56 protein-coding genes, 1 tRNA gene and 3 pseudogenes (2 of these 60 running past the window's edge) are annotated in these 54,971 nt (G+C 73.5%); 26 read left to right on the top strand and 34 right to left on the bottom strand.

Going from position 1 to position 54,971, the window contains the following annotated elements:
- A protein-coding gene (locus tag ACFYZF_RS16835; protein WP_387021150.1) for an HAD family hydrolase crosses the window boundary here: on the top strand, positions 1-568 show its 3' portion. The gene continues 86 nt to the left of window position 1, outside the view; 568 of the gene's 654 nt are visible here — the last part of the coding sequence; its start codon lies off the left edge, out of view; it ends in the stop codon at positions 566-568.
- A 30-nt stretch (positions 569-598) separates the two neighbouring features.
- Here ACFYZF_RS16835 and ACFYZF_RS16830 read toward each other — a convergent pair whose 3' ends face one another.
- Positions 599-1,351 (bottom strand): DUF981 family protein, encoded by a 753-nt coding sequence (locus ACFYZF_RS16830; protein WP_387021147.1) that lies wholly within the window; start codon positions 1,349-1,351, stop codon positions 599-601.
- Positions 1,352-1,695: 344 nt separating this feature from the next.
- Between ACFYZF_RS16830 and ACFYZF_RS16825 the strand changes: the two genes are divergently transcribed.
- Positions 1,696-2,703: an NADPH:quinone reductase gene (locus ACFYZF_RS16825; RefSeq protein WP_387021146.1), complete on the top strand. Its 1,008-nt coding sequence runs from the start codon at positions 1,696-1,698 to the stop codon at positions 2,701-2,703.
- A 208-nt stretch (positions 2,704-2,911) separates the two neighbouring features.
- Here the strand turns inward: ACFYZF_RS16825 and ACFYZF_RS16820 are convergent, their stop codons facing one another.
- Positions 2,912-4,561, bottom strand: coding sequence for a fatty acid--CoA ligase (locus ACFYZF_RS16820; protein WP_387021143.1), 1,650 nt, complete (start codon positions 4,559-4,561; stop codon positions 2,912-2,914).
- Between the two features lie 55 nt (positions 4,562-4,616).
- On the opposite strand from ACFYZF_RS16820, the gene ACFYZF_RS16815 reads away from it, so the two are divergent.
- Entirely contained in the window at positions 4,617-5,108 is a 492-nt protein-coding gene (locus tag ACFYZF_RS16815; RefSeq protein WP_387021140.1) for an NUDIX domain-containing protein, read from the top strand.
- Positions 5,109-5,185: 77 nt separating this feature from the next.
- Here ACFYZF_RS16815 and ACFYZF_RS16810 read toward each other — a convergent pair whose 3' ends face one another.
- Together ACFYZF_RS16810 and ACFYZF_RS16805 are read right to left on the bottom strand one after the other, a co-directional pair.
- Entirely contained in the window at positions 5,186-6,862 is a 1,677-nt protein-coding gene (locus ACFYZF_RS16810) for an MDR family MFS transporter (protein ID WP_387021137.1), read from the bottom strand.
- A 143-nt stretch (positions 6,863-7,005) separates the two neighbouring features.
- Positions 7,006-7,557, bottom strand: coding sequence for a type 1 glutamine amidotransferase domain-containing protein (locus ACFYZF_RS16805; protein WP_387021135.1), 552 nt, complete (start codon positions 7,555-7,557; stop codon positions 7,006-7,008).
- Between the two features lie 139 nt (positions 7,558-7,696).
- On the opposite strand from ACFYZF_RS16805, the gene rfaE2 reads away from it, so the two are divergent.
- On the top strand, positions 7,697-9,568 hold the full coding sequence (gene rfaE2, locus ACFYZF_RS16800; RefSeq protein WP_387021132.1) for a D-glycero-beta-D-manno-heptose 1-phosphate adenylyltransferase: 1,872 nt from the start codon (positions 7,697-7,699) through the stop codon (positions 9,566-9,568).
- Positions 9,565-10,443, top strand: coding sequence for a glycosyltransferase family 2 protein (locus ACFYZF_RS16795; RefSeq protein ID WP_387021129.1), 879 nt, complete (start codon positions 9,565-9,567; stop codon positions 10,441-10,443). Before rfaE2 ends, ACFYZF_RS16795 begins: the two co-directional genes overlap by 4 nt.
- A 22-nt stretch (positions 10,444-10,465) precedes the next feature.
- Here ACFYZF_RS16795 and ACFYZF_RS16790 read toward each other — a convergent pair whose 3' ends face one another.
- From ACFYZF_RS16790 to ACFYZF_RS16780, 3 genes are read right to left on the bottom strand one after another with little or no spacing between them, the layout of a single operon-like run.
- Positions 10,466-11,569, bottom strand: a complete 1,104-nt coding sequence (locus ACFYZF_RS16790) for a glycosyltransferase family 9 protein (RefSeq protein WP_387021126.1) — start codon at positions 11,567-11,569, stop codon at positions 10,466-10,468.
- A 6-nt stretch (positions 11,570-11,575) separates the two neighbouring features.
- Complete coding sequence (locus ACFYZF_RS16785; protein WP_387021123.1) at positions 11,576-12,151, bottom strand: Hsp20/alpha crystallin family protein; 576 nt, start codon at positions 12,149-12,151, stop codon at positions 11,576-11,578.
- On the bottom strand, positions 12,148-12,654 hold the full coding sequence (locus tag ACFYZF_RS16780; RefSeq protein ID WP_387021120.1) for a DUF2231 domain-containing protein: 507 nt from the start codon (positions 12,652-12,654) through the stop codon (positions 12,148-12,150). Before ACFYZF_RS16780 ends, ACFYZF_RS16785 begins: the two co-directional genes overlap by 4 nt.
- A gap of 163 nt (positions 12,655-12,817) precedes the next feature.
- On the opposite strand from ACFYZF_RS16780, the gene ACFYZF_RS16775 reads away from it, so the two are divergent.
- Positions 12,818-13,435, top strand: coding sequence for a pyridoxamine 5'-phosphate oxidase family protein (locus ACFYZF_RS16775; RefSeq protein WP_387021117.1), 618 nt, complete (start codon positions 12,818-12,820; stop codon positions 13,433-13,435).
- 142 nt (positions 13,436-13,577) lie between these two features.
- Positions 13,578-14,063: a GNAT family N-acetyltransferase gene (locus ACFYZF_RS16770; protein WP_387021114.1), complete on the top strand. Its 486-nt coding sequence runs from the start codon at positions 13,578-13,580 to the stop codon at positions 14,061-14,063.
- A 1-nt stretch (position 14,064) separates the two neighbouring features.
- Here ACFYZF_RS16770 and ACFYZF_RS16765 read toward each other — a convergent pair whose 3' ends face one another.
- Positions 14,065-14,610, bottom strand: a complete 546-nt coding sequence (locus ACFYZF_RS16765; protein ID WP_387021577.1) for a DUF4240 domain-containing protein — start codon at positions 14,608-14,610, stop codon at positions 14,065-14,067.
- Positions 14,611-14,789: 179 nt separating this feature from the next.
- Between ACFYZF_RS16765 and ACFYZF_RS16760 the strand changes: the two are divergent.
- Positions 14,790-15,239, top strand: a pseudogene (locus ACFYZF_RS16760) (SRPBCC family protein); the annotation flags it as partial.
- A gap of 377 nt (positions 15,240-15,616) precedes the next feature.
- Here ACFYZF_RS16760 and ACFYZF_RS16755 read toward each other — a convergent pair.
- On the bottom strand, positions 15,617-15,865 hold the full coding sequence (locus tag ACFYZF_RS16755; RefSeq protein ID WP_387021111.1) for a hypothetical protein: 249 nt from the start codon (positions 15,863-15,865) through the stop codon (positions 15,617-15,619).
- 201 nt (positions 15,866-16,066) lie between these two features.
- A complete protein-coding gene (locus ACFYZF_RS16750; protein ID WP_387021109.1) occupies positions 16,067-16,936 on the bottom strand; it encodes a hypothetical protein in 870 nt (289 codons plus the stop codon).
- Positions 16,937-17,506: 570 nt separating this feature from the next.
- On the opposite strand from ACFYZF_RS16750, the gene ACFYZF_RS16745 reads away from it, so the two are divergent.
- A complete protein-coding gene (locus tag ACFYZF_RS16745; RefSeq protein WP_387021106.1) occupies positions 17,507-17,725 on the top strand; it encodes a hypothetical protein in 219 nt (72 codons plus the stop codon).
- Positions 17,726-17,728: 3 nt separating this feature from the next.
- On the opposite strand, the gene ACFYZF_RS16740 is transcribed toward ACFYZF_RS16745, so the two are convergent.
- Positions 17,729-18,055 carry a hypothetical protein gene (locus ACFYZF_RS16740; protein WP_387021575.1) on the bottom strand — a complete coding sequence of 109 codons (327 nt, stop codon included), beginning with the start codon at positions 18,053-18,055 and terminating at the stop codon, positions 17,729-17,731.
- A 94-nt stretch (positions 18,056-18,149) separates the two neighbouring features.
- Positions 18,150-18,223, bottom strand: a tRNA-Thr gene (locus ACFYZF_RS16735).
- 136 nt (positions 18,224-18,359) lie between these two features.
- On the opposite strand from ACFYZF_RS16735, the gene ACFYZF_RS16730 reads away from it, so the two are divergent.
- On the top strand, positions 18,360-20,114 hold the full coding sequence (locus ACFYZF_RS16730; protein ID WP_387021104.1) for a metallophosphoesterase family protein: 1,755 nt from the start codon (positions 18,360-18,362) through the stop codon (positions 20,112-20,114).
- 64 nt (positions 20,115-20,178) lie between these two features.
- On the opposite strand, the gene ACFYZF_RS16725 is transcribed toward ACFYZF_RS16730, so the two are convergent.
- The 6 genes from ACFYZF_RS16725 to tmk form a co-directional block, all read right to left on the bottom strand.
- On the bottom strand, positions 20,179-21,036 hold the full coding sequence (locus tag ACFYZF_RS16725) for a stage 0 sporulation family protein (RefSeq protein ID WP_387021101.1): 858 nt from the start codon (positions 21,034-21,036) through the stop codon (positions 20,179-20,181).
- 309 nt (positions 21,037-21,345) lie between these two features.
- A complete protein-coding gene (locus ACFYZF_RS16720) occupies positions 21,346-22,014 on the bottom strand; it encodes a hypothetical protein (protein ID WP_387021099.1) in 669 nt (222 codons plus the stop codon).
- The gene (locus tag ACFYZF_RS16715; protein WP_387021096.1) at positions 22,014-22,319 is read right to left on the bottom strand and encodes a hypothetical protein; all 306 of its coding nucleotides are present in this window, start codon (positions 22,317-22,319) and stop codon (positions 22,014-22,016) included. The genes ACFYZF_RS16720 and ACFYZF_RS16715 overlap by 1 nt, the downstream gene beginning before the upstream one ends.
- 1 nt (position 22,320) lies before the next feature.
- Positions 22,321-22,650, bottom strand: coding sequence for a YbaB/EbfC family nucleoid-associated protein (locus ACFYZF_RS16710; protein WP_387021094.1), 330 nt, complete (start codon positions 22,648-22,650; stop codon positions 22,321-22,323).
- A 124-nt stretch (positions 22,651-22,774) separates the two neighbouring features.
- Complete coding sequence (locus ACFYZF_RS16705) at positions 22,775-24,067, bottom strand: DNA polymerase III subunit delta' (protein ID WP_387021092.1); 1,293 nt, start codon at positions 24,065-24,067, stop codon at positions 22,775-22,777.
- Complete coding sequence (gene tmk, locus ACFYZF_RS16700; protein WP_387021572.1) at positions 24,067-26,349, bottom strand: dTMP kinase; 2,283 nt, start codon at positions 26,347-26,349, stop codon at positions 24,067-24,069. The genes ACFYZF_RS16705 and tmk overlap by 1 nt, the downstream gene beginning before the upstream one ends.
- 147 nt (positions 26,350-26,496) lie before the next feature.
- Here tmk and ACFYZF_RS16695 point away from each other — a divergent pair, with 147 nt between their 5' ends.
- Positions 26,497-27,705: an amino acid deaminase/aldolase gene (locus ACFYZF_RS16695; protein WP_387021090.1), complete on the top strand. Its 1,209-nt coding sequence runs from the start codon at positions 26,497-26,499 to the stop codon at positions 27,703-27,705.
- Between the two features lie 43 nt (positions 27,706-27,748).
- Here ACFYZF_RS16695 and ACFYZF_RS16690 read toward each other — a convergent pair whose 3' ends face one another.
- Positions 27,749-28,339 carry a TetR family transcriptional regulator gene (locus tag ACFYZF_RS16690; protein WP_387021088.1) on the bottom strand — a complete coding sequence of 197 codons (591 nt, stop codon included), beginning with the start codon at positions 28,337-28,339 and terminating at the stop codon, positions 27,749-27,751.
- A 223-nt stretch (positions 28,340-28,562) separates the two neighbouring features.
- Between ACFYZF_RS16690 and ACFYZF_RS16685 the strand changes: the two genes are divergently transcribed.
- Positions 28,563-29,882 (top strand): D-arabinono-1,4-lactone oxidase, encoded by a 1,320-nt coding sequence (locus tag ACFYZF_RS16685; protein ID WP_387021085.1) that lies wholly within the window; start codon positions 28,563-28,565, stop codon positions 29,880-29,882.
- A 70-nt stretch (positions 29,883-29,952) separates the two neighbouring features.
- On the opposite strand, the gene ACFYZF_RS16680 is transcribed toward ACFYZF_RS16685, so the two are convergent.
- From ACFYZF_RS16680 to ACFYZF_RS16650, 7 genes are all read right to left on the bottom strand, one after another.
- Entirely contained in the window at positions 29,953-30,918 is a 966-nt protein-coding gene (locus ACFYZF_RS16680) for a DUF559 domain-containing protein (protein WP_387021083.1), read from the bottom strand.
- Positions 30,919-31,036: 118 nt separating this feature from the next.
- On the bottom strand, positions 31,037-33,856 hold the full coding sequence (gene topA, locus ACFYZF_RS16675; RefSeq protein WP_387021080.1) for a type I DNA topoisomerase: 2,820 nt from the start codon (positions 33,854-33,856) through the stop codon (positions 31,037-31,039).
- A 404-nt stretch (positions 33,857-34,260) separates the two neighbouring features.
- On the bottom strand, positions 34,261-35,070 hold the full coding sequence (locus tag ACFYZF_RS16670; RefSeq protein ID WP_387021078.1) for a hypothetical protein: 810 nt from the start codon (positions 35,068-35,070) through the stop codon (positions 34,261-34,263).
- Complete coding sequence (locus tag ACFYZF_RS16665; protein WP_387021075.1) at positions 35,061-35,603, bottom strand: hypothetical protein; 543 nt, start codon at positions 35,601-35,603, stop codon at positions 35,061-35,063. Before ACFYZF_RS16665 ends, ACFYZF_RS16670 begins: the two co-directional genes overlap by 10 nt.
- 185 nt (positions 35,604-35,788) lie before the next feature.
- Positions 35,789-38,173 carry a sodium-translocating pyrophosphatase gene (locus ACFYZF_RS16660; protein ID WP_387021072.1) on the bottom strand — a complete coding sequence of 795 codons (2,385 nt, stop codon included), beginning with the start codon at positions 38,171-38,173 and terminating at the stop codon, positions 35,789-35,791.
- A 363-nt stretch (positions 38,174-38,536) separates the two neighbouring features.
- On the bottom strand, positions 38,537-38,974 hold the full coding sequence (locus ACFYZF_RS16655; protein WP_387021569.1) for an ATP-binding protein: 438 nt from the start codon (positions 38,972-38,974) through the stop codon (positions 38,537-38,539).
- Positions 38,971-39,327, bottom strand: coding sequence for an STAS domain-containing protein (locus ACFYZF_RS16650; protein ID WP_387021069.1), 357 nt, complete (start codon positions 39,325-39,327; stop codon positions 38,971-38,973). The genes ACFYZF_RS16655 and ACFYZF_RS16650 overlap by 4 nt, the downstream gene beginning before the upstream one ends.
- A gap of 133 nt (positions 39,328-39,460) precedes the next feature.
- On the opposite strand from ACFYZF_RS16650, the gene ACFYZF_RS16645 reads away from it, so the two are divergent.
- The 3 genes from ACFYZF_RS16645 (at position 39,461) to ACFYZF_RS16635 (ending at position 43,024) form a co-directional block, all read left to right on the top strand.
- Complete coding sequence (locus tag ACFYZF_RS16645) at positions 39,461-41,917, top strand: DEAD/DEAH box helicase (protein ID WP_387021066.1); 2,457 nt, start codon at positions 39,461-39,463, stop codon at positions 41,915-41,917.
- A 26-nt stretch (positions 41,918-41,943) separates the two neighbouring features.
- Positions 41,944-42,222 (top strand): hypothetical protein, encoded by a 279-nt coding sequence (locus ACFYZF_RS16640; RefSeq protein ID WP_387021063.1) that lies wholly within the window; start codon positions 41,944-41,946, stop codon positions 42,220-42,222.
- Positions 42,223-42,445: 223 nt separating this feature from the next.
- Complete coding sequence (locus tag ACFYZF_RS16635; RefSeq protein WP_350884276.1) at positions 42,446-43,024, top strand: hypothetical protein; 579 nt, start codon at positions 42,446-42,448, stop codon at positions 43,022-43,024.
- 213 nt (positions 43,025-43,237) lie between these two features.
- Here the strand turns inward: ACFYZF_RS16635 and ACFYZF_RS16630 are convergent, their stop codons facing one another.
- From ACFYZF_RS16630 to ACFYZF_RS16595, 8 genes and pseudogenes are all read right to left on the bottom strand, one after another.
- Positions 43,238-43,621 carry an Rv3654c family TadE-like protein gene (locus ACFYZF_RS16630; protein WP_387021060.1) on the bottom strand — a complete coding sequence of 128 codons (384 nt, stop codon included), beginning with the start codon at positions 43,619-43,621 and terminating at the stop codon, positions 43,238-43,240.
- Complete coding sequence (locus tag ACFYZF_RS16625) at positions 43,618-44,016, bottom strand: TadE family type IV pilus minor pilin (RefSeq protein WP_387021057.1); 399 nt, start codon at positions 44,014-44,016, stop codon at positions 43,618-43,620. The genes ACFYZF_RS16630 and ACFYZF_RS16625 overlap by 4 nt, the downstream gene beginning before the upstream one ends.
- 38 nt (positions 44,017-44,054) lie before the next feature.
- Entirely contained in the window at positions 44,055-44,222 is a 168-nt protein-coding gene (locus tag ACFYZF_RS16620; RefSeq protein WP_007074167.1) for a DUF4244 domain-containing protein, read from the bottom strand.
- 47 nt (positions 44,223-44,269) lie between these two features.
- Entirely contained in the window at positions 44,270-45,007 is a 738-nt protein-coding gene (locus tag ACFYZF_RS16615; RefSeq protein ID WP_387021054.1) for a type II secretion system F family protein, read from the bottom strand.
- Positions 45,007-45,795, bottom strand: a pseudogene (locus ACFYZF_RS16610) (hypothetical protein); the annotation flags it as partial. The pseudogene ACFYZF_RS16610 and the gene ACFYZF_RS16615, both read right to left, overlap by 1 nt.
- A gap of 677 nt (positions 45,796-46,472) precedes the next feature.
- Positions 46,473-47,528: pseudogene (locus tag ACFYZF_RS16605) on the bottom strand (TadA family conjugal transfer-associated ATPase); the annotation flags it as partial.
- A 30-nt stretch (positions 47,529-47,558) separates the two neighbouring features.
- On the bottom strand, positions 47,559-49,010 hold the full coding sequence (locus ACFYZF_RS16600; RefSeq protein WP_387021051.1) for a recombinase family protein: 1,452 nt from the start codon (positions 49,008-49,010) through the stop codon (positions 47,559-47,561).
- Positions 49,010-49,345 carry a helix-turn-helix domain-containing protein gene (locus tag ACFYZF_RS16595; RefSeq protein ID WP_387021048.1) on the bottom strand — a complete coding sequence of 112 codons (336 nt, stop codon included), beginning with the start codon at positions 49,343-49,345 and terminating at the stop codon, positions 49,010-49,012. Before ACFYZF_RS16595 ends, ACFYZF_RS16600 begins: the two co-directional genes overlap by 1 nt.
- A 319-nt stretch (positions 49,346-49,664) precedes the next feature.
- On the opposite strand from ACFYZF_RS16595, the gene ACFYZF_RS16590 reads away from it, so the two are divergent.
- The 11 genes from ACFYZF_RS16590 to ACFYZF_RS16540 form a co-directional block, all read left to right on the top strand.
- Positions 49,665-49,928, top strand: coding sequence for a hypothetical protein (locus tag ACFYZF_RS16590; protein WP_387021045.1), 264 nt, complete (start codon positions 49,665-49,667; stop codon positions 49,926-49,928).
- Between the two features lie 77 nt (positions 49,929-50,005).
- Positions 50,006-50,131 carry a hypothetical protein gene (locus tag ACFYZF_RS16585; RefSeq protein ID WP_387021042.1) on the top strand — a complete coding sequence of 42 codons (126 nt, stop codon included), beginning with the start codon at positions 50,006-50,008 and terminating at the stop codon, positions 50,129-50,131.
- A 33-nt stretch (positions 50,132-50,164) separates the two neighbouring features.
- A complete protein-coding gene (locus ACFYZF_RS16580) occupies positions 50,165-51,004 on the top strand; it encodes a hypothetical protein (protein ID WP_387021039.1) in 840 nt (279 codons plus the stop codon).
- Between the two features lie 166 nt (positions 51,005-51,170).
- Positions 51,171-51,560 carry a hypothetical protein gene (locus tag ACFYZF_RS16575; protein ID WP_387021036.1) on the top strand — a complete coding sequence of 130 codons (390 nt, stop codon included), beginning with the start codon at positions 51,171-51,173 and terminating at the stop codon, positions 51,558-51,560.
- Complete coding sequence (locus ACFYZF_RS16570; protein WP_387021033.1) at positions 51,561-51,752, top strand: hypothetical protein; 192 nt, start codon at positions 51,561-51,563, stop codon at positions 51,750-51,752.
- Between the two features lie 82 nt (positions 51,753-51,834).
- The gene (locus tag ACFYZF_RS16565) at positions 51,835-52,458 is read left to right on the top strand and encodes a hypothetical protein (protein ID WP_387021030.1); all 624 of its coding nucleotides are present in this window, start codon (positions 51,835-51,837) and stop codon (positions 52,456-52,458) included.
- Positions 52,455-52,769 (top strand): response regulator transcription factor, encoded by a 315-nt coding sequence (locus ACFYZF_RS16560; protein WP_387021028.1) that lies wholly within the window; start codon positions 52,455-52,457, stop codon positions 52,767-52,769. Before ACFYZF_RS16565 ends, ACFYZF_RS16560 begins: the two co-directional genes overlap by 4 nt.
- On the top strand, positions 52,766-53,047 hold the full coding sequence (locus ACFYZF_RS16555) for a hypothetical protein (RefSeq protein WP_387021026.1): 282 nt from the start codon (positions 52,766-52,768) through the stop codon (positions 53,045-53,047). Before ACFYZF_RS16560 ends, ACFYZF_RS16555 begins: the two co-directional genes overlap by 4 nt.
- Entirely contained in the window at positions 53,044-53,916 is an 873-nt protein-coding gene (locus ACFYZF_RS16550; protein ID WP_387021023.1) for a PD-(D/E)XK nuclease-like domain-containing protein, read from the top strand. Before ACFYZF_RS16555 ends, ACFYZF_RS16550 begins: the two co-directional genes overlap by 4 nt.
- The gene (locus tag ACFYZF_RS16545) at positions 53,913-54,731 is read left to right on the top strand and encodes a hypothetical protein (RefSeq protein WP_387021020.1); all 819 of its coding nucleotides are present in this window, start codon (positions 53,913-53,915) and stop codon (positions 54,729-54,731) included. Before ACFYZF_RS16550 ends, ACFYZF_RS16545 begins: the two co-directional genes overlap by 4 nt.
- Before the next feature lie 2 nt (positions 54,732-54,733).
- Positions 54,734-54,971 carry the start of a hypothetical protein gene (locus ACFYZF_RS16540; RefSeq protein WP_387021018.1) on the top strand. 413 nt of this gene lie beyond the right edge of the window, so the window shows 238 of its 651 coding nt (coding positions 1-238); its start codon is at positions 54,734-54,736; its stop codon lies beyond the right edge, outside the window.

The raw sequence follows: 54,971 nt of genomic DNA, 5'->3' as shown, positions 1-54,971 counted from the left end.
GACGCACGGCGGCAGTTGGCAGCCGGACACCCAGCGCCGGCTGATGGGGATGAGCACCGGCGAGTGGGCCCGGTACCTCAGCGGCGAGCTGGGCGTCGACCGGACGGCCGAGCAGGTCGCCGCCGAGGTGGTCGACGAGATGACCCGGCGGTACGCGGAGCGCGTACCGGTGATCGACGGGGCGGGCCAGGTGGTGCGCCGGCTGGCGGCCCGGTGGCCGCTGGGGCTGGCCAGTTCCTCGCCGACCCGGCTGATCGCGGCGGCGCTGGCCGCGACGGGCCTGACCGACGCGTTCGGGGCGACGCTGTCGACCGAGGAGACCGCGCACGGCAAGCCCGCCCCCGACGTGTACCTGGCCGTCGCCGGGCGGCTCGGCGTCGACCCGTCCCGCTGCGTCGCGGTGGAGGACTCCTCCAACGGGGTGCGGTCGGCCGCCGCCGCAGGGATGCGGGTGGTGGCGGTGCCGCACGGGGCGTACCCGTTGGACCCGGACGCCGAGCGGCTCGCGGCCGTGGTGCTGCCGACGGTGGGCGACCTGACCCCGGAGGTCGTCGCCGGCCTCGGCTGAGCGATCCCGAATCGGTGCGGGCGCTGGCGACTACTGGGTGTTGACAATCAGCCCGATGTGGGTGAAGTAGTTCAGCGCGCCGAAGAGCAGGAACGCGAGTCCGGCGAGGCCCCAGGCCCAGCCCGCGATCAGCAGCAGCGGGCGGCGCAGGCGGCGCAGCGCGAACGGGAAGAGTACGGCGCCGACCCCGACCAGCACGTACAGCCCTGAGATGAAGGTGGCCTCGATGAGGGGATAGTCGGCGAACTTCCCGGAGATCGGCTCTTCTGGCGGTGCCGCGAAGAGGGTGTACGTCCAGCCTGCGGCGGCGATCGCGAAGCAGGCAAGGCCGAGCGCGAAGACGAACACCGAGATGGGCGCGAGGAGCCGTTGCGTGTACTGGAGCCGCTCGTCGGCGGCCACCGGCTCGCGGCCCTCGATGTCCCCGGCCCTCCCGGCGAAGAGGGGTGCCCGGCGCCACAGCACGAACCCGGCGGCCAGCAGCAGCACGCCGAAGGCGAGTGCGGGTTCACCGAAGATGATGTTGTCGAAGGCGAAGCCGCCGCTGGCCAGGGGCCAGGTGAGCGTCATGTGCAGACCGGTCGCGGCAAGGATGGCCCCCAGGACGACGAAGGCCATCGCCCATCCCTCGGCGACGATCTCCTGCCGTTGGAGCACCTGCCGGCCGAGCGCGACGATCAGCAGCAGACCGACGCCGGCGGCGAGCGACATGATGGTGTTGTAGGTGGGCATCTCCACCCAGTTGATCTTCAATCCGTCCTGAGCGAGCAAGTCCATCGCCATGCCGCCTCCAACGCCGTCGAGGTACGCCGCCGGAGGGCGGCACCCACTCACCGCGCTGTCCCCGTCGTAGCGCCCGGGAAACCCCCGCTGGTGGAAGTCGACGCAGGTCAGCGGGGATCGGCAGCGCGATCGTCCACTCGCCGGCGGCGGTCCCTGCGGGCCCGGGCGAACAGGTTCGCGCGTTCCGGCCAGCCGGGTTGCGCGTTGCGCCGGTCGGGTTGCGCGTGCGCCGGCCGGGTTACGCGTGCGCCGGTCGGGTTGCGCCTTGCGCCGGTCGGGCGCGCCGGAATGATCAGGGCCCGCCGGGGTACGGCGGAACCACGTCCCGACGTGAGGAGGAGACGATGAGGGCGATCGTGTACGAGACCGGTGGTGACGCCTCGGTGCTGCACCTGGTCGACCGGCCGGTGCCCGAGCCGGGGCCCGGCGAGGTCCTGGTCCGGGTGGCCGTCTCCGGGGTCAACCCGACCGACTGGAAGTCCCGCCGGCAGGGGCCGCCGGCCGGCTGGCAGATCCCCGGCCAGGACGGTGCCGGAGTCGTCGAGGCGGTCGGCGCGGGCGTGGACCGGAACCTAACCGGCGAGCGGGTGTGGATCTGGGAGGCCGCCTGGCAGCGGCCCTGGGGCACCGCCGCCGAGTACACGGTGGTGCCGGTCCGGCAGGCGGTCCCACTCGGCGGCGCTTCCTTCGACCTCGGGGCAAGCCTGGGCATCCCGTTCCTCACCGCACACCGCTGCCTGACGGCCGGGGAGTTCATGCCCGACGGGCTGCACGCCGGCGCGCTGACCGACCACACGGTGCTGGTGCAGGGCGGGGCGGGCGCGGTCGGCAACGCCGCGATCCAGCTCGCCCGGTGGGCCGACGCCACCGTGATCACCACCGTGAGCAGCGCGGAGAAGGCGAACCTGGCGGCGGCGGCCGGGGCCTCGTTCGTGATCAACTATCGCGAGCAGGACGTGGTCGAGGAGACCCGCAAGATCGCCCCCGACGGGGTGCACACGATCGTCGAGGTCTCGGCGGCGCGGAACGCGGCGGCCGACGTACAGGTGCTGCGCCGGGGCGGGGCGGTCTGCGTCTACGCCGACGACGGCGGGGACGAGGTGACCCTGCCGATCCGGCCGCTGATGGTGCCGAACGCCCGCTGGCAGTTCGTGCTCGTCTACACCGCCCCGACGGCGGCGAAGGCGCAGGCGGTCAACGACGTGGCGGCGGCGGTGGCGCAGGGCGGCGTACGGGTGGGCGCGGAGGCCGGCCTGCCGCTGCACCGCCACCCGCTGGCCGACACGGCGGCGGCGCATCGGGCGGTGGAGCGTTCGGTGGTCGGGAAGGTGCTGGTCAGCGCCGCCGGCTGAGCGGTGTTCACCGGCTGTTTTCCCCGACGCCGGGACAGAGCCGAACAAGTTTCGTGACAATGGCAGTGCGGGGCCGCACCGTGGAGGAACGGGACGGCCCGCTTGAGACGGGCGGCCCCGGCGCGGTGCGAACGCCGGGGCCGCCCCCTGGGGAGGGATGTTTAGGAGTACGTCCCTGCCCCTTCAGGCGACGATGCGCCTGAAAGCGTTACGGCGTTGTCAACTCCCGGACACTCAGCCCGCCGTCGGCGTACCGGGAGCGCACCACCTTCTTGTCGAACTTACCGACGCTGGTCTTCGGGACCTCGTCGATGAAGGACCACCGCTCCGGGAGCTGCCAGCGCGCCACCGACCTCCCGAGGAAGTCGCGCAGCTCCTCGGCGCTCACCTCGGTGCCCTCGCGGACCACCACGGTGGCCAGCGGACGCTCGTCCCAGCGCTCGTCGGGCACGCCCACCACGCAGGCCTCCAGCACGGCCGGGTGGGCCATCAGGGCGTTCTCCAGCTCCACCGAGGAGATCCACTCACCGCCGGACTTGATCACGTCCTTGGCCCGGTCGGTGAGCGTGATGTAGCCATCGGGCGAGAGCGTGCCGACGTCACCCGTGCGCAGCCAGCCGTCGCGGAACTTCTCCTCGTCCGGGGCGTCGTCCCCGACGTACCGGAAGGTCACCCACGGCCCGCGGACCTCCAACTCGCCGACGGAGGCCCCGTCGGCGGGCAGCGGCTCGCCCAGCGGGCCGACGATCCGCGCGGCGACCCCGGCCGGGACCCGGCCCTGGGTGTACCGGTAGCGCCAGGCGTCCTCGCCGGTCGCCCCGGCCGGCGGCCGGGCCACCGAGCCGAGCGGCGACATCTCGGTCATCCCCCAGGCGTGGATGACGTCGATGTGGTGCCGGTCGTCGAACGCGTGCATCAGCGCGGGCGGGCACGCCGACCCGCCGACGATCACCTCCCTCAACGAGGAGATGTCCACGTCGTGGGTGTCCAGGTAGGCCAGCAGGTCGTTCCAGATGGTCGGCACCGCGCCGGCCAGGGTGGGCCGCTCGGCGGCGATCATCTCGGCGATCGGGGCGGCCTGGAGGAACCGGTCCGGCATGATCAGCGACGCGCCGGAGAGGAACGCCGCGTACGGCAGGCCCCAGGACATCGCGTGGAACATCGGCACGATGGTCAGCTCGCGGTGCGTCGGCCCGAGGCCGAACCCTTCCGGCATGCAGACCTGGAGGGAGTGCAGATAGATCGAGCGGTGCGAGTAGGCGACCCCCTTGGGGTTGCCGGTGGTGCCGGAGGTGTAGCAGAGGGCGGCGGCGTCGCGCTCGTCCACCTCCGGCCAGTCGTAGACCTCCGGCCGCCCGGCCAGCAGGGCGTCCCACTGGTGTACGGCGATCCGGTCGCCCGCCGCCGCCACCAGCGGGGCGGGGTCGCCGCCGCCGACCACCACCACGTGCCGCACGGTGGCCAGCTCGCCGATGACCCGGGCCAGCAACGGGATCAGCGTCGAGTCGACCAGCACCACCCGGTCCTGCGCGTGGTTGGCGATGTAGACGACCTGGTCGGGAAAGAGCCGGATGTTGAGCGTGTGCAGCACCGCGCCCATGCTCGGCACGGCGAAGTACGCCACCAGGTGCTCGGCGTTGTTCCACATGAACGTGGCGACCCGCTCGTCGCCGGTCACCCCGCACTCGTCGCGCAGCGCGTGGGCCAGCCGGGCGGCCGTCCGCCCCACCTCGGCGAACGACATGCGGCGGGGCTCACCGCCGGTCCAGGTGACCACCTCGGCCGTGCCGTGCACCGTCGCGCCGTGGTCGAGGATCCGGGCGACCTGGAGGGGGGCGTCCATCATCGTGCTACGCATGAGTAAGAAGCTAGTGTCGGCGGTCACACGTTGGGAACCCCCGTAGGTTGTCCAGATGAGCATCTCCTGGGCGGACTCGTACGTGGGGCAGCTCCGCGCCCTGGCCGGTGACCGCACCCTCATGTTCGTCGGCGCCCGCGCGGTGGTCCGCGACAGCGCCGGGCGGGTACTGCTGATCAGGCGTTCCGACAACGGCCAGTGGGCGATGCCGGCCGGCGCGATGGAGCTGGGCGAGTCCATCGCCGACTGCGCGGTCCGCGAGGTGCGCGAGGAGACCGGGCTGCGCGCCCTACGGGTCAGCGCGTTCACCCTCTACACCGGGCCGGACCACATCAACACCAACATGTACGGCCACACCTACCAGATCTTCACGGTCGCGTTCCGGGTCGAGGACTGGGACGGCGAACTGACCCGGGTCACCGACGAGACGACCGACGCGGGATTCTTCCCGCGCGAGCGGCTCCCCACCCCGCTCTCCGTGTCGGTCACCGAGACCCTCGCCGACCTGGACGTCTTCGAGCAGACCAACCGGCTGATCCTCAAGTGAGCCCCGGAGCCACCCGGCCGATCCTCGGGTGAGCCCGGTGCCGGCCGACGTCTGACCCCGGGCGGGCCCGCCCGGGGTCAGAGCATGGTCTGGCTCTTGGCCTCCATGTCGGTGGCGGCCTCGTCCTTCGACTCCTTCGCCAACGGCCGGCCGCCGGGGGCGGGCGCCCTGCCGCCGAGCGGGTCGGCACCGCCGGTGGCGCCCTGCGGGCCGGCGCCGCGAAGCTGCTCGTTCGGCATGAGCAGGGTCAACAGCACCGCCAGCACGGCGATCAGCCCGGTGGTGAGGAAGACCAGGTGCAGCGACTCGACGAACGCGCCCTGGACGGCGTCGCGGACCGGGCCGGGCAGGGCCAGGATCGTCGCCGGGTCGTTGATCGAGATACTCGTCCCGCCCTGGGCCGCCACCGCGGCCCGCTGGTCCGGCGGAAGCTGGGCGATCGCGCCCGGCAGCCGGTCGGCGAGCTGGCCGGTGAGCCGGGAGGACAGCACCGTCCCGAGGATCGCCACCCCGAACGAGCCGCCCAGCGACCGGAAGAACGTCACCGACGACGTGCCCGCCCCCAGGTCGCGGACGTCCACCGCGTTCTGCACGGCGAGGATCAGCGACTGCATGCACAGGCCCAGCCCGACGCCGATCACCACCATGTAGCCGAAGGCCAGCCAGAGCGACGTGGTGACCTGGAGCCGGGTGAACAGCAGCATCCCGGCGAGCAGCGCCGCCGAGCCGGCCACCGGGAACCACTTGTACCGGCCGATCCGGCTCATCGCCCGGCCGGTCACGATCGAGGTGACGATGATGCCGGCCATCATCGGCAGCATCAGCAGGCCGCTGCGGGTCGGCGACGCGCCCCTGACGATCTGGAGGTACAGCGGGATGAAGATGATCGACCCGAACATCACCAGGCCGATGACGAAGCCGGCACCGTTGGCCAGCGCGAACGTCCGGCTGCGGAACAGCCGCAGCGGCAGGATCGGCTCACCCACCCTGGCCTCCTGGACCAGGAAGAGCACGGCCAGCACCGCCCCGGCCACGAACAGCCCGATGATCAGGCCGGAGCCCCAGGCGTACGAGGTGCCACCCCAGCTCAGCGCGAGCAGCACGCAGCTCACCCCGACGACCAGCAGCCCAGCGCCGAGCCAGTCGATCGTGTGCTCCCGCCGCTCGAACGGGATCAGCCGCAGGACGTGGTAGCAGACCACGATGGCCAGGATCGCCAACGGCACGTTGATGTAGAAGATCCACCGCCAGTTCGTCTCGGCGAAGTAGCCGCCGACCAGCGGCCCGGCCACCGAGGAGATGCCGAACACCGCCCCGAACAGGCCCTGGTAGCGGCCCCGCTCCCGGGGCGACACCACATCCGAGATGATGGTGAACGCCAGCGTCATCAGGCCGCCCGCGCCGAGGCCCTGCACCCCACGGGTCGCGATGAGCTGGGTCATGTCCTGCGACAGCCCGGCGAGCAGCGAGCCGAGCAGGAACGTGCCGATCGAGAAGAGGAAGACCGGACGGCGCCCGTACAGGTCGGCCATCTTGCCGTACAGCGGGGTGGAGGCCGTGGACGCGAGCAGGTACGCGGTGACCACCCAGGAGTAGTGCTCGATCCCGCCCAGCTCGCCGACGATGGTGGGCAGCGCCGTGCCGACGATCGTCTGGTCCAGCGCAGCGAGCAGCATGCCGGTCATCAGGCCGAACATGAGCAGGCGGAGCTGGCGGGCGGTCAGCGTCGGGCGGGTGTTGGCTTCGCTGGTCACCCCGCCTTCTATCCCGTACGGCGAGGATCATGCCCGGTGCCGGGGTTCCTTCGACGCCCGCGCCACGACGGGCGGGTTCCCGGCCTCGACGGCGGCCGGCCGACGTCAGCGCCGGCCGCCCGCCGTCGACGGCCGTCCCGGCGTCAGTGGCGGCCCTCGGCGAACTCCTCCACGATCTTGGCGCAGAACGCCGGGAGGTCAGCCGGTTTGCGGCTGCTGACCAGGCCGTTGTCCGTGACCACCTGCTCGTCGACCCAGTTCGCGCCGGCGTTGGTCAGGTCGGTGCGCAGGCTCGGCCAGGAGGTGATCCGGCGGCCCCGGACCACGTCCGCCTCGACCAGCGTCCACGGGCCGTGGCAGATCACCCCGACCGGCTTGCCGGCCTCGAAGAACGCCTTCACGAACCGCACCGCGTCCGGGTCGGCGCGCAGGAAGTCCGGGTTCGCCACCCCACCGGGCAGCACCAGGGCGTCGTAGCCGCCGGCGTCCGCGTCCGCCGCGGTCACGTCCACGTCGTACGTCCTGCCGTGGTCGAGGTGGTTGAAGGACTGGATCCGGCCGGGCTTCAGCGAGACCAGCTCGGCCGTGGCCCCGGCTTTCTCGACCGCCTCGCGCGGCTGTGTGTACTCGACCTCCTCGACGCCGTCGGCGGCCAGGAAGGCGATCCGCTTGCCCTGCAGTGTCGTCGCTGCCATCTCGTGCATCTCCTCTCCGGGTACCTCTGGACGTTCCCGGGCCCGGATGCCCGAAACCCGGCCCCGAGGTGACCCGGGCCGGTCGGCGGGCGGGGGCGGCCCAGGTTTGACCCGGCACCCCATGGGGACCCCGACGGGCATGGCAGGAGCAGCAGCGGAAGAGCGCCGGCTCGCCACCGTCGTGGAGAGCTGGCTGGGCCGTCCCGTGCTGGTGATCGGCGACGCCATGCTCGACGAGTGGCGGTTCGCCGACTCCGACCGGCTCTGCCGGGAGGCGCCCGCCCCGGTCCTCAGCCTGCGCCGGCGCATCTCGGCGGCCGGTGGCGCGGCGAACACCGCCGTCAACGTGGCCGCCCTCGGCGGGCGGGCGGTGCTGGTCGCCCCGGTCGGCGCGGACGCCGCCGGAGACGAGCTGCACGACTGTCTGGACCGGGCCGGCGTCTGGGACCGGACCGTCAACCAGCCCGGCCGGTCGACCCCGGTGAAGCGGCGGATGCTCGCCGGCAACCAGATCCTGCTGCGCGAGGACTCCGGCGACCCGGACGACGTGCTCGAACAGGACGGCGTGGCCCGGCTGCTCACGGCGCTGGAGTGCGCCACCGAGGAACTGCGGGCCGCCGCCGACGGCGAGGTTCCCACCCTGGTCGTCTGCGACTACGGGCTGGGCTCGCTGCCCGCGCCCGTGCGCGCCTGGCTGGTCGCCGCCCGGGACCGGTACGCCACGGTCGCGCTCGACGCGCACGACCTCGCCGACTGGCGGGGCCTCGCGCCCACCGTGGTCACCCCGAGCTTCGCCGAGGCCACCCGGCTGCTCGCCCGGGCCGCCGCCCGGTCCGACACCCACCTGCACCTGGACCACCACTCCGGGGCCGACCCGGCGGACGGGCCGTCGGAGCTGAGCGTTGGCTCGGCCCCGGGCCGCCCCACCCCGGCCGGGAGCACCACCGACGGTGACCCTGGCGGCGGCTCCGCCGACGGGGTGAGGCCGGCTTCCCGGCTGCCGCTCGGCCGGCCGACGGGTCCGACCGGCGAGCCGACGCCCGGCGAGGACCGGGTGGCGATGACCGGCGACGGGATCAGCGTCACCGGCACGGGCGTGACCGTGAACGCCGAGGCCGGCGACGGCGTGGACCGGGCGGTGCTGGCCGAGTCCCGCCTCGCGGAGTTGCGCGCACACACCGGCGCGGACGTGGTCGCGGTGACCCTGGACACCGAGGGCGCCGTGGTCGGCGGCGCGGACGGCGCGCCCCGGCGCAGCCACAGCACCCCGGTCCCGGCCAGCCATGCGGTCGGCGCGGGGGACGCGTACCTGGCCGCGATGACGCTGGCCCTGGCCGCCGACGCGCCGCTGCCGACCGCCGCGCAGCTCGCCCAGCTCGCCGCCACCATCACCGTGTCGGACACCGGCACCTGCGTGTGCCGGCGCGAGGATCTGCTCGACGCGCTCGACGTCCCGGCCGGCGACCCCGGGCACCCGGTGCTGGTCGCCCCGGACGAGTTGGCGGACATCGTGGCCGGGCACCGGGACGCGGGTCGGTCGGTGGTGTTCACCAACGGCTGCTTCGACGTGCTGCACCCCGGGCACGTGCGTTATCTGCAGCAGGCCCGGGCCCTCGGCGACCTGCTGCTGGTCGCGGTCAACTCCGACGGCAGCGTGCGCCGGCTGAAGGGGCCGGACCGGCCGGTCAACCCGGTGGAGGACCGGGTGACGCTGCTCGCCGCGCTGTCCTGCGTGGACCACGTGGTGGTCTTCGAGGAGGACTCCCCGGCGGCCCTGATCGAGACCGTCCGCCCCGACGTCTACGTCAAGGGCGGCGACTACCCGCCGGAGATGGTGCCGGAGGCGCCGCTGGTGCGCCGGCTCGGCGGGCAGGTCCGCACCCTCGGGTACGTGCCGGACCGCTCCACCTCGGCGATCATCGAGCGCATCCGGGCCCAGGCGACGGGCGCGCCGGCCACCGGGCACCGGTCCGACGGCCCGGGGCAGACGTTGACCGGCAGGCCGGCGTGAACCGTCCGCTCGACCCCGGCGACGCCGGGGAGTTCCGCCGCGAGCGGCAGCTCGACGTGCTGATCCCGACCCGCAACCGCCCGGCCGAGCTGGCGGTCACCCTCTCCGGGCTGGCCACCCAGGAGGGCGTGCCCGAGTTCGGGGTGGTGGTCAGCGACCAGTCCGACGGCGACCCCGCGTACGCCCACCCGGCGGCGGCCACCATGGTGCGGGCGCTGCGCCACCGGGACCACCCGGTGCTGCTGACCCGGCGGCTGCCCCGGCGCGGGCTGGCCGAACACCGGGCGTACCTGCTGGATCGTTCGGCGGCCCGGTACGTGCTCTGCCTCGACGACGACGTCTGGCTGGAGCCGGGAACCCTGCACCGGCTGGTCACCGCGATCGGCGAGCTGGGCTGCGGCTTCGTCGGCAACGCCGTGCACGGGCTGTCGTACGTCGACGATGTGCGCCCGGAGACCCACGGGCACTACGAGGAGTGGTTGGGCCGGCCGGTGCCGGAGCGGGTCCGCCCGGGCACCCCGCAGTGGCAACGGGCCTCGATCCATCCGGCGGCGAACCTGCTGCACGTCACGCAGCGGCTGAACCTGCCGCCGGGGGCCTGGCGGGCGTACAAGGTCTCCTGGATCGGCGGGTGCGTGCTCTACGACCGGGCGGCGCTGGTCGACTCGGGCGGCTTCGAGTTCTGGCGGCGGATGCCGGAGAAGCACCAGGGCGAGGACGTGGCCGCCCAGCTCGCCGTGCTGGAGCGGCACGGCGGCGCGGGCGTCCTGCCCAGCGGGGCGTACCACCTGGAGTCGCCGACCACCGTCACCGAGCGGGACGTGGAGGCGTGGGAGGTCGTCCTCGCCGACTCGGACACCCCGCAGCCCGCCTGACGGGCGGGAAGTCCCGTTCCGCTCAGCCCAGCAGTTCGCGGGCGGCCTCGACGACCTCCACGACCGGGACGTCCGTGACGAACGAGTCGCGGTGCGGGCAGTCGCCGTGCCCGGGGCGGTGCGGGTAGATCCCCGGGGTGCAGTCGACGCCGCAGACCGGGCAGCGCACCGTCCAGGAGGCGATCGGGCGGTGCCGGGCGCGCAGCGGGTGCCCGCTGTTGATCAGGTTGCCGACCCAGTAGATCCCGACGGTGGCGGTGCCGACCGCGGCTGCCAGGTGCAGCGGGCCGGTGTCGTTGGACACCAGCAGGGCGCAGCCGGCGTAGCAGGCGGCCAGCCCGCCGAGGCCGAGCGTGCCGACGAGCGGGCGCAGCGGCACCCCGGCCGCCGCGACCACCCGGTCCACCAGCTCCCGCTCGGCGGGGGTGCCGGTGACCAGCACCTCGTACCCGTCGCCGGCCAGGACGCGGGCCACCTCGGCGAACCGCTCGGCCGGCCAGCGCCGCCGGGTGTCGGTGGCCCCGGGGTGCAGTGCCACCCGGGGCCTGGTCGCCGGGCCGAGCACCCCGGCGGCCTCGGCCCGGTCGGCGTCGGTGACCGCCAGCGTCGGGACGATCGTGGTGGCGGGCGCCCCGACCAGGGCGGCCACCTCCAGGTAGCGCAGCACCTCGTGCTGGTAGTAGACGTACCGGGTCCAGCGGTCCAGGGGCGGGGCGTCCTCGGCCCGCAGCCCGGCGGTGACCCGGGCGCCCAGGCCGGCGACGACCGGGTTGGAGTTGCCGCCGCCGCCGTGCAGTTGCAGCGCCAGGTCGAAGCGCTCGGCGCGGGCCGAGGCCAGGAAGTCGCCCATCGACGACTCCGGCTCGCCGGGTTCGGGGGCGCGGATGCCGGGCGCGGGCGGGACCACCAGCACGCGGTCCACCGGGCCGGGCCGGTCGCGCCAGAGCTTCGCGTGCCACGGCGCGCCGACCAGCACGATCTCCGCCCCCGGGTACGCGGCGCGCAGCGCCTCCAACGCGGGCAGGACGAAAATGAGGTCGCCGAGCGCGTTGGCGCGCAGCGCGGCGATCCGCGCGACGTCGGGCACGCGCTCACCCACCGGGCCGAGGCAAGACGGGGTGACCACGACCCGCTACGGCCGGTCGATCTCGTCAGCGGCCCGGTCCGGGTGGTGCAGTTCCCGGCCTGCGGCCAAGTCCGGGTGGTGCAGTTCCCGGTCGGCCGCCGGGTCGACCGGATGGCCGGTAACCGTGCCGGCGCCCCGGTAGCCGGTGCGGCCGACGGTGATGGTGCGCGGCGCGGGCCGGGCCGCCCTGGGCAGCCGGACCCGGAGCAGCCCGTGGTCCATCACCGCGTCGATCCGGTCGGGGTCCACCCGGGACGGCAGGTCGACCCGGTACTCGAAGCCCCGGGTCTGAAAGCCGCCAGGGATGCCCTGGTCGGCGTTGACCTCGGCCTCGGAGCGGGCCCGGACGCAGAGCTCCCGGTCGTCCAGCTCGACGGCCACCTCCTCGGGGGCGACGCCGGGCAGCCGGAGCACGGCCTCCCAGCCCTCGGCGGTCTCGGTCAGCTCCACCTCGGGCGGGCCGGGCCGGGTGCCGCCGACCAGCCGGCTCAGCTCGGCGCGCAGGGACTGGAGTTCCCCCATCGGGTCCCAGCTCGGTTGCCGGCCACGCCAGCCCCGGCCGCCTGCGGACTGTTCGCTCATCGCACGTCTCCGATCGAATGGGTGGCCGCTGGTGATCGCAGCGAGCTGGGGGCGTCCAGGTTGGCGTCCGGGTCGATGCCGACGCCGAGCCGGTCGACCAGCTCACCGCCGAGCCACGCGCTGCCGCCGAGGATGGCCAACGCGACCACCTCGATGGCGACGAGCGCGCCGCCGGCCGTCCGGGAGTCGGCGTTGAGCCGGACGACCCAGACGGCGGCGAAGAGCAGGATGACCGCGATGTTCGCGGCGGCGTGGCTGAGGCCCACCCGCTTCGCGCGGGTGCCGGTGGGGATGGCGAGCAGGTCGAACGCGCCGGCCACCGCCGCCAGCAGGCCGCCGATCAGGCCGACCGTGATGTTCCAGTAGGCCACCTCGCCGAGGAACCGCGGGCCGCCGACGGTGTCGACGACGTCGAAGATGACGGCGGTGACCAGCAGGCCGACCGGGAAGGTGATCAGCATCGGGTGCACGGGGTGCCCGAGCACCTTGAGTCGGCTTTCCACTGGCGGCCTCCGTTGGTGTGTTGCGGGGCGCTGGCTGGCGCGGTACCCGGAACCGCGCTGGGCAAACGGCCAGACGCGCCCGGTTAGGCTGAGGGGCGACAGGTGGCCGGGCACCGGCGCCATACGCCGCCACCACCGAGGTCAACGGTCGGGGGAGGAAGACGTGACGGTGGAGATCACCTCGCACGAGGAACTGCGCGAGCTGCTGGGGACGCCGAACGCGCGGGCGGCGGCCAAGGAGCGGACCGTCCTGCACGAGCGGGACCGGCAGTGGCTGGCCGCCTCGCCGTTCTGCCTGGTCGCCACGGCGGGCGCGGACGGCACCTGCGACGTCTCGCCGAAGGGCGACCCGCCCGGCTTCGCCCTGGTGCTGGACGACACGACGATCGCCGTCCCCGAGCGGCCGGGCAACCGGCGGGCGGACGGCTACCGCAACATCCTCGACAACCCGCACGTCGGATTGCTCTTCCTGATCCCCGGCCGGACGGACACGCTGCGGATCAACGGCCGGGCCCGGCTGGTGCGGGACGCGCCGTTCTTCGACGACATGGTGGTCGAGGGGCACCGGCCGATCCTGGCGATCGTGGTGGAGATCGAGCAGATCTTCTACCACTGCGCCAAGGCGTTCCTCCGCTCGGAGCTGTGGCGGCCGGAGACCTGGCAGCCGGACGCGCTGCCGTCCCGGGCCCGGCTGGTCAAGGAGGTCGAGGCCCCGGCGGAGTCCCTGGCCGACCTGGATCGCTACTACGGCCCGGAATACGCGAAGAAGATCTATTCCTGATCGCCGCGGTCCTCCCGCCCGCCCCCGTGCGCGGCATGCGGGAGCTTCCCGCCTAGCCGGAGGAGCCGGGCCGGCCGCGACCGGCCCGGCCGGCGCGATAACCGGTCGTCGCCGGCCGGCGACGCTGCTAGCGTCGGCGCCCGTGCTGATCCGCGAGTTCGCCGAGGGCGACTGGCCGCAGGTGTGGGAGATCGTCGGCGAGGTCGTCCGGGCCGAGGAGACCTTCCCGTACGACCCGGCGATGACCGCCGGGCAGGCGTACGACATGTGGGTGGAGCGCCCGCCCGGCCTGACCGTCGTGGCGGTCGAGGGCGACCGGGTCCTCGGCACGGCCAAGATGGGCACCAACCGACCCGGGCCCGGGTCGCACGTCTCCACCGCGAGCTTCATGGTCGCGGCCGACGCCCGGGGGCGCGGGGTGGGCACCGCCCTGTGCCGGCACGCGCTCGACTGGGCCCACGAGCGCGGGTACGCCGGGATGCAGTTCAACGCGGTGGTCGAGACCAACCGCACGGCGGTGGAGCTGTACCGGCGGCACGGCTTCGAGGTGGTCGGCACGGTGCCGGGCGCGTTCGCCCACCCGAGCCTGGGCCGGGTGGGCCTGCACGTGATGTACTGCGCGTTCTGAGCTAGCCGCGCCAGCCCTCCGGGTTGCTGAACGACTCCCGGGAGATGCCCGACCCGGTGCGCGGCCACCCGCCGAACAGCTTGTCGTGCAGGTGGGCGAACAGGTAGCAGATGCTCTCGCAGCTGCCGTCCAGGACGGCCAGGGCGGGGTTGGCGCGCACCGCCTCGTAGAACTCCTGCCCGAGGGCGACGATGTGGCCCCGGCAGTAGAGGAAGCCGTCGTCGGAGCCGTCGGTCACCGCATGGATGTCGGCGCGGTCGATGTCGTACAGCTTGCGCTCCATCACCCGGTCGAGGGCGGTCAACTCCTCGCTGGACAGCCCGGCGCCGAGGGAGCGGAGGTTGTCCAGGAACGGGGCGAACGAGGCGTCCAGGGCGTACACGTCGACGTCGTCGACGTCGTCGACGTCCGGGTCGCGCTCGACGAGGGCGCGGCGCAGCGCCCGGGCCTCGGGGCCCAACGGCTCCCACGCGGACTCCACCAGGGCCCAGAACCGGGCCTCGTCGCCGACGCTCGGCAGCAGCTTCACGGGATTGTCTGAAGGCATGGTCACGGGCGGGATGCTAGCCAGCCCGACCGACACGTTCCGCCGCCGGCCGACGGCCGATATGACGGCCATCCCGGACAGACGTGATTGAGATGACCGGCCTCGGGTACGGATTCGATGGACGTGAGCACGTTTCCGGCGCGCGAGAGCGCGGAAGACCACAACCCGAAGGAGTGTCGATGACCACCAGGGTCGAGAAGTCCGTCGAGGTGAACGTCCCGATCCGCACCGCGTACAACCAGTGGACGCAGTTCGAGGAGTTCCCCATGTTCATGGGCGGCGTCAGGGAGGTGCGCCAGCTCGACGACAGGCGCATGCACTGGGTCGCCGAGATCGCCGGCGTCCAGCGCGAGTGGGACGCGAAGGTGTTGGAGCAGGTGCCGGACCGCAAGGTCGCCTGGGCCGCCACAGAGGGCTTCACCAACGCCGGTGCCGTCCACTTCCAGCCGGTCGACACGAATCGCACGATGGTCCGGCTGTTCCTTGAGTACGAGCCGGAGGGCTTCGTCGAGAAGACCGGCGAACGGCTGCACCTCGTCGAGCGACAGGCCGAGTCCGACCTGGAGAGGTTCAAGACGTACATCGAGAGCCGAGGCGTCGAGACCGGCGGCTGGCGCGGCACGATCGACGAGGGTCGCCGACTCGGCACGCCCGGCGTCGAGTACGCCGCCGGCACCCGGGGCGACAGCGGCAGGGTCGACGGGTCCGGCCGGGACACCGACGCCGGTGCGGCCGCGCCGACCACCACGGCGTACCCGACCGACGCCGGTGCGACTGCGCCGACCACCACCGCGTACCCGACCGACGCCGACCCCGACGGCGCCCGCCGGCCGCTCTGACCGGCTCCCGCACGACAAAGGCCCGGGTCCGTGCGGCCCGGGTCCGTGCGGCCCGGGCCCGTCATGCCGGGGGGCCCGGAGCATGATCAGGCCGGGGTGCCCGGCGGGCGCACAAACCGCTGGCCCGCCGCCCCTGGAGTGCTGGCCGGCACGGTCTGGGCAGCGCGCTACCGGCGGCTCTCCAGCAGCCGGGCCACGGTGGCCGGCGAGTAGACCCGGCCCCGGGCGATGGCCGCCACCACCAGCGGGGCGAGTACGGCGACCAGGCCGAGGACGGCGGTCTGCTGATTCGCGGACAGCGGCAGGCCGAAGGCGACCAGCAGGCTGATCACGGCCGCCCCGGCGGCGGTGATCCCGCCGACGGTGAACAACGGCTCGGTCGCTGTCGAGGTGGGGAGGGGGGTGGGGGTGGACATGCGGGCCTCCTCTGTTGATCGGTCACTCGGTCACGCAGGCGGCGATGCGCCGCGTGTCGTCTGTGCTGACGACGGTGACGACCTGCGCGGTCGTACACGTCGGGTCGCGGTGGCTCGGGGGCCCACTCCCCGCCCCGCGGTCCCCGCCCGCCCGGCGGGCCACGCCGGGCGGGGGACGAGAGTCGACAGGTCCACCCGCCGTCAGGTGGACAGCCTGGCGGTCAGCTCGTCGACGACCTGCTGGGCGATGTTCGCCGGCACCGCCGCCGCGATGGCCTCCGGGGTCAACCCGGCTGTCTTCAATGCCTCGGAGAGCCGTTGTGGGGACAGCCCGGCGAGCACCCCGGCGATGATGGCCGGCTCGTCGACCAGGTCGACGCCGACCCTGGCCGCTGTGCTGCGTGTATTGCTCAGCACCTCGTTGAGGACGCCGAGGGTGCTCATGTCCTTGGGGATGCCCCCGCCGACGTACTGCCATGGGATCGCCCGTAGCTGCGCCGCGATGCCCTCGTCGGTCAGCGCGGCCTTGAGGTGGCCGAGGAACTCTGCACGGTCCATGTGATCCTCCAGGATGCCGATGCCGGTCAGGTAGCGGCGGAACAGCGGGGTCTGGTCCCGGCCCGCCTTGGTGGAGTCGCGGAAGAAGCTGAAGTGGGTGTGCCACAGGTGGGAGTTGTCGCCGGTGGCGCGCTTGCCGAGCCGGTCCCACCGCCGGACGACCTTGCCGTCCGCGGAGTAAATGATCTCCCTGATGTCCCGCGTGTCGGCCGCGCCGGCCGCGCACTGCTGCACGCACCAGACCGAGAACGAGCGCAGGTCGTGGGTGAGGCCGCCCGACCGTACGGTGAAGGAGCCGACGTCCAGGCCGGAGGCGTCCAGGGTCAGCCCCGACTGGTCCCGGGGGGACTCCACGACCGAGTAGTCGTTGGTCACGACCCGGTCAGAGCCGCAGTGGTAACCCCCGCGGTGGGCCGGGTCGCCGACGATGCCGACGGCGGCCGGGTCCAGGTCCTTGAGGTACGACAGCAACAGGGTCCGAACGTTCAGGAGATTCGTCGGGGCCCGGGTCATAGGGGCCCTCCTTCCGTGGGGAAGGCCGAGCACAACGATCACTCCGAGTGAGAATCCGGAGGTGGGGACGCGCCCGACCAAAGGTGCACATCGTCGGGCTGATGAGCCAAGGGTAATCAGGTCACAACGCCTCTACCAGCGGAAACGTCCACTCTTCGGATAGTGATAGTTGTCGAAGGGAAGTTTCGCGCGGCGGGGTCTCGGGGCACAGAAGCCCCAGAAGGAATACGAAGAGTCACCGCCCGGCGCATAGCAGGCGCTATCGGCCCACCGTCATCTGCGCATCCTGACCTGCCGGGCGGGTCGGACTCCACCCGCCATGATCGTCGATCATGCGGTGATGGTAGGCGGGATCCCGAGCGGACCTGTTGATCACGCGCCCAACCGCGCAGTCACAGCCGTTGTCACTTGGGGTGGTGCGGGCAGACCCCGCCGCCAAGGCCTGCCCGCGCTCCCCCGGCCCGCACTCAGCGGGTGCTCAGGGCCGATGCGCCATCAGCGATTCGGCCCACTACCAGCGGCTGATGCGCGCTGTTAGCGTGGAGACACGCTCGGGCGTCAGGGGTGGCCATGCGTATCTCGCTAGTCGCATACGTCGTGATCCTCGGTCTCTTCTTCGCGGCCGTACTCGCGCTCGCCGTGGCGAGCCGTCGCGGGCAGCGGAAGCAACGGGTCGACAGCCCGAAGCCGCCACGCGCCTCCGAGGAGCCCCGTCGGCAGCACGTCGACCATGACCCCGATGACCCGGATGATCCCTACAACTACTCGGGGTCTATGACCGGGGTCTGACGGTCAGGGCATTGATGATCGCGTCGGCCGGCGGGCAGCAACTCGACGGCGCCGCTTCGCGCCGGTCGGCCCGGTGCGGGTCAGCCATTCGACGTGGGCGGCGTGGTCGAGCCGATACCAGGTGGTGCCGCGGCCTCGGCCGGGGAGGTGGTGGGCGGGTAGGAGCCCGTGGAGCCGGTCGCCGTTCTTACGGGAGCGGCGGGCCCAGTCGCGGACCCGGGCGGCGGAGACGTCGGAGCCGAGCTGGTGGGCGATCTGCGCCGCGGTGCCGTACTGCGATCGTCGAAGGTGATGGACCGTATGGGCCGGCTGCTGCTCGGCGGGGCGCAGTACACCTCTCCGTACACTGTTGATGTTGAGCGCCCATGAGAAAGGGCCCCTGGCTCTCGGAGTTTCCCGAGGCCAGGGGCCCTTTCCGTTGCCGAGCCGCCTGACGGAATCGAACCGTCGACCTACGCATTACGAGTGCGTCGCTCTAGCCGACTGAGCTAAGGCGGCAACGATCATCGAGTGTACGGCACACCCGGGCGGTGGACCCAGTCGGATCCCCTCCGCATCGGCGGGTGCGGCCAGCCGGTCGGGGGATGCCCACACCCGACAGCGCGGCGGCCCCGCCGGGACTACGCTGCCCCGGGTGACCGACGATCGCACCCCCGTCGACGGCCAGGACGACGTCGACCGCCCGGACGACGACAGCGCCGACGCCGGGGCGGCGCGGCGGCCACGCGGCATCGACCCGCTGGAGTTGGGCTTCACCCCGCGCAAGCCGGTGCCCTGGCTCGCGCCGCTCCTGCTGATCAGCACCGGCCTGCGTACGCTGCTGGCGGTGCTGTTCGGGGCGTACCTGGACAAGCGGGAGCTACAGAACGCGTTCGACGACGGGATCTTCCGCCAGGTCGGGCCGGACGGCGGGCTGTGGCTGGACTACGTGGCCGACCTGGGCGACGGCTTCAACGCCACGTACTCGGTCGCGTACCTGCTCGCCCAGCCGGAGCTGGAGGTCGACGGGCACCGGCTGCCCCGGGCGCGAACTTTGGTGATGGGCGGCGACCAGGTCTACCCGTCGGCGTCCTACGCCGCCTACGAGGACCGGTGCAAGGGGCCGTACCAGGCCGCGCTGCCCGGCACACCGCCCGAGCGCCCCACCCTGTTCGCGGTGCCGGGCAACCACGACTGGTACGACGGGCTGACCGCGTTCCTGCGGCTGTTCGTCCGTTCCCGGGACCGGCACTTCGGCGGCTGGGGAACCGGGCAGTCCCGCTCGTACTTCGCCGTGGAGCTGCCCGCCGACTGGTGGCTGCTCGGCCTCGACGACCAGTCCGGCTCGTACCTGGACGACCCGCAGCTCGCCTACTTCGACGCGGTCGCCCGCAAGCTGGGACCGCAGAGCCTGGTGATCATCGCCGTGCCGGCGCCGACCTGGGTCAAGGCCGTCGACCACCCCATGGCGTACGACTCGATCGACTACTTCGTCCGCACCATCGTCGCGCCGACCGGGGCGCGGGTGCGGCTGCTCGTCTCCGGCGACCTGCACCACTACGCCCGGTACGCCGGCCCGGACCGGCAACTGATCACCTGCGGCAGCGGCGGGGCCTACCTGTATCCCACCCACCACCTGCCCGAGCGGATCGAGGTGCCGCCGCGCGACACCCTGGCCCGGCGGGCCAGCCGCACCCACGCGTACGACCTGGTGGCCCGCTACCCCGACCGGGCCCGCTCCCGACGGTACGGCTGGGGGGTCTTCGGCCGGCTGCCGCTGCGCAACCCGGGCTTCAGCACGCTGCTCGGCACCCTGCACACGCTGCTCATGCTCGCCATGGCCGGGGTGGCGGCGAACCGGGCCGGCGGCACCGAGCAGCGGCTGTTCAGCGTCCCGCTGGTGGCGATGCTGGTGGTGACGATGCTCGGGGCGGCGGTCTTCGCGAAGCCGCCCAGCGCGGGCGGGAAGCGGCACGTACGGCACTGGCTGCTCGGGGTGGGGCACGGGCTGGCCCACGTGGCGCTGGCCGCCGCCGGCACCTGGGCTTGGCTGGCGCTGCCCTTCTACCACTGGTCCTGGCCGCTGCCGGCCGCCGCCGCCGTGGTGGTCTACGGGCCGGTGATCGGGTTCCTGGCCGCCGAGCTGGTGGCGGCGTACCTGCTGGTCGCGGGCGCGTTCGGGGTGAACCTGAACGAGCTCTTCGCCGGCCAGGGGATCGAGGACTCCAAGGCGTTCCTACGGATGCGCATCGACCCGGACGGCACGCTGACCATCTACCCGATCGCCGTGGACCGAGTCGCCCGCGACTGGAAACTGAACCCCGACACCTCCCCCACAGCATCCTGGCTGACCCCCGGTTCCCCCCTCACCCCCCACCTGGCCGAACCCCCGATAACCCTCCACCCCTGACCCGGGTCACGCCTGCCCGGTCATCCGAGGTGGGATCACAGCGGTGAGCGACGAGGCGCGCCGATCATCGCGCTGCACCCTCCGGACCTGACAGGTCACGGCTTTCATAGGCGCGGCGGGAGCCGCAGACGTCGGCGCGGGAGCACATGGAGCGCGAGCCGTCGGCGTCCAGGCGGACGGTCACCGCGTCCCTCGGTACGCTGTGGCCGACCACGCGGCCCTCCCCTTCCGGTGTGGTGACGCGGGTGCCGATCGCCGGGGCGGACTCCTGGAACCTGGCGTACAGCGGGTGCTCGTACTTCAGGCAGCACATCAGCCGGCCGCAGGCGCCGGAGATCCGCAGCGGGTTCAGCGGCAGGTCCTGGTCCTTGGCCATCCGGATGGTGACCGGCTCGAAGTCGGTCAGGAAGGTGGCGCAGCACAGGTCCCGGCCGCAGGAGCCGATGCCGCCCTGCACCCGGGCGGAGTCCCGGGCGGAGAGCTGGCGCAGCTCGACCCGGCAGTGCAGGGTCGCCCCGAGGTCGCGGACCAGGGAACGGAAGTCGACCCGGTGCGGGGCGGTGAAGTAGATCGTGGTGCGGTCGCCGCCGCCGTCGGCGCCGAGGACGTGGTCGACGGCAACCACCTTCATCGGCAGGCCGTGCTCGCGGATCAGCCGCTTCGCGGCCACCTTCGCCTCGGCCTTGCGCCGCCGCAGCAGCTCATCGCGGCGCAGGTCGTCGTCCCCGGCGAGCCCGGCCAGCTTGGGGAAGGCGTCGGTGTCCTCCCCGACCCACTGCGCGGCCCAGACGCACTCCCCAACCTCGGGACCGTCGTCGGTGGGCACCAGCACCCGGTCGCCGACCTGCGGGCGGAACTCGCCCGGGTCGAGGTAGTAGAGCCGCCCGTACCGGTTGAAGCTGACCGCGCAGAGCATGCCCATGCCCTCACCCTACGACGGTTGACCGCCACCACCCACCCCGCCGGTCGCCATCCGGTCACTCGACGCAGCTATTCATGATCGTCGAATCGCCCGGCCCGGTCGACCCGTCGTCCCGATACGCCTGCCCGGACGGCTGATTCCGCGCCCAGCCGGACGACAAACGCCGGCCGGGGGCGTTGAGTGGAGGGCAGACCTGCGGGGGGTGCAGGGGAAGGCCACGGCGTCGCCGCCGCAAGCCCGGGTCGCACCGGTGCCGCAGGCTCGACGCCGTGGCCGCGCCTGCATCGGCGGCGAGCGCGGGTGGGCGGGTCAGCGGCCGACCCGGGTGACGGTGTCGTAGCGGGTCGGGCCGCCCCCAGGCCCGCGCCAGGTCGTCTCCGCCAGGCTCGGCGACCACTGGCGCAGCAGCGTCTCCGCGCCGTCGTAGGCCACCCCCAGCACCGAGAGCACCCGGTACGCGACGTCGGCCGCCGCGAGCGGCCCCACGGCGCCGGCCTCGGCCCCCGTCGCGGCGGCGGCGCGGACCCGGACCGCCTCGGCGGAGCCGAGCACGTCGGCCAGGGCCCGGGCCAGCGCGAGCCGGCTGCCCTCCACCCAGTCGGCGAGGGCGTCCGCGTACCCGGCCGTCGCCTCCAGCCGACCCACCAGGCTCTCCGGGCCCTCGTCGAGGTGGCGCAGCAGGGTGGAGCGCGCCTGGTCGTACGCGGACGCGGCCGGCCCGGACCAGGCAACGGGGTCGGTGAGGGTGTGACAGACCTCGTCGTACCCCCGGACGAGCGCGCGCACCGCGTGGCCGGCGTCGGCCAGCGGCGCCGGATGCAGTTCGAGGAAGCTCCGCACCGCCTCACCCGGGAGCACCTGCATCCGCCGCAGCAGCGGCCAGAGCCGGTGCCCGTCGGGGGCCCCGCCCTCGAGCAGCGTGTCGACCCGGCCCAGCAGGTCGAGGCCCGGCTCGGCGAGACGGTCCAGGGCGTCCATCAGAACCCCCGGCGCAGCCGGCGTCGGGCCGTGTCGTCGACGCCCGCGTACCGGTCGGCAGCGCCCCGGACGGCGGACGCGGCGGCGGACAGCCGGCTCGCGGCGACGGTCGCCTCCCGGGCCCGGTCGCCGGTCGCCTCGGTCCACCGCTGGTGCAGCGCCCGACCGATCTCGCCGGGCCGGCCCGGGACGTGCGTGCCGAACGCCGGGTGCGGCGGGTCGGCGGCGGTCACCGCGCGGGCCAGGACGTCGAGGGTGGCGCTCGCCTCGTCCAGTCGGGCGGCGAGGGCGCGCAGTTCGTCCATCTCAGGCCCCCGCCAGCGGTCGGTACGCGGCGAACGTCTCGTTGTGCAGCTTCTCCCGGGCCCACTGGGCGGCGTCGGCGGCGGCGCTCACCGCGGCCCGCACCGAGCCGGCGACGTCCCGGGGATGGCGGCTGTGCAGCGGGCCGAGGAACCGCACGTCGGTGATCCGGCCGTCGGCGGTGACCACCACCTCGACCAGCCCGTCCGGCGAACGCACGGTGACCTCGACGGTCGCTACCGCCTGGTCGAACTCGGCCTGCAACGACTCGATGCGGCGGTAGCGCCGCACCGCCTCCTCGATCCAGGCCTCGTCGATCTCCCCCCGAGGCATCGCGGACTCCTCCCGGCACTGCTCTCACTGAGTGTGCCGCCACCGTCACCGCGGCATACGGGACCGTACCGCACACCAATCGCGCCTGTCGATGACCTGTGGAGCGGGCAGGGGTTGCGAGGGGTCAGCCCTTCCAGAGGGTCAGCATCATCGCCTCCACCGCGATCCGCGGCTTGACGTTCGCCTCGATGGCGGCCCGGCACTCCACCACGGCCTCCAGCCGGCGCAGCGACCCCTCGGCGTCCCACCGCTGCGCGCCGGCCTCGGCCAGGGCGGCGGTGTCGGTGTGCACCGGGGCGACCGGCGCGCGCAGCGCAGCGGTCAGCGCGTCGCGGTAGAAGCCGGCCAGGTCGACCAGGGCCCGGTCCAGGGCGTCCCGCTGGGCCCGGGTGGCGCGCGACTTCTGCCGCTTCTCCAGCTCCTTGAGCTGACCGGCGGCCCCGCGCATCGCGCCGGCCGCACCCCGGCCGGTGCCGCCCGCGCCGAGCGCCGTTTGCAACGCGGCCCGCTCGGCGGCGTCGCTCTCCGTCACGGCGGCCTCCGCCTCGGCCTCGGCCGCCTCGATCAGCGCGGACGCCGCGTCGAAGGCGGCGCCCACCCCGGTCAGCCGGCGCGGCACCGCGAGCACCGCGTCGCGCCGGCTGCGGGCCTCCGGGTCGCCGGCGAGCCGCCGGGCCCGGCCCACGTGCCCCTGCGCGGCCGCCGCCGCCCACCGCGCCACGTCCGGGGCGACGCCGTCCCGGCGGACCAGCACCTCGGCCACCGCCTCGGGTGCCGGCTGCCGCAACGACAGGACCCGGCAGCGCGACCGGATGGTCACCGAGACGTCGTCCGGGTGGGTGGACGGGGCGCAGAGCAGGAAGACCGTGCGTGGCGGCGGCTCCTCGACGGCCTTGAGCAGTGCGTTGCCGGCCGCCTCGGTGAGCCGGTCGGCGTCGGAGACGATCACCACCTGCCACCGGCCGCCGGACGGGGTGCTCGCCGCCCGGAGCACCAGGGCGCGCATCTCACCGACGCCGATGGAGAGCCCCTCGGGCACCACCAGCCGGACGTCGGCGTGGGTGCCGGCGAGCGTGGTGTGGCAGCCCTGGCACTCGCCGCAGCCGGTGCCGCGCCGGCACTGGAGGGCGGCGGCGAAGGCGCGGGCGGCCACCGAGCGCCCCGAGCCGGGCGGCCCGGTGAGGATCCACGCGTGGGTCATCCCCGACTCCTGGTCGGCCCCACCCGCCCCCTCGGTGGCCTCGGCCTCCGCCTCGGCGGCCAGGGCGTCGGCGTCGTCGGGGTCGACCGGGCCGGCGGTGGCCGCCGCGTGGGCGGCTGCGGCCCCGCGCAGCACGGCCGCGGCGGACGCGGCGGCCCGGCGCAGCGCGTCGACGACGTCGTCCTGCCCGACCAGGTCGGCGAAGACGTCGGGCATCAGGTCCGGCGCTCCATCGTCACCAGCTCCGTGTCGGATAACTCCGGCTGCACCGAGGTGTCCGGCCCCTGGGCGGGACGGGGATGCACGATGCCGGCCGGGTCGACGAGGAACTCCCCCACCCGCCGGGCCACCAGCTCGGCGGTCTCCCCGACCGGGCGGGACGCGTCGAGCACCAGGTACCGCTTCGGGTCGCTCGCCGCCAGGTCGAGGAAGGCGTACCGGACCCGCTCGTGGAAGGCGACGGACTCGGCCTCCAGCCGGTCGACCCCGGTGCTGCGCGACGCGACCCGGGACAGGCCGGTCTGCGGTTCGACGTCGAGCAGCACCACCAGGTCGGGCTTGAGCCCACCGGTGGCCCAGGAGGAGAGCCAGGAGACCTCGTCGACGGGCAGCGTCCGCCCAGCCCCCTGGTACGCCAGCGACGAGTCGACGTACCGGTCGCTGATCACCACCGCGCCCCGGACGAGCGCCGGCCGGACCACGGTGGCGACGTGGTGCGCCCGGTCCGCGGCGTAGAGCAGCGCCTCGGCGCGCGGCGACGGGGCCTCGACGGTGGTGCCGAGCAGCAGCGAGCGGATCCGCTCGCCGACTTCGGTGGCGCCCGGTTCCCGGGTGACCACCACCTCCCGGCCCTGCCCGCGCAGCCGCTCGGCAAGCGTGGCGAGCTGGGTCGACTTGCCGGCACCCTCGCCGCCCTCGAAGACCACGAAGAGCCCGCTGGAGACGAACTTCTCGGCCGGCATCAGCGGGCGACCCCGGATCGACCCCCACAGGTCGGCGAGGACCGGCACGCCCTTCTTGTCGTCCATCTGGCCGAAGGCGCTGATCCCGGCGAAGATGCCGGCGGCGCCCGCGGCGAGCAGCAGCAACCGGGTGGACGAGATGGAGATGCCCAGGTCGGCGATGGTCAGCTTGCGGGAGCCGCCGACGCCGACCAGCAGGCTGCTCAGCGCGATGGCCAGGATCAGCACCAGCCGGGTACCGATCTGCACCACCGCGAAGACCCGGCCGCGCACCTCGTCGGCGACCTCACCACCGAGCAGCGTGGTGCCGGCGAGGAAGGCCATCCCGGCGCCCGCGCCGACCAGGATCGCGCCGAGCACCGCCATGGACAGGTGGATGGCGAACGCGAGCACCAGGACGGACGCGCTGGCCAGCACGATGCTCATCCCGAACCAGCGCCGCCGGGACATGTCCCGGACGATCATCGGGCCGAGCCCGATGCCCACGGCGAGGCCGACGAACATCGCGCCGAAGAGGAGGTAGAAGGCGGCGTCACCGGCGCCGAGCGAGGCGGCGAAGAACTTCGCCGTGCCGATCACGATGCCACCGCCGGCGAACGCGCCGAAGATGCCGAGCACCAGGCCGCGCACCAGCGGGGTCTGCCCGATGTACTTCCAACCCTCGGTGAACTGGTGCCGCATGCCCTGTTCGGTGCGCTCCGCCTCGCTGGCCTGTGTCTGGCTGATCTCCTTGATCCCGAACGCGACCACCAGCGCGGTGGCCAGGCGGGAGAACGCGTTGAACCAGAGTGCGATCTGGGCCGGCTCGGACCAGGACGGGATCTCGCCGCCGGTCACGCCCCGGATGCTCCGGTCGAGCACGGCCAGGCCGAGCGCTGCGGCGATCGGGGTGAGGCCGTACGTGGTGATCAGGGTGAGCTGGTTGGCCGCCTCAAGCCGGGCGCGCGGGATGAGGTTGGGAACCGCGGCCTCCTTGGCCGGGATCCAGAGCAGGGTGATCGTCTCGATCAGGAAGGTGGCGATCGCCGCCCAGCCGACCACCAGGCCGCCGCTGGCCCCGGTGAGCGCGAACAGCGGGATGGAGGCGAAGAGCAGGAAGCGCAGCACGTCGCAGATGACCATCGTCCAGCGCCGGTCGAACCGGTCGGCGAGGACGCCGGCCACCGGGCCGAGGAGCAACGCGGGCAGCAGCCGGATCGCGATCAGGGTGCCGAACGCGGCACCCTGCGCGGTGCTGCCCGAGACCTGGGCGGCGGCGAAGACGGAGGTGGCGAGCAGACCGAGCCAGTCGCCGAAGGAGGCGGCACCGAGCACGATCCAGAGCCTGCGGAACGGTCGGATGCGCAGCACGGAGCGGATCGCGGCGGCCCCGGACCGGTCGGCGGCCTGGGCCGTGGCCGCGCCGCCGGACCGGCCCACGGTCTCGTCGGTGTCGGCACCGTCGGGCCGGTCGCCGGAGGGCGACACGCCGGGCGACTCGCCGTTGTTCTGGCTTTCGATGGCCGTACCTCCACGTGCCGGCCCAACGCTGGGCAGTCCCGGTGCAACACTCTAGTCCCGGCGGGGGTCCATCCCGTCCGCGACATTGCCTGCTCGCCGAGCCTAGGCCGCCGACACCACCGGCCGCAGCCAGGCATACGCGAGGGTATTTCGCATTGACCGTTTGACAGTTAGCGTGCACACGTGGCCACCGAAAGCGACAAACTTCGCGAGCGCCTGAACCAGGCGACCGCCCACCTCGACCCGCCGTACGCGGTGGTCGACCTGACGGCGTTCGATGCCAATGCCACGGCGCTGCTCCCACGCGCGGGCGGCAAGCCGATCCGGGTCGCCAGCAAGTCCGTGCGTGCCCGTGAGCTGCTCCGCCGAGTGCTGGGCCGGCCCGGCTGGGCAGGGGTGATGGCGTTCACCCTGCCCGAGGCGAGCTGGCTGGTCCGCACCGGCGTGACCGACGACGCGCTGGTGGCGTACCCCACGGCCGACCGGAGGGCGCTCGCCGAGCTGGCCGGTGACGAGGAACTGGCCCGGTCCGTCACCCTGATGATCGACGGCACCGACCAGCTCGATCTCATCGACGCGGTCCGCCCGCCGGGGCATCGCCCCCCGCTGCGGGTCTGCATCGACCTCGACGCCTCCTGGCGCCCCCTGCGCGGGCGGGTGCACGTCGGGGTGCGCCGCTCCCCGGTGCACAGCGCCCGGGCGGCCGGCGCGCTCGCCGCCGCCGTCGCCGCCCGGCCCGGCTTCCGGCTGGTCGGCCTGATGTCGTACGAGGCTCAGATCGCCGGGCTGGGCGACGCCCCGCCGGGGCGGGCGGCGCTGGCCGCCGCGATCCGGGTGGCCCAGCGCGGGTCGTACCGGGAACTGCTGGCCCGCCGGGGCGCGGCGGTGACCGCGGTACGCGAACACGCCGAGCTGGAGTTCGTCAACGGCGGCGGCACCGGCAGCGTGGCGGCGACCAGCGCCGACCCCGCGGTCACCGAGGTCACCGCGGGGTCCGGCCTGTACGGACCGACGCTGTTCGACGCGTACCGCGCCTGGCGGCCCACCCCGGCGGCGTTCTTCGCCTGCGCGGTGGTCCGCCGCCCGGCGCCCGGGCTGGCCACGGTGCTCGGCGGCGGCTGGATCGCCTCCGGCCCGGCCGAGGACACCCGCCTGCCCGCCCCCTGGCTACCGACCGGGCTGAAGCTGCTCGGCACGGAGGGGGCCGGCGAGGTGCAGACCCCGCTGGCCGGCCGGGCGGCGGACGACCTGCGGCTCGGCGACCTGGTCTGGTTCCGACACGCCAAGGCCGGTGAGCTCTGCGAGCACGTCAACGAACTGCACCTGGTCGAGGGGGACCGGGTGGTGGGCAGCGTCCCCACCTACCGGGGGGAGGGCCACGCCTTCCTTTAGCCGCCCGAGCGACCCCAGCAGGAGGGCCGCCCGGCGGCCGGGATCAGGAGGAGGGGCCGGGAGCCGGAGTGGCGGCGTCGGCCGGGACGATGACGTGCCGGTGCAGGTACTCGCGGATGAGCGCCTTGGCCTCGGCCAGCACCCGCTCGTCGCCCTCGGAGTTGCGCCGGAACGCCAGCTTGATCAGGGCGTCCGAGGCCTCGACGGCGATCTCCAGGCAGAACCGCAGGCGTGGCTCGTCGGTCATCCCGAACCGTTCGGTGAGCACCCGGGCCAACTGGTCGGCGATCACGCCGTTGTTGTCCCGCTGCTCGTCGAGCAGGTGCAGGTCGACCACGTCGCCGAAGTGCAGGGTGCGGAACCCCGGGACGGTGCGGTGCATGGTGATGTACTCGTCGATCCCCGCGTCGACGCCGTCCCACCAGTGGCTCAGGTCGTCCGAGGCGAACCGCTCGTCGAGACGCTGGAGGTAGGACTCCATCGTGCGCAGCGTCAGCGCCTGCACTATGGCCCGCTTGTCCGGAAAGAACTGGTAGACCGACCCGATCGCAACCTCGGCGCGCTCGGCGAGCAGGGTAGTGGTCAGTCCCTCGTACCCCACCTCGTCGACGAGTTCGGCACAGGCGTCCAACATTCGCTGGACCCGCGCCACGCTTCGACCCTGGACCGGTACCCGGCGCAGCGGCCCGGTCGTGGCGGCTGGTGTGGACACTCGGCCACCCCCCTTCGACGGATGAACATATCTGCACGTCACGAGTACGTGACTACCGGTACAACGAGCGGACCTCGATTGCGGTATTTACCAGGCACAACGTTCCTGATATGAAGACAGCTCATATTCACGTCGAGGAGCGCGCATGGCCCGCACCGCACCGCTCACCACCGCCGCCTGGACCAACTGGGCCGGCAACCAGCGCAGCACCGCAACCGCCATCCTCCGCCCTCGCACGGTCGCCGACATCGCCGAGGCCGTCCGGGCCGCCGGGGCGGCCGGCGAACGGATCCGGGCGGTCGGCAGCGGCCACTCCTTCACCCCCGTCGCCCGCACCGACAGCCGCCGGATGGAACTGACCGAATTCGACACCAAGATACTGATCGACCGGGATCGACTCCTGGTCACCGTACCGGCCGGGATGCCACTGCACCGACTCAACGCCCTGCTCACCGCCAACGGGCTGGCCATGCCCAACCTCGGCGACATCGACGCGCAGACCATCGCCGGAGCGATCTCCACCGGAACCCACGGCACCGGGGCCGCGTACGGCTGCCTGTCCACCTTCGTCGAGGCGCTCACCCTGGTCACCGGCACCGGCGAGGTGCTGCACTGCTCCGCCGAGCAGCACCCGGACGTGTTCGCCGCCGCCCGGGTCTCTCTCGGCGCCCTCGGGGTGCTGACCGAGGTGACCCTGCGCTGCGTGGAGGCCTTCACCCTGCGCGCCCACGAGCGGCCCGCCCCGCTCGCCGAGGTGCTGTCCGACCTGCCGGCCCTGATCTCCGCCCACGACCACGTCGAGTTCTACTGGTTCCCGTACACCGACCGGGTGCAGGTCAAGGTCAACGACCGGACGCCGGCCGACGACCAGCCGCTGCCCCGCTGGCGCGGCTGGCTGGACGACGACTTCCTGTCCAACACGATCTTCGCCGGCGCGTGCCGGCTCGGCCGGGCCGTGCCCACACTGGTGCCGACGATCAGCGCGGTCTCCGCCCGGGCGCTCACCGAGCGCACCTACACCGGCCGCTCCGACGCGGTCTTCTGCACCCCGCGCCGAGTCCGGTTCGTGGAGATGGAGTACGGCCTGCCGCGCGCAGCCCTGCCCGAGGCGCTGGACGCGCTGCGCCGGATCGTCGATGGGCTCCCGTTCAAGGTGCTCTTCCCGGTCGAGGTCCGGTTCACCGCCCCGGACGACATCTGGCTGTCGCACGGGTACGGGCGCGAGTCGGCGTACATCGCCGTCCACCAGTACGTCGGGATGCCGTACGAGCCGTACTTCCGAGCCTTCGAGCAGGTCGCCGCCGGCCTGGGCGGACGTCCGCACTGGGGCAAGCTGCACTGGCGCGACGCGGCGTCGCTCGCCCCGGCGTACCCGAGGTTCGCCGACTTCCAGGCCGTCCGCGCCCGCCTGGACCCGGCAGGCATCTTCAGAACCCCCCACCTGGACACCCTCTTCGACGCCTGACCGCCCAGGTCTTGGAAGAAAACGGCCCTTCCGGGGGCCGTTTTCTTCCAAGATCTCCTTGGACCTCCCGTCAGCCGGGCCAGCCGGCGGCACGCAGGGCCGCCCGTAGCTGGGCGATGACCTCCTCGGGGCGGGCGCGGACGGCCCAGGACGGGAAGCGGAGCACCCTGTCCCCATCGACCCAGAGCGCGTTCTGCCGGCGCATGTCGGCCCACGCCTGACGGGGGTCGAGGTGCTGCCCACCATCGATCTCGACGTGCACCTGCCACTGTTCGAAGTAGGCGTCGAGGTAGCGGCGTCGACCGGTCGAGTCGCACCGGACCAGCTGCCGGGTCGGCTCCGGCAGCCCAGCACGACGGACCAGGCCGAGGAAGCCGATCTCGGCCAGGGAGTGCGCGCCGCCGGCCGCATCGGTGGCGGTGGCCAAGATCAGCCGTCGGCGGCGCACCCGCGGCAGCCGGTCGAGGACGCGGTGCACCTCGTCGCCACCGACCAGACGCTGCTGGAAGCCGGCGGCGATCACCGCCCTGGCCTCCTCGTCGCTGCCGGCCCACCCCGCCGCGTCGACGATCGACCGGGCGGGCATCGTCCGGCGGGGTTGCCCGACGGCCAACACGTCCTCGTCGGGCAGACAGGTCGTCCGGTGCGCCGACACGCCCTGCGGCAGCGGACCCCGCCGGCAGGTGGCCGGCAGCATCAGGTGGATGGGTCGGCCGGGGAACCCGCGCAGACCACCCGCCTGGGCTGCGGTCAGCCCGCCGAGCACGGCCGTCGGCCCGGCGGCGAGCACCGCGATCCAGCGGAGCTGCTCGGCGCTCACCGGGCCGTTGTGGGCGACGAACACGGCCCGATGCACCTGGCGCCAGCGATGGGTGTCGACCCGATGCCGAATCGCCTTGCGGGACAGGTGCCGCAGCGCCTGACGGAGGCTGAGCACCTCCTCCTGGCGGAAGAGCAGCCAGGTCAACTCGTCGGCGTCGTCACCCGGCAGCGCCCGCCGCCATCCCGCCAACGCCCGCGATTCACGGTTCCCCACCCGACCAACCCTGCCGAACCCGCCCCTCCTCCCGCTGACCCTGTGGACAACGTTGAGATCTTGGAAGGAAGTGGCCCCCGGGAGGGCCGTTTCCTTCCAAGATCTGGGCGGGACAGCGTCAGTCGGTGGGGGTGGCGGCCTTTTTCGGGGCGGTCTTCTTCGCCGGGGCGGCCTTCTTGTCCGTCGACTTCGCCGCCGTCGACTTCGCCGCCGTCTTCTTCGCGGCCGTGGCCTTCTTCGCGGGGGCCTTCTTCGCGGGGGCCTTCCTTGCCGGGGCCTTCTTCGGCGCCGGGCCCTTCGCGCGCTTCTCGGCGAGCATCTCGGAGGCTTCCTCCATGCTCAGCGCCTCCGGGGTCTGCCCGCGCCGAAGGGACGCGTTGAACTCGCCGTCCGTCACGTACGGGCCGAACCGGCCGTCCTTGATGACCAGCGGCTTCTCGGTCAGCGGGTCGACGCCCATCTCCCGCAGCGGGGGCGCGGCGGCCCGGCGCTGGCGGGCCTTCGGGGCGGCCAGCAGGGCCAGCGCCTCGTCCAGCGTGACCGTGAACATCTTGTCTTCCGAGTCCAGCGAGCGGAACTCGTCACCCTGCTTGACGTACGGGCCGTAGCGCCCGTTGTTGGCGAACACCTCGACGCCGTCCGGGGCCGTCCCGAGCAGCCGGGGCAGGCTGAGCAGCTTCAACGCCTCGGCGAGGGTCAGCGAGTCCGGCGACTGCGAACGCAGCAGAGACGACTTGCGCTCGCCGCTGGCCACGTACGGGCCGAACCGGCCGGACCTGAGCAGGATCGGCTCCCCGGTGGCCGGGTCGTCGCCGAGCTTGCGCTCGCCGCCCCCGCCGAGGAACAACTCCTGCACCTTCTCCGGGGTCAGCTCGTCCGGGGCCAGCCCGTCGGGGATCGGCGCCCGGTCACCCTGGCCGCCGCCGCCCTCCTCGCCCTCCGCCGGCGCCGCCGGCTCGCCGCCGGGCAGTTCCCGCTGGAGGTACGGCCCGTAGCGGCCGACCCGGACGACGACCTCGCGCCCCTCCTCGTCGGCGAAGAGCGGGATCGAGTTGACGCTGCGCGCGTCGATCTCGCTGACGTTCTCCGTCACCAGCTTCTTCAGCCCGCCCGCATGGGCGATGGCCTGGTCGCCGATGCCGTTGGGGCTGCCGAAGTAGAACCCGGTGAGGAAGTCGACGGCCGCGTGTTCGCCGCCGGCGATCTCGTCCAGCTCGTTCTCCATGCTGGCGGTGAAGTCGTAGTCGACCAGCCGCGGGTAGTGCCGCTCCAGCAGGCCGGTCACCGCGAACGCCAGGAAACTCGGGATGAGCGCCTGGCCGCGCTTGGTCACGTACCCCCGGTCCTGGATCGTCTGCATGATCGACGCGTACGTCGACGGGCGGCCGATGCCCAGCTCTTCCATTGCCTTGACCAGCGACGCCTCGGTGTAGCGCGACGGCGGCTGGGTGTGGTGCCCCTGCGCGGCCAACTCGTCGGCGGTCAGCGGCTGGTCCTTGACCAGGTTCGGCAGCCGGCGCTCGGCGTCCTCGGCCTCGGCGGTCTCGTCGTCGGACGACTCGACGTACGCCCGCAGGAAGCCCGGGTCGGTGATGGTCTTGCCGGTCGCGCCGAAGTCGGCCTCCTCCTGCGCGGAGGACACCGCCCGGATGCGCACCGAGACGCTGGAGCCGACCGCGTCGGTCATCTGCGAGGCGATGGTGCGCCGCCAGATCAGCTCGTAGAGCTTGAACTCCTCGCCCGACAGCTCCTTGGCCACCTCGCCCGGGGTGCGGAAGTTGTCCCCCGCCGGGCGGATCGCCTCGTGCGCCTCCTGGGCGTTCTTCACCTTGCCGGTGTAGCGGCGCGGCTCCGGCGGCACGCTGCGCTCGCCGTACAGCTCGACGATCTGCCGGCGGGCCGCCGTGATGGCGGTCTCCGACAGGTTCACCGAGTCGGTACGCATGTAGGTGATGTAGCCGTTCTCGTAGAGCCGCTGCGCGGTGCGCATCGTCTGCTGGGACGAGAGCCGCAGCTTGCGGGCCGCCTCCTGCTGGAGGGTGGAGGTGATGAACGGCGCGTACGGGCGGCGGCGGTAGGGCTTCTCCTCGACCCGGGTGACCGTGAACGGCCTCCCCTGAAGGCGGGCTGCGAGCCCACGTGCGCCGCCGGAGTCGAGGTGCACCACGCCCGCCCCGGGCTTCACCCGGCCGGTGGTCGGCTCGAAGTCCTTGCCGGTCGCGATCCGGTCGCCGTTCAGCGCCACCAGGGTGGCGTTGAAGGTGCGCGGCCCCTCGCCCGGCTTCGCCACCGCCAGGGTGGCGAGGATGTCCCAGTACTCGGCGGTGCGGAACGCCATCCGCTGCCGCTCCCGCTCGACCACGATCCGGGTCGCCACGGACTGCACCCGGCCCGCCGAGAGCTTCGGCATGACCTTCTTCCACAGCACCGGGGAGACCTCGTAGCCGTACAGGCGGTCGAGGATGCGCCTGGCCTCCTGGGCGTCGACCAGGTCCCGGTCGATCTCGCGCGGGTTGGCCACCGCGGCCTGGATCGCCGGCTTGGTGATCTCGTGGAACACCATCCGCTTGACCGGCACCTTGGGCTTGAGGGTCTCCACCAGGTGCCAGGCGATCGCCTCGCCCTCGCGGTCCTCATCCGTGGCCAGGAAGATCTCGTCGACCTCCTTGGCCAGCTTCACCAGCTTGCTGATCTGCTGCTTGCGGTCGGACGAGACCACGTAGAGGGCTTGAAAGCCGTTGTCGACGTCGACGCCGAGGCGGGCCCACGGCTCGCCCTTGTACTTGGCCGGCACGTCGGCGGCGTTGCGGGGCAGGTCGCGGACGTGACCGAAGCTGGCCTCCACGACGTACCCCGGGCCGAGGTAGCCCGAGATCGTCTTGGCCTTCGCCGGTGACTCGACGATGACCAGACGGGTGGTCCTGGCGTTGCTCGGCACGTCTCCTGCGACCTCACTCCTGCTCGTGGCCGGCCGGGTCCGAGGCGCGGACCACCCTCGGTCCGCCGGAACCGCCGGCGGTCCGGATGTCCAACGTAACGCGCCGCCCACGTTTCGGGTTTCGCGGGCGGCCAACCCGCCCACCCGTTTCCCGGACACCGCTGACGGTCTTGCCGGACGGCGCCACCGTACACCGTGAGTAGGGTGGCGAGCGGGCCACTGTGACGATGCCGGCCCCTCGGCCGATCTCACCAGCCCGTTCGCCCGGGAAACCGACGGCCGAACTGTCCCCCATCGGACACCGACCACGCCTCACGTGCCCGCCCCGACGCCGATCATGGACTTGTGGCAGGCGGCTGAAGATGATTCGCCGCTTTTGCGAGGCGCCGCACCGGGAGCGGGGGTCAGGGATGGAGGGGCCAGGCAAGGGATGGGGCGGTGGACGGGGGGTCGCCGATCAGGTCGGCCAGGCGGGCCAGGCGGCGACGGCCGGTGATCCGGTACGCCGGCCCGCCCGCCTCCGCGTCGAGCAGCGCCGCCGGCAGGCCGACGGCGGCCAGGGCGGCACCGACCGGCTCCCGGCACGCCTCGTCGTCCACGCCGAGGCGGAGCAGGAATCCGGGCGGGTCGGACTTCCCGGCGGCGGCCACCCAGAGCCGAAGCCGCCGGCCGTTGAGGTGGAACCCGGCGGGTGGCCGCTTCACCGGACCGCCGCTGACCGGGCCGCCGGCAGCCGGGCCGCCGGCAGCCGGGCCGAGGGCCGGCGGGCCGAGGGCCGGCGGGCCGAGGGCCGGCGGGCCGAGGGCCGGCGGGTCGGGGGCCGGCGGGTCGGGGGCCGGCGGGTCGGGGGCGGCACGGGCGGGGGCCGGCGGGTCTGGGGCGGCACGGGCGGGGGCCGGCGGGTCGCGGAGCCAGGCGAGGGCCAGCGGGGCCAGCGTGCTGGCGTACGAGGTGCGTACCAGGTGCTGCTGGTCAGCGGTCGCCTCCCAGGTCGCGGCGAGCCCGCACCGGGCCAGCTCGGCGACGAGCACGTGTACCCGCCAGGCGGCGTCCACCACGACCGACAGCCGCGCGGTGCCACCCATCCGGACCATCTCCCCCGGGCCGGCGAGCAGGCCGGCCAGATCGGCGACGGACGGGTCCGCCGCCTCGGCGCCGAACAGGGAGAGCTGCCGGACCGGGTCGGGTGGTCGGTCGGGGGACGTCAGCGGCACTCCGGGACCTCGTCGAAGGCCTCTTTGAGTTCCTCGGAGCCGAGCCGGCTGGTGTCCAGGGCGCTGGCGTCGTACTCCTTGTTGAGCGTGTCCACGGCGGCGCGCACGCCGTCGTAGAAGGCGGTGGGATCGCCGGCGCCCAGGCCACCGATGGTGCCCCGGGCCCGGCCGTACGCGTCGCGCACCTTGGCCAGCGACGCCTGGAAGCCCTGCGAGATCTCCTCGCCGCGGTCGGTCTCCGGGACGCCGGCCTCGTCGACCTTGCGGCGGGCCGTCTCGCTGGCCTGCTCCGCGCCGCCGAAGAGCCGCACCAGGTTCTCCTTCGCCTGTGCCGGGGTGGTCTGCGCGGTCATCTGCTGCTGGGTGCTGCTGGTCAGCTTGTTGATCTCGGCGCGCCACGGGGTGAGCGCCTCGCACACCGACGCCGCCCAGGCCCGGGGGCTGGGGCCGCCGCCGCAGGCGGTCAGCATCAGGACGAGCGTGGCGAGGACCACCGTGAGCTTTCCGGCGGTCGCCGCCCGGCACGTGCGCATGCGAAGCAGCGTACGGCCTCCGCGCCGATGTGCCACCGCTCGGTTTGCCGGACTCCGGCCACCGGCCGGCCCGGCGGGAGCCCGACCGGCTGCTGATCTTGCATACGGCGCGCTGCCCGGTCGCTGGGCGGGGCGGGTTCCCGGCCGCGCCCATCGGACCGGCCGGGAACCCGCTGTGTCACCGCTCAGACGTTGACCGCCTCCGGCCGCTGGTCGGCGCTGCCGGCACCGGTGCCGCTGCCGTCGGTGTCGCCCATCGCGACGCCCTTGCGCTTGCTGAACACCACCGACGCGACGATGATCAGCGTAGCCACCACCGCGACGCCGATCCGCAGGCCGACGTTGCGCCCGTCGCCGACGCTCCACGCCACGACGGCCGGCGCGATCAGCAGCGAGACCAGGTTCATCACCTTGATCAGCGGGTTGATCGCCGGGCCGGCGGTGTCCTTGAACGGGTCGCCGACGGTGTCGCCGATGACCGTGGCGGCGTGCGAGTCGGAGCCCTTGCCACCGTACGCGCCGTCCTCGACGAGCTTCTTGGCGTTGTCCCACGCGCCGCCCGAGTTGGACAGGAACACCGCCATCAGGGTGCCGGCGCCGATCGCCCCGGCCAGGTACGCCGCCAGCGCGCCCGGCCCGAGGCCGAAGCCGACCGCGATCGGGGCGAGGATGGCGAGCAGGCCGGGGGTCATCAGCTCGCGCTGCGCGTCCCGGGTGCAGATGTCGACGACCTTGCCGTACTCGGGACGCTGGGTGCCGTCCATGATCCCGGGCAGCTCGCGGAACTGCCGGCGGACCTCCATGACGACCGCGCCGGCCGAGCGGGACACCGCGTTGATGGCCAGGCCGGAGAAGAGGAAGACCACCGCCGCGCCGATGATCAGGCCGACCAGGTTGCGCGGGTTCGCCACGTTCAGCGAGTTGAGGATCTCCGCGCCGACGTCGCCCACGCCGGCGTCGGCGTACGCCGTGCGCAGCGTGTCGGTGTACGAGCCGAACAGCGCGGTCGCGGCCAGGACCGCCGTGGCGATCGCGATGCCCTTGGTGATCGCCTTGGTGGTGTTGCCGACCGCGTCCAGCTCGGTGAGGATCCGGGCGCCGTTCTCGTCGATGTCGCCGGACATCTCGGCGATGCCCTGGGCGTTGTCGGAGATCGGGCCGAAGGTGTCCATCGCGACGATCACGCCGACGGTGGTGAGCAGGCCGGTGCCGGCCAGCGCCACGGCGAACAGCGACAGCGTGATGGAGCCGCCGCCGAGCAGGAACGCGCCGAAGACGCCCGCGCCGATCAGCAGCGCCGAGTAGACCGCCGACTCCAGGCCGATGCTGATGCCGGCGAGGATGACGGTGGCCGCGCCGGTCTGCGAGCTCTTGCCGATGTCCTGCACCGGACGCCGGTTGGTCTCGGTGAAGTAGCCGGTCAGCGCCTGGATCGCGGCGGCCAGCACGATGCCGATGACCACCGCGGCGATGGTCACCCCGCGCGGGCCCAGGGGCGGGTCCCCGCCGTCGACGCCGAGGCTCTCCCGCCACTGGGGCCCGAGCAGGTCGGCCCAGGTCGGCTTCAGGTAGGCGTAGGAGGCGATCGCGACCAGCACCGCCGAGACCAGGGCGGAGATGTAGAAGGCCCGGTTGATCGCGGTGAGGCCGTTGCGGTCGGAGGCACGCAGCCGGGTGATGAACACGCCGACGATCGCCACCAGCACGCCGATCGTGGAGATGATCAGCGGGAGGACCAGGCCCTCGTCGCCGAACGCGGCCCGGCCGAGGATCAGCGCGGCGACCAGCGTGACCGCGTACGACTCGAACAGGTCGGCGGCCATGCCCGCGCAGTCGCCGACGTTGTCGCCCACGTTGTCGGCGATGGTGGCGGCGTTGCGCGGGTCGTCCTCGGGGATGCCCTGCTCGACCTTGCCGACCAGGTCGGCGCCGACGTCGGCGGCCTTGGTGAAGATGCCGCCGCCGACCCGCATGAACATGGCCAGCAGGGCGGCGCCGAAGCCGAAGCCCTCCAGCACGGTCGGGGCGTCGCCCTTGAACAGCAGGACCACGAGCGCCGCGCCGAACAGGCCGAGACCGACGGTGAGGAAGCCGACCACGCCCCCGGTACGGAAGGCGATCTTCATGGCGCCCTCCCGGCCGCCGGTCACCTCCCGGGCCGCGGCGGCGACCCGCAGGTTCGCGCGGGTGGCCAGCCACATGCCGGCGCCGCCGATGAACGCGCTGAACCCGGCGCCCACCACGAAGAAGGCGGACCGACCGATCTTCACCGCGGTCTCGCTGCCGTCGGTGTCGTGCACCGGCAACAGGAAGAGCAGCACCACGGCGATCACCACGAAGATCGCGAGGGTCCTGAACTGCCGGAGCAGGTAGGCCGAGGCCCCTTCCTGTACCGCCCCGGAGATCTCCTGCATGTTGGTGGTGCCCTTACCGGCTGCCAGCACTGCCTTGGTCAAGGCGGCGGCGAAGACGAGTGCCACCAGCGCGATGACCGCGGCGATGACGACGTACGTCAGGTTGGCTCCGGTAAGGGACAGTGCGCCGCCCTCGGCGGCCAAGGTCCCGGACATCTGTGTCCTCCTGTACCGAACGCTCGCGCCGGCCGTGGAGACGCAGAGACCGACGCCTGGATGCGGACTCGCAAGTGCGCCGACCCACCCCAGCGGGCCAGCGATGAGCACCCATACCCGCTGGCTGCGGGAAGGATCACTTGCTGACAACCCGCGTACTGTAGCCCTCCGTAGTGCCGGAGGTCACATCATGGGGCACCGTGTCCGGATGATCTTCGTCGCTGTGTTATGCGAAAGAATCTGATATAAGGCCCGGGAACGACGGAAGGGCCGCCCTCCCGGTCGGGAGGGGCGGCCTGATCAGCGAATCAGTTGATTGAGCGGCGAGTCAGCCAGAGAAGTTGATCGACGGATCAGCGGGAGTCAGCGGCCCACCGGCCAGACCATCCGGACCTCGGTGCCCACGCCCTCGTCGACCGGGCGCACCTGGAGGTCCTCCACGAAGCCGGCGAGCAGGGCGAAGCCCACGCCGGTGGTCAGGTCGTCCTCGTCCAGCGACTCGTTGGCGAGCTGGTCGGCATCGAGCGCGGTCAGGCCGATGCTCGCCTCGATCGGCGCCCGGTCCACCACCCGCACCGAGTACGACCCGGTGTCGGACATCTCCACCAGCACCGGGTCGGGCACGTGGTACTGCCGGTGCAGGGCCACCGCCCGGGTGCACGCCTCCCCGATGGCCAGGCGCACCTCGTCGAGCAGGTCCTCGCGCACGCCGGCCCGCCGGGCCACCGCGACGCCGACCAGCCGGGCGGTGCGGACGTGCACCGGCGCCGGCGAGAAGGAGAGCCGGACCGTGGCCATCAGGCGCCGGCACCGGTCGGATCGGCCCCGATGGCCGCGTCGACCGTCGGCTGCAGCGGGAACACCTGGTCCAGCGCGGTGATCCGGAAGATCTTGAGCAGCGGCTCCTTGTCGCAGACCAGCGCGAAGCTGCCGCCGGCCGAACGCAGCCGCTTGAGCGCGCCGACCAGCACGCCGAGGCCGGTGGAGTCGAGGAAGTCGACCCGGCCCAGGTCGACCACGACGTGACGGGCCCCACCGTCGATCAGCTCCAAGAGTCGTTCCCGCAGCCGGGGTGCGGTGTAGACGTCCACCTCACCGCCCACCTCGAGCACCGTGTGCTCCCCCACGGCACGGGTCGCCAGCGACAGCTCCATCGGTCCTCCTCGCAAGAGTCGTAAACTCTCCTGGGCATCTAACCATCCCCGCCACCGGCGTACGTGAGGTCACCGGTGGAGGCTCCCCCTTACCCACAACCCACGCCAGTCAACTCCGAACACTTGTGCGAGAGTGCAGGACGTGAGCCCCGCAGCAACCGTATCCGCAGGCCGCGGGCCCGACCGCCCGCCGGTGGACGCACCGGCCGAGCTGCTGCGCCGGCTGCGCGCACGTACCGGCGCCGACCCGGTCACCCACGTCGAGCGGGTGCCGGCCCGGGCCGGGGAGCGGGCGCCGTGGCCCGAGTGGACGCCCGAGCAGCTGCGGGCGGCGTTCGCCCGGCGCGGCGTGGTCGCGCCCTGGCGGCACCAGTCCCGGGCCGCCGACCTGGCGTACGCGGGCAGGAGCGTCGTCGTCGCCACCGGGACGGCGTCCGGCAAGTCCCTGGCGTACCAGCTCCCGGCGCTGGCCACCCTGCTCGCCGACCCCCGGGCCACCGTGCTCTACCTGTCACCGACCAAGGCGCTCGCCGCCGATCAGCTACGCGCCGTCGCCGGCCTGGAACTCGACGGGGTACGCCCCGCCTGTTACGACGGGGACACCCCGCGCGCCGAGCGGGACTGGATCCGCCGGCACGCCCGGTTCGTGCTGACCAACCCCGACATGCTGCACCACGGAATCCTCCCCGGGCACGCCCACTGGTCCGGCTTCCTGCGCCGGCTGGCGTACGTGGTCGTCGACGAGTGCCACACCTACCGGGGGGTGTTCGGCTCGCACGTCGCGCACGTGCTGCGCCGGCTGCGCCGGCAGTGCGCCCGCTTCGGCCGTACCCCCGTGTTCATCCTGGCCTCGGCCACGTCGGGCGACCCGGCGACGGCGGCCGGGCGGCTCACCGGCCTGCCGGTGGCCGCCGTCACCGAGGACGCCTCCCCGCGCGGCGGGGTGACCTTCGCCCTGTGGGAGCCGCCGCTGCTGCCCGCCGACGCTGACGCCACCGTCGCCGACCTCACGCCGGTGCGCCGGTCGGCGCTGCGGGAGACCGCCGACCTGCTCGCCGACACGGTCGCCGCAGGGGTACGCACCCTCGCCTTCGTCCGGTCCCGCAAGGGCGCCGAGGTCGTGGCCGCCAACGCCCGCCGCGCCCTGGACGAGGCGGTCCCCGGGCTGGGTGAGCGGGTGGCCGCCTACCGGGCCGGCTACCTGCGTGAGGAGCGGCGCGAACTGGAACGGGCGCTGCTGCACGGCGATCTGCTCGGGCTCGCCTCGACCAACGCGCTGGAGCTGGGTGTCGACCTGGTCGGGCTGGACGCCGTGCTGATCTGCGGGTGGCCGGGCACCCGGGCGTCGCTGTGGCAGCAGGCCGGGCGGGCCGGGCGCTCCGGCGGCGAGGCCCTCGCGGTGCTGGTGGCCCGGGACGACCCGCTGGACACCTACCTGGTGCACCACCCGGAGGCCCTGTTCGGGCGACCGGTCGAGGCGACCGTGCTCGACCCGGCCAACCCGTACGTGCTCGGCCCGCAGCTCGCCTGCGCGGCGGCCGAGGCCCCACTCACCCCGGCCGACCTGGAACTCTTCGGCGAGGGCGCCAAGGAGGCGGTGGACGACCTGGTCGCGGCCGGGGCGCTGCGGCAGCGGCCGACCGGCTGGTACTGGCGGCACCGCGAGCGACCCGAGGTCGACCTGCGCGGCGAGGGCGGGGCACCGGTGTGCGTGGTGGAGGCGGCCACCGGACGGCTGCTCGGCACCGTGGACGGCGGCTCGTCGCACTTCCTGCTCCACCCCGGCGCGGTCTACCTGCACCAGGGCGTCTCGTACGTGGTCGACGCGCTCGACCTGGCCGACGGCTGCGCGCTGGTGCACCCCGAGGAGCCCGACTGGTCCACCCACGCCCGGGACGTCACCTCGCTGACCGTGGCTTCGGTGCGCTCGTACGTCGACGCCGGCCCGGTCGGGCTGTTCCTCGGCGAGGTCGACGTGACCAGCCAGGTGGTGTCGTACCAGCGGCGGCGGATCGCCTCCGGCGAGGTGATCGACACCCGGCCGCTGGACCTGCCGGCCCGGGAGCTGCGCACCGTCGCGGTCTGGTTCACCCTGTCCCCGGAGTCGATGACCTCGGCGGGGATCGCTCCGGCGGACGTCCCCGGGGCGCTGCACGCCGCCGAGCACGCCGGGATCGGGCTGCTGCCGCTGATGGCCACCTGCGACCGGTGGGACATCGGCGGGCTCTCCACGGCGCTGCACCCGGACACCGAGGCCCCCACCGTCTTCGTGTACGACGGCCACCCGGGCGGGGCGGGGTTCGCCGAGCGGGCGTACCGGACGGCGGCGCAGTGGCTCCGGGCCACCCGCGACGCGATCGCCGAGTGCGGCTGCGAGGCGGGGTGCCCGTCCTGCGTCCAGTCCCCGAAGTGCGGCAACGGCAACAACCCGCTGTCGAAGCCGGACGCCGTCCGGGTCCTCGACGTGGTGCTGGCCAACCTGCCGGCGGACCACCCGCCCCGGCAACCCGGCCCCGCCGACGCGCCCGACGCCGAGCCACCCGGGGACGGGGAGCGCGATCGGATGCTGGCGTCCGGAGCGCAGGAATAGATCACGGCCCGGCGGGGCATTGACACATGGGAGCGCTTCCATGCGCTCGCGCACCCCACCACCGCCCGAGCACGTGTTTCCCGCCGGAGGAGGAGTCGTGGCCGACACCATCGGCCGAGACCGTCGACCTGCTCTACACCATCGACCAGGACCAACTCACCCCCGACCAGCAGATCGCCCTCGGCAGCGCGCTGGCCGCGCTGGCCCAGGCGGAACGGCTGGAACAGATCAACGAGCGGCTGCACGGCATCCACCAGGTGCTCAACGCCTGGGCGCTCAAGGCCACCGTCGACGGCGGGCGCTGAGGCGCCCGGCCGTTGCTCGGAAACGGGCCCCGAAGCGCCCGGATCATCGGGCCGCACACCGGGTGCGCCGGAGCGGGCGGCCGGCGGAAGCCAGCCGGGGCGGCCGGGGTGGGTAGCCGGGTGTGGCCGGTGGGTGGCCGGGTGTGGCCGGGGTGGGTGGCCGGGGGCCGAACGACAGGTCGAGGGCTGTGCGACACTCCGGCGACGTCCTGAAGGAGATTTCATGCAGCTCGACGCCTTGCAGCACCAACGGCAGTTCCACATCCGGCAGCGGATTCGGATGATGGTCAACCAGTACCAGGTCCACGCCGTCGCCCCCGACGGGTCGGAAGGCGAGATGCTCGCGTTCGCGCAGCAGAAGCGGCTCGCCTTCAAGGAACAGGTGACCATCTACACCGACGACACCAAGCAGTACCCGCTGCTGGGCTTCAAGGCCCGCCAGCGGCTCGACCTCGGCGCCACGTACGACGTGACCGACCACGCCGGCAACCCGATCGGGCTGTTCCGCAAGGACTTCGCCCAGTCGCTGCTCCGCTCGACGTGGCACGTCGAGCAGGCCGGGCTGCCCCAGGTGACCGGCCAGGAGCGGAGCATGCCGGTGGCGCTGCTGCGCCGGTTCGTGGACTCGCTGTCCTGGCTGCCGTACCACTTCGACTTCACCGCGGGCGGCCAGCCGGTCTTCTCGGTCGTCAAGAAGTGGGGCCTGCGCGACCGGTACATCGTCGAGGTGCAGAACCCCCAGGTCGACCGCCGGCTCGTGATCGCCATGGCGATCGGCCTGGACGCCCTCCAGGGCCGCTGACCGTCGCCGCCTCCGGGGCGCGTGCCGTCGGCATGCGCCCCGGCCGGTCGTGATCGACCACGTCAGCGGCTGCACCACCAGCCCCGCCGGCTGGACGAAGACAGGACGTCGAAAACTGGCCGAGCCGTGCTCCGGGCGGGGTCTCCGGGCCCAACGCGACCACGGCGTCGACGGTGACGGTGCGACCGGCCAGGTCCTCGCCGCGTACCGAGGTCAGCCCCGCGCCGGCCCGGCACGGGAGGTCACGGTGGCGACCCGGGTGAGGCCGGGCACCGGGGAAACCGTCACCTCCGTCGTCACCACGGCGTCCAGCCCATCCAGACGACAGCCAGCCATCCGCGCCCCGTTGGCCCGTACGATCTCGTCGGCGGACGCGCAGGCCACCAGGTCGCCGGCCCGGCCCCGCCCTGCCCCGGCGAGCGCGCCGAAGTCCGCCGCCACCCGGGCCTGTTGCCGGGCGACCCGGGCCGCGCCGACCGCCGCCCCGAACAGGCCCACCACGACGAACACCAGCCCGACCGCGAGCAGGCACACCGTCGCCCCACCCCGCTCGCCTTCCCGCCGGGCAGCTCCGGCGCCCCGTGCACAGACCGTCACGGTTGCGGTCCCGGGGCGCCAGGCTCGACGGCGGCGACCACGGTGGCGGTCACGGTGATCCGGGGCAGCCGGGCGCCGAGGGCGCGTACCGGCGCCCGCACCGTCGCGGTGACCCGATCGCCGTCCGCCACGACCGAGACCTCGGCCCCCGCCGGGGCCACCGCAACGCCCGCCGGCCCTCCGGGCTGGCCCCGGGAGGCGGCCAGCGCCGCCTCCCGGGCCGCTCCCAGGCAGGCCGCCTTCGTTGCGACCGCGTTGACGGCGGTGAGCCCGGCCAGCAGGAGCAGCAGCAACGCCGGCAGGCCGGCGGCCAGTTCGGCCGTGAACGATCCGCGCTCCCGGACCGTACGCCGCCGCGCCGACGCGGGCGGCCGAACCGTCTCCGGCTGACGCACGGGCGTCCCCCGGTCGCGCCCGGCCTGCCGGCGGGTGGTCACTTCAGCGCCCGGTCGATGACGGCGGTCAGCGCGGACTGGACGTTGCCCGAGGTCAGCACCTTGAGCAGGATGCCGGCGAACGCGACGGCGGCGAGGGTGCCGACCGCGTACTCGGCGGTGTTCATCCCGGCGTCCCCGCGCAGTCGGGTGAGGATCTTGCGCATGCTTGTCCCTTCTCGACGGTTACCGCCGGCCGACCGGCCGGCGGCGCTCAGAGCACGTCGCCGAGGACGGCGACGATCACCGGCACCAGGCCGGCGAGAATGAAGGCCGGCAGGAAGCAGAGCCCCAGCGGCAGCACGATGAGGACCCCGGCCCGACGGGCCGACGCCTCGGCGGCGGTGGACCGGTCGGCGCGCAGGTCGTCGGCGAGGCGGGTCAGCGCGCCGGCCAACGCCGCGCCGCTGCTCGACGAGCGCAGCGCCGCATTTGCCAGCCGCTCGGCACCCGGAACCGGGACGAGGTGCGCCCAGGCCTCCTCGGGGCCGCCACCGAGCAGCAGGGTCCGGCCGACCCGGCCCAGGCGGTCGGCCAGCGGGCCGCCGAGCGCCTCCGCGACCGCCAGCACGGAACGGTCTACCGGCGCACCGGCCCGCAGCGCGGCCGCGAGCAGGTCCGCCGCGAGAGGCAGGTCGGCGGCCTCCCGGAGCCGCCGCTCCCGGACGGCGGGGGGCTCGATCCGGCGCAGACCCCGGTCCGCCGCGACGGCGACGACGGCGCCACCCAGGAACCCGGACCAGCCGCCGACGACCACGACGGTCGCCACCCCGGCGAGGCCCGCCCCGAGCCGGATCCGGTCAGGCCACCACACCGGTCTCGATCTCCCGGTCGACCCGGCCCGCCCCCGCAGGCCACGCAGGCGACGGGTGGCGCCCGCAGGCGAGCCGACGGAGAGGGCGAGCGCCGCCGCCGCGACGAGGCAACCGGCCGCCACCACCTGCCGGGTCATCAGCGGCTTCCGTCCGGCACCGCGCCGAGGCGCTCCGTCCAGAGCAGCCCGGCCGACTGGAGGACGGCGGCCACGATCGCGCATCCGCCTCCGACGGGCGTGTGCAGCAGGACCTCGACCGGGTCGACGCCGACCCCGTACCCGAGCCCGATGCCGCCGAGCGGCAGAGCCGCGAGCAGCAATGCGGTGGCCCGGGCCCCGGCCGCCTGCGCCGCCGCGCCGGCCAGTCCTCGGTCGGTGGCCCGGGCGTCGGCCTCGACGCGTTCCAGCAGGTCGGCCAGCGGAGCACCGGTCCGGTCCGCGAGCCGGATCGCCGCCTGGGCCAACCGCCCCAGCCGGTCCGGATCGGGCGCGGCAACGGCTGGCCTGCTGGCGTCCGGGGCCGGACCGGGGATCAACCCCGGATCGTTCGCCGCCCCGGACATGCCCGGCGGGCCATCGGGTGCCGGCGGGACTCCGACCGTCAACGCGACCTCGACCGGTGGCACGGTGGTGGCGGTCAGGGCGACCTCGACCGAGGGCAGGCGAGCGGTCAGGGTGGCGGCTGCGGTCAGCACCGGCACGCCGGCACGCAGGTCCGCGGCGAGGGCGCTGAGCTGGTCCAGGCTGTGTCGTCGGGCGCGCTCACCGGCACGCGCGAGGCCTCTGCGCAGCACCGCTCGCGCGGCCAACGTCCCGTACGTGCCGACCACCACGGCGGCTACGGGCCCGGCCAGCAGGCCACCCGCCCCGGCGCCCACCGCTCCCGCCAGCAGCAGGCTTTGCCGGGGCGAGGCGGACAGCCACCCGGGCACCCCCGGCCGACGGCTGCTCGCCGTGCCGGCGGGAAACCGCACCGGCGACGACCCGGTACGCCAGGTCCCGGCACCGGGGAGCAGCGAAGCCAACAGCGAGCCTCGCTGACCCGGCGGGGCAGCCTCGGACCGGTCCAGGGTGGCAGTGGGCCGGCGCGGGTCACGACGACCGGGCGGCCCAGACCGTCCGCCGAAGCCGAACGGGTCGGGCTGCCTGGACGGACCGGACCTCGGGGACGGCCCCGACGGGCCGGACAACGGAGACCCGCCGGAGAAGGGTCGTGGGCCGGAGCCGTCGCACGGGCGGGATGGCGGGCGCGGGCGGGACTCACCGGACGGGCCGGAGAACGGACGCGGGCCGGACGGCCTACCCGGGGCAGGGCACGGGCCGCCAGGTTCCCCCGGCACTGCCCCGTCTCGGGGGTGCCGCCCGGGATCCCGGGCGTCGCGGGGGTCACGCTGCCGGTTCGACACCCTGCCCACAGCGCGCGGCGCGGCCCCGGTGGGAATGCGTACAGCACCGCCCCGATCGGCCGGGGCAACGGGCGGCGACGGTCGGCCCGGGGACGAACCGAGTAGTCGCCGTCGCCGGGACCGGCTGCTGCGCAGCGGCCACGCCACAGCCGCAGCGGCGACGACGAGAAGGACCGCCACCAGCCAACCCGCCCTGGTCACTCGGATCCTTCGTGCCGGGATCCGCCACCCCGCACCTCGAACCGGTCGCCCCGACCGGAGCGGCCATCCCGATCGGGGCGCCCAGGCCACGCCTCGCCGAGGACGGGCGGGACGGGCACGTCCCGCTGGCGCAGCAGCGTGCCGAGGGCCGCTGCGGCGGAACCCGGCCCGTGGCCGCGTACCCAGGCGGGGACGACGGTGATCAGGCGGTCCGGCCCCTCGGGGAGCAGCAGGCAGACCGACTCCAGCACCCGGCCCCGGGCACCCCGGCGGACCTGGAGCAGCACCTGGAGCGCGGCGGCGACCTGAGCGTGCAGGGCGGCCCGGGGCAGCCCGCCCAGCATCCCGAGCGCCTCCAGCCGGGCCGGCACGTCGGACGGGGCGTTCGCGTGCAGCGTCCCCGCCCCGCCGTCGTGACCGGTGTTCAGGGCGGCCAGCAGGTCGACGACCTCTCCGCCCCGGCACTCCCCCACGACCAGCCGGTCCGGCCGCATCCGCAGGGCCTGCCGGACCAGGTCGCTGAGCCCGACCGCGCCGGAGCCCTCCACGTTGGAGGTACGGGCCTGCAACCCGACCACGTGCGGGTGCACGGGACGCAGCTCGGCGGCGTCCTCGACCAAGATGATCCGCTCGGTACCCGGGACCAGCCCCAGCAGCGTATTGAGCAGCGTCGTCTTGCCGGAGCCGGTGCCGCCGACGACCAGGTACGCGAGCCGGGCCGCCACCACGGCGGCCAGCACCGGCGCGACCGGCCGGGGAACGGTGCCCTGCCGGACCAGGTCGTCGAGGGTGAACGGGCGCTGCCGGAAGGTGCGCAGGGACAGGTAGGGCCCGTCCGTCGCGACCGGGGGCAGCACGGCGTGCAGCCTGGTCCCGTCGGGCAGCCGGGCGTCCGCGTACGGGGAACCGTCGTCAAGGCGGCGGCCGGCTCCGGCGGCGAGGCGCTGGGCCAGCCGGCGGACGTCGTCGATCGTGCCGAGCGGAATGGCGACCTGGCGCAGGCCCTGCCCCCGGTCCACCCACACCCGATTCCCGTTGACCAGCACGTCGGTGCTGGTTGCCAAACGTCCCTCAGGTGACCGCTAGCGCCACTGCACGTCGAGGCGTTCCACCGCGGGCTGCCGGTAGTACGCCGACGGCCGAATCGTCACCGTCACCAGCACCTGCCGCAGCGCCCGATTCCGCTGCTCGCCATCCATGGACGGCCACAGCGTCAGCATCGTCTCCCCCAGGGACACCACCAGCTCCGGCGCAGCCGTCTCGACCACCGCCCGGGCAGCGCCCAGGTTCTCCATCAGCTGCGCCTCGGCGGCCCGCAGATCGGCCATGGTGTCCTCGTACGTGCGGTCGTCCATCTGCTCCCGCGCCCACCGCTGCGTGGTCCGGGCCATGGCCTTGCGGGTGGCTTCGATCTCTCGTTGGAGAGTATCGGCGTCGGCTCCCGCCCGGACCGACCGAGCGAGGTGCGCCTGCCTGGCAGCGACATCGCCGCGAAGCAGCTCAATACGTGCGCGCACCTGCTCCAACAGGGCAGCCTCGACGACGACCAGGCTCGGGTGACCGCAACCTGAACATGGGCTCGTCAGTTCGAACTGGTTACGGCAGAAAATGCCGGGCCCACGGCTATGAGGACGGATGTTCGTGTGCCCCTCGCACACTCCGCACCGGCCGATCCCGGAGAGGCTGTAGCGCGCCACCTGCAGCCGGGGGTGGACTCTCCGGTCCGCCTCGATCCGGGCCTGGACCCGCTGCCACGTGTCCTCGTCAACGAGCGGCTCATGGGCGCCCGGGGTTTCGACCACACCGGTGGGACTGCGGGTATGCACGATACCGAGGTAGGTGCGGTTGGCGAGGAGCTTCTTCATGCTGGTGGCCGCGAGGTGGGTGCCGGTAGCGGCTTGAATTCGCCGCCGTAGCTCTCGTACCTGTCCACCGGCCGCGTAGTCGCGGAACGCCTGCGCGATGACGTGCCCGAGCACGGGGTCGGGCTCCAGGCGGCCATCCGCACCACGTCGATACCCGGTGGGCGGGCGGCCGTGGTGGCGTCCCTGCTCGGCGCGGCGGGCGATGGTGCCCGACCAAGCCCGGCCGATCTCCTTCGCCCGGTACTGGGCGATGTTTAGCAAATTGATGAGCATCATCTCCCCGGCGGGGGTGGATGTGTCGATGTGCTCGCAGGCGGAAATGATCGTGACGCCAGCCTCCGACAGTTCGCGGAGCACGAGCAGCGACTCCAGGACGTCGCGGCCGAATCGGCTGACGTCGTAGACGGCGATGGCGTCGATCTGGCCGGCGCGGGCCATGTCCCGGATTCGGTCGATGCCTTCGCGGCTGAAATGGGTGCCGGTGACGTCGATGTCGCTGATGGTGCCGACCTCACGCATGCCGGTGGTGGCGCGTCGCATGGCGGAGGTCTGCACGTCGGGGCTGTGGAAGTCGTCGCCGCCGCGACCCATCAGGGCGCTGACCCGGACGTAGAGGACGACGCGGGTGGGGCGGTCAGGTACGGCGGCGAGGGGTCGTCGGCGGGTCATCAGCTGGCGGCGCGACCTTCCCCGCGCTCCGCCTGGTCGGCGAGGTCGGCGAGGTACTTCAGGGTGGCGCGGATGGTCGCGCGCTCGGCCTCGCTCGCGTCTGGCGAGGCCAGCCGGCGCAGGATGATCCGTACGTCCGCGTCGAGGGCGTCACCATGCTTGGCACCGCCGGCAGCGGCGAGGGCGTGCGCCTCGTCGTCCCCGAGGGCCTTGGCGATGGCCTTGACACTGGCGACGGTCACTCCGTCGCCCTTGATCCACCCGAAGATCGTGGACTTGTTGATGCCGGCCTCTCTGGCGAGCCGCGCGACGCTCCAGCCGGGCCTACGAGTCATCCGTCTGAGGTAGCCGGCCCAGTCTTCGGCTGGCGGGGAAGCGTCGCCCATAGGCGCACGGTAGGCGCTTAACCAGCGGCAACGGTAACTTGGCGGCCGTTGCTCTTTGGCGACGGTCGCGATCACCTTCCGCCGTCGCCTGATCCAGTCGGCTTCCTCCGCGTTCACGCGCTGCGGCATGGCTTTCCGCCCTCCTCTGAGTGTTGCCTGCCGGCAACGATAGGACATCGGGGAGGCTGAGGGGTACCCATCCGTTCGGCTGATATCGGCGGGTTTTCGCGTCGGGTGTTGCGTTGCCTAAAGCCAACGGTCTACGGTCGTGACCATGCAAGCGACGGGAAAGAACGATGCAGCGTTGCCTTCCGGCAACGACATACGGCTGCGGGTCGAGGTGTACGACGCCCTGGCCGAAAAGCGAGGGCTGACCTCGGTCACGGGGCAAGCCGAACGGCACGGCATCGGCCGCACGCACATGTCCCTGATCCGCGCCGGGCGCAAGGGCGTGAGCCTGCCTCTGGCAATGCGGATGGCGAGTGACCTCGGGACGACCGTCGAGGCGCTGTTCGGGCGGGTGGCGGCATGACGCACCCGCCGTCCGGGCCCTCGCAGCCCCCGCGCCCGTCCGGGCCGAAGCTCCCGAAGGCCTGCACCCACCCACTGGTGACGCGTCTGGACCCGGACAGCCCCGAGGGGCGCCGGATCGCCAACGACCTGTCGCAGGTCCTCGCCCAGATCCAGCTCGAAATTCAGCGCCGCGAAGCGGGCGCGAAGCAGCTGGCGGCCTGACCCCCTCGCCCCGCCCCGACCGAAAGGACTCTCGTGACCATCCTCGACCAGGCGCTCGTCGAGTCGCGCACCCTCCGCGCGCAGCACTCAACCCGCACCGACGTCCTCGACCGGGTGAAGGCCCTAAGCCTGCTCCCGGACAACACCCACGCCACGATCGAAATCACCGCCGGCTTCTACGAGGTCGACGTCGACGCGATCGAGAGCGTCGTCCGCCGCAACCGCGACGAGCTGACCGAGAACGGCCTTCGGGTCCTGCGTGGGCAGGAGTACCGGGACTTTGCGTCCGTCACTCTGACGGACGCAAACCCGCGTGCCCGCAACCTGACCCTGTTCACCCGGCGCACCGTGCTCAACGTCGGGCAGCTCCTCACCGGCAGCCCGGTCGCCGAGCGGGTCCGCCGGTACCTCCTCGACGTGGAGGAGATCGCCCCCGCCGAGCTGCGGATTACCGCGATCGAGCGGGCCGCGATCTCCCGCGCCCAGCTCCACATGATTTCCGCCGCCGAGGGACTCCTCGACGCGACGTGGCTCAAGGCCAAAGCGCGGGTGGTGCTGGCGCGGGGTCTCGGCGAGGAGCCGGAGATCGACCCGGCCGACCAGCCGCTGTACGTGCCCGACTACCTGCGGGCGAAGGGCGTCACCGCGAAGCGGGACCTGGCCTCGATCCAGTCGTGGTTCGGCCGCCGGGTCGCCTCGCTGGCGGAGGCCTCGGGGCTGGACCTGCCGGAGAAGCGCACCTCTGAGCTGCCCAACGGCACCCTGCGCGAGACGTTGGCCTGGACGGAGCGGCACCGGCCGCTGTTCGACGAGGTGTGGACCCGCTGGTACGCGGCCGACTACGACCCGCCGATGGCGCTGATGTCCGCATGAGCGCCAAGCCGTCCACGCCCGCCCCGGTTCAGCCGGGCCGTCCGGGCCAGTCGGGGCCGAACAGCCCGAAGCCGACGCCGCGCAGCGCCTGACGCAAGCGAGTCCCCGCCGCAGGCACGGCAGGGACTCAACACCCGGACCACCAACCGCGAAGCAAGGAGTCCAGATGCAACTGCAGACCCTACCGGAGCCGGACCTGCCTCCGGCGCGCCCAGTGCGCCCGATGGGCCCGACGCCCGGCACCGGCAGCGGCTCGCGCCCCGGCCCCGACGTCCGCCCCATCCGTCCCGTCTTCCCCGCCGCCGTCCGGCTCATCCCCATCACCAAGGCGGAGACCATGACCCACCCGTTCACCCTCGCCGACGACCCGGACTTCCCGCGGGGCGTCGACCCGGCGCTGCTCGGCGGGTACGTCGAGATCACCCCCGACACGGTCGGCCTCGGTGACGACCCGGTCGCGCACGCCCTGTGGGCGTTGCGCCGGCTCGACGCCGGCCAGCTCGCCGAGGTGTTCGCCTACTACCGGCCGGCGGTCGGCCTGCGGGCGGTGGCGTAGATGGCCGCCCTCGCCCTGCTCCTCGGCCTGCTCGTCGGCGCGGTCGCCGGCTACGCCCTCGACCGCCGCCGGGTGCGCGGCCTCGTCGACCAGATGTACGCCGCCGACACCGCCTGCACCGGCCAGCACCGGCTGACCGTCCTCGCCAGCTACGCCGCCCGGCTGCACATCCGCCCCCGGGACGCCCGGTGACCCGCCGCCGCGCCTGGGGCCTCGCCGCCCTCACCGCCCTCGCACTCTGGGCCGCCCTCGCCCTCCTGATCGGAGCAGCAGCATGACCACCACGACCACGACCACCCCGCTCGACCTCGACGCCATCCGCCTCCGCGAGCAGGCCGCCACCAGCGGCCCGTGGACCCTCCGCGACGGCTTCGGGCCGCTCATCAACGGCACCACGCGCTTCGGGCGCATCGCCAACGCCGAGCACCAGACCGTGATCGAGGAGCCGTATAGCGGGCGGGATCTCGGCGCGACCCAGGCCGACGCCGAGTTCATCGCCGCCGCCCGGCAGGACATCCCCGATCTGCTCGCCGAGGTGGACCGGCTTCACACCGAGAACCTCCGGATGACCGAGGCCGCCGCGTCCGACGTCCGCCGGGTCCGGGAGCTCGTCACCGACATGGCGGGAGAGACCAACGGCCTGGCCTGCCAGGTGGCGTCCCTCACCGCCGAGCTGGAGCAGGTGCGCAAGGTCGCCATGCTCTACCGCGCCAGCATGGTCGGCCAGCACGACTGGGCCGGACACCTCATCGAGGGCAACTGCGGCCCATGCCAGCGGGCCATGGACGAGGTCGACGGCAGCCTCGCCTGCGAGGCGTACCAGCAGTGGCAGGCCGAGTACGTGGCCGCGATCGGCACCCACCTGCCGCAGCCGGCCGCCGAGGCGGTCGCCCGGTGAGCACCGCCGTCGACACCCAGCAGCTCGCGACCGTGCCGGCCCCCACTGCGGGGCCGGCCCCGGCCGACATCACCCCGACGGACCTCCGGGCCCTCGCCCTGGTCGCCGAAGGCCGCAGCATGCGGCAGATCGGCCGGCAGCTCGGCTGCACCCCCGGCGCCGTCCAGACCCGACTGTGGCGGCTCCGCCAGCGCATCGACGCCCGCAGCCCCGCCCACGCCGTCGCGATCGCCTACCGCACCGGCCTGCTCCCCATCACCGACATGCAGGCCGGCCGGACCACCACCGGCACCCGAGAGGAGCAGGCATGACCGCCCCCACCCTGCTCGGCAGCACCTGCGTCACCTGGGTTGGCACCAGCGCGTGCGGCAGCACCGACGGCGTCCGGCCGTACCTCCAAGGGCCCACCTGCACCGGCCACGCCACCCCAGGCGACGACAGCCCCGGCCGGCTCTGCCCCGTCTGCGGCAGGTACCTCGACCCCGCCGCCGCAGCCGGACCCGACGGGCAGCCCGGCGTCTGGGACCGGCACCCCGGGTGCGAGGCCGGCGGGCAGCAACTCCGACTCATCAAGGGAGGCCGACGGTGACCACCACCACGCCGCTGGTTGTCACCGAGCCCGGCATCCACCCGGACATGTCGGAGTCCGCCTACCACCGTGACCCGGTGCCCGCGGGCAGCCTCTCGTCGACCGGCGCCCGGAAGCTCCTCCCGCCGTCGTGCCCCGCCAAGTTCCGGCACTGGCTCGACCACCCCGACCCGCCCAAGGACGCCTTCGACCTCGGCCACGCCGCGCACCTCAAGGTCCTCGGCCGCGGACTCAACCTCGCCGTCGTTGACGCCGCCGACTGGCGGACCAAGGCAGCGAAGGAAGCCAAGGCCGCCGCCTACGCCGCCGGGCAGGTGCCGCTCCTCATCGCCGACCACCAGCGCGTCGAGAACATGGCCGCCGCCATCCGCCGTCACCCGATCGCCGGCCCGCTCCTCGCCCCCGACTCCGGCCAGCCGGAAGTGTCCGTGTTCTGGATCGACCCGGCCACCGGAATGTGGTGCCGGGCCCGGTACGACTTCCTGCGCCACCCGGTGCCCGGCCGCCGGCGGATCGTCGTCGACTACAAGACCACCCCCGACGCCAGCCTGGAGCACATCCAGCGGGCCATCCACCGGTTCGGCTACCACCAGCAGGGCGGCCACTACCTCGACGGGGCGGTCCACCTCGGCCTGGCCGACGACCCCGCGTTCGTCCTCGTCTTCCAAGAGACCGAGCCGCCGCACCTGATCACCGTCGTGCAGCCCGACCCGGTCGCCCTGCGCATCGGCCGGGACCTCAACCGGCAGGCCCTGGAGGTCTACGCCGAGTGCACCCGCACCGGTCTGTGGCCCGACCACTCCGACGACATCGAACCCGTCGCCCTGCCCGCCTGGGTGGAGCGCCAGCACACCAAGGAGATCTGGTGACCAACGCCATCGACCGCATCACCACCCCCCACCTGCCCACCCCCGGACACCTCGGCCAGGCCACCGCCATCGAGCAATCCCGCGCCGTCGCCGAAGTCCAGGCCGCCGTCGTCGCCGCCAAGCAGATGCCCCGCGACGTCGACCGGGCCTTCGCCGACATGCGCCGGTCCTGCGCCCAGCCCACCCTGGCCGGCCGCGCGTTCTTCTCCTTCCCCCGCTCCGGCGAAACCGTCTCCGGGCCGTCGATCCACCTCGCCAGGGAACTGGCCCGCTGCTGGGGCAACATCCAGTACGGGGTCGCCGAGCTGCGCCGCGACGACGCCGCCGGCATCAGCGAGATGCAGGCGTTCGCCTGGGACGTAGAGACCAACACCCGCAGCGCCGCCATCTTCATCGTCCCGCACCGCAAGGACACCAAGCGGGGCGTCAAGGACATCACCGACCTGCGCGACGTCTACGAGAACAACGCCAACCAGGGCGCCCGCCGGGTCCGCGAGGCCATCTTCGCCGTCCTGCCGCAGTGGTTCACCGAAGAGGCCCAGAACCTGTGCCGGGCCACCCTCGCCGGCCCGGCCCCCGACCTCGGCAAGAAGATCGACGCCGCCGTCCAGGCGTACAGCAAGCGCGGTATCACCGCCGGCCAGCTCGAGGAGAAACTCGGCGTCCGCCGCGCCGACTGGGGCGGCGAGGAGTTCGCGCAGCTCGACATCCTGTTCGGCTCCCTGCGCCGGGGCGAGATCACCCAGGACGAGGCGTTCCCGCCCGCCCGCGTCACCGCCGCCGACGTCACCGCCGCCCCCGCCGAGGCGGCCTGACCATGACCACCACCACCCGCGCCTGCCCGCCGGGCTGCCCGGCCCCCCGCCACGACACCTACAGCGGCTACCGGTACGGCTGCCGCAGCGCCGCCGCCCGGGAAGAGTTCCGGCTCTACCAGAAGCGGCGCCGCGAGGGACGCCACATCCCCCGCCGGCTCGACGCCACCGGCACCATCCGCCGCATCCAGGCGCTGTGGGCCATCGGCCACTCCTCCGACACCATCGGCAAGCACGCCG

Origin of the sequence: Micromonospora sp. NPDC001898 (assembly GCF_042891255.1) — a bacterium.
In the GTDB taxonomy this organism is placed as follows: domain Bacteria; phylum Actinomycetota; class Actinomycetes; order Mycobacteriales; family Micromonosporaceae; genus Micromonospora.
The sequence above is the reverse complement of the archived record's forward strand: the minus strand, read 5'-3'. Positions and strand labels throughout refer to the sequence as shown.

Coding starts and splice junctions, on each gene's coding strand:
- ACFYZF_RS16830 (WP_387021147.1), bottom strand. CDS start 1,351: ATGGCGATGGACTTGCTCGCTCAGGACGGATTGAAGATCAACTGGGTG.
- ACFYZF_RS16825 (WP_387021146.1), top strand. CDS start 1,696: ATGAGGGCGATCGTGTACGAGACCGGTGGTGACGCCTCGGTGCTGCAC.
- ACFYZF_RS16820 (WP_387021143.1), bottom strand. CDS start 4,561: ATGCGTAGCACGATGATGGACGCCCCCCTCCAGGTCGCCCGGATCCTC.
- ACFYZF_RS16815 (WP_387021140.1), top strand. CDS start 4,617: ATGAGCATCTCCTGGGCGGACTCGTACGTGGGGCAGCTCCGCGCCCTG.
- ACFYZF_RS16805 (WP_387021135.1), bottom strand. CDS start 7,557: ATGGCAGCGACGACACTGCAGGGCAAGCGGATCGCCTTCCTGGCCGCC.
- rfaE2 (WP_387021132.1), top strand. CDS start 7,697: ATGGCAGGAGCAGCAGCGGAAGAGCGCCGGCTCGCCACCGTCGTGGAG.
- ACFYZF_RS16785 (WP_387021123.1), bottom strand. CDS start 12,151: ATGAGCGAACAGTCCGCAGGCGGCCGGGGCTGGCGTGGCCGGCAACCG.
- ACFYZF_RS16765 (WP_387021577.1), bottom strand. CDS start 14,610: ATGCCTTCAGACAATCCCGTGAAGCTGCTGCCGAGCGTCGGCGACGAG.
- ACFYZF_RS16755 (WP_387021111.1), bottom strand. CDS start 15,865: ATGTCCACCCCCACCCCCCTCCCCACCTCGACAGCGACCGAGCCGTTG.
- ACFYZF_RS16750 (WP_387021109.1), bottom strand. CDS start 16,936: ATGACCCGGGCCCCGACGAATCTCCTGAACGTTCGGACCCTGTTGCTG.
- ACFYZF_RS16745 (WP_387021106.1), top strand. CDS start 17,507: ATGCGTATCTCGCTAGTCGCATACGTCGTGATCCTCGGTCTCTTCTTC.
- ACFYZF_RS16725 (WP_387021101.1), bottom strand. CDS start 21,036: ATGGGCATGCTCTGCGCGGTCAGCTTCAACCGGTACGGGCGGCTCTAC.
- ACFYZF_RS16720 (WP_387021099.1), bottom strand. CDS start 22,014: ATGGACGCCCTGGACCGTCTCGCCGAGCCGGGCCTCGACCTGCTGGGC.
- ACFYZF_RS16715 (WP_387021096.1), bottom strand. CDS start 22,319: ATGGACGAACTGCGCGCCCTCGCCGCCCGACTGGACGAGGCGAGCGCC.
- ACFYZF_RS16710 (WP_387021094.1), bottom strand. CDS start 22,650: ATGCCTCGGGGGGAGATCGACGAGGCCTGGATCGAGGAGGCGGTGCGG.
- ACFYZF_RS16705 (WP_387021092.1), bottom strand. CDS start 24,067: ATGCCCGACGTCTTCGCCGACCTGGTCGGGCAGGACGACGTCGTCGAC.
- ACFYZF_RS16690 (WP_387021088.1), bottom strand. CDS start 28,339: ATGTTGGACGCCTGTGCCGAACTCGTCGACGAGGTGGGGTACGAGGGA.
- ACFYZF_RS16685 (WP_387021085.1), top strand. CDS start 28,563: ATGGCCCGCACCGCACCGCTCACCACCGCCGCCTGGACCAACTGGGCC.
- ACFYZF_RS16665 (WP_387021075.1), bottom strand. CDS start 35,603: ATGCGCACGTGCCGGGCGGCGACCGCCGGAAAGCTCACGGTGGTCCTC.
- ACFYZF_RS16660 (WP_387021072.1), bottom strand. CDS start 38,173: ATGTCCGGGACCTTGGCCGCCGAGGGCGGCGCACTGTCCCTTACCGGA.
- ACFYZF_RS16650 (WP_387021069.1), bottom strand. CDS start 39,327: ATGGAGCTGTCGCTGGCGACCCGTGCCGTGGGGGAGCACACGGTGCTC.
- ACFYZF_RS16640 (WP_387021063.1), top strand. CDS start 41,944: ATGGGAGCGCTTCCATGCGCTCGCGCACCCCACCACCGCCCGAGCACG.
- ACFYZF_RS16635 (WP_350884276.1), top strand. CDS start 42,446: ATGCAGCTCGACGCCTTGCAGCACCAACGGCAGTTCCACATCCGGCAG.
- ACFYZF_RS16620 (WP_007074167.1), bottom strand. CDS start 44,222: ATGCGCAAGATCCTCACCCGACTGCGCGGGGACGCCGGGATGAACACC.
- ACFYZF_RS16615 (WP_387021054.1), bottom strand. CDS start 45,007: ATGACCCGGCAGGTGGTGGCGGCCGGTTGCCTCGTCGCGGCGGCGGCG.
- ACFYZF_RS16600 (WP_387021051.1), bottom strand. CDS start 49,010: ATGACCCGCCGACGACCCCTCGCCGCCGTACCTGACCGCCCCACCCGC.
- ACFYZF_RS16595 (WP_387021048.1), bottom strand. CDS start 49,345: ATGACTCGTAGGCCCGGCTGGAGCGTCGCGCGGCTCGCCAGAGAGGCC.
- ACFYZF_RS16575 (WP_387021036.1), top strand. CDS start 51,171: ATGCAACTGCAGACCCTACCGGAGCCGGACCTGCCTCCGGCGCGCCCA.
- ACFYZF_RS16570 (WP_387021033.1), top strand. CDS start 51,561: ATGGCCGCCCTCGCCCTGCTCCTCGGCCTGCTCGTCGGCGCGGTCGCC.
- ACFYZF_RS16565 (WP_387021030.1), top strand. CDS start 51,835: ATGACCACCACGACCACGACCACCCCGCTCGACCTCGACGCCATCCGC.
- ACFYZF_RS16555 (WP_387021026.1), top strand. CDS start 52,766: ATGACCGCCCCCACCCTGCTCGGCAGCACCTGCGTCACCTGGGTTGGC.